This is a genomic window from Streptomyces sp. NPDC058326 (genome assembly GCF_042879855.1).
Lineage (GTDB): Bacteria > Actinomycetota > Actinomycetes > Streptomycetales > Streptomycetaceae > Streptomyces.
This window is the reverse complement of sequence record NZ_JBHVZO010000003.1, coordinates 554,126-610,129: the sequence shown is the minus strand read 5'-3', so window position 1 is coordinate 610,129 and position 56,004 is coordinate 554,126. Positions and strand designations below refer to the sequence as shown.

General features: G+C 72.0%; 53 protein-coding genes and 1 pseudogene (2 of these 54 only partly in view). 19 read left to right on the top strand and 35 right to left on the bottom strand.

Translation table 11 applies throughout. The annotated features are described in order from the left end of the window. Positions 1-1,460, bottom strand: partial view of an MDR family MFS transporter gene (locus tag ACFVYX_RS08470; RefSeq protein ID WP_389680561.1) — the 5' portion only. It extends 124 nt beyond the left edge of the window; the window shows 1,460 of its 1,584 coding nt (coding positions 1-1,460); its start codon is at positions 1,458-1,460; its stop codon lies beyond the left edge, outside the window. A gap of 101 nt (positions 1,461-1,561) precedes the next feature. On the opposite strand from ACFVYX_RS08470, the gene ACFVYX_RS08465 reads away from it, so the two are divergent. Then, positions 1,562-2,119 carry a TetR/AcrR family transcriptional regulator gene (locus ACFVYX_RS08465; RefSeq protein ID WP_389680560.1) on the top strand — a complete coding sequence of 186 codons (558 nt, stop codon included), beginning with the start codon at positions 1,562-1,564 and terminating at the stop codon, positions 2,117-2,119. Positions 2,120-2,190: 71 nt separating this feature from the next. Here the strand turns inward: ACFVYX_RS08465 and ACFVYX_RS08460 are convergent, their stop codons facing one another. After that, positions 2,191-2,910 (bottom strand): M23 family metallopeptidase, encoded by a 720-nt coding sequence (locus tag ACFVYX_RS08460; RefSeq protein ID WP_389680559.1) that lies wholly within the window; start codon positions 2,908-2,910, stop codon positions 2,191-2,193. 475 nt (positions 2,911-3,385) lie between these two features. On the opposite strand from ACFVYX_RS08460, the gene ACFVYX_RS08455 reads away from it, so the two are divergent. After that, on the top strand, positions 3,386-6,334 hold the full coding sequence (locus tag ACFVYX_RS08455; protein WP_389680558.1) for an NACHT domain-containing protein: 2,949 nt from the start codon (positions 3,386-3,388) through the stop codon (positions 6,332-6,334). A gap of 93 nt (positions 6,335-6,427) precedes the next feature. Here the strand turns inward: ACFVYX_RS08455 and ACFVYX_RS08450 are convergent, their stop codons facing one another. Further along, entirely contained in the window at positions 6,428-8,950 is a 2,523-nt protein-coding gene (locus ACFVYX_RS08450) for an ATP-dependent Clp protease ATP-binding subunit (RefSeq protein WP_389680557.1), read from the bottom strand. A 460-nt stretch (positions 8,951-9,410) separates the two neighbouring features. On the opposite strand from ACFVYX_RS08450, the gene ACFVYX_RS08445 reads away from it, so the two are divergent. After that, positions 9,411-9,998: an SCO3374 family protein gene (locus tag ACFVYX_RS08445; RefSeq protein WP_389680556.1), complete on the top strand. Its 588-nt coding sequence runs from the start codon at positions 9,411-9,413 to the stop codon at positions 9,996-9,998. On the opposite strand, the gene ACFVYX_RS08440 is transcribed toward ACFVYX_RS08445, so the two are convergent. From ACFVYX_RS08440 to ACFVYX_RS08395, 10 genes are all read right to left on the bottom strand, one after another. Beyond that, a complete protein-coding gene (locus ACFVYX_RS08440) occupies positions 9,977-10,312 on the bottom strand; it encodes an Lsr2 family protein (protein ID WP_351216935.1) in 336 nt (111 codons plus the stop codon). The genes ACFVYX_RS08445 and ACFVYX_RS08440 overlap by 22 nt on opposite strands. Before the next feature lie 191 nt (positions 10,313-10,503). Continuing rightward, complete coding sequence (locus tag ACFVYX_RS08435) at positions 10,504-11,049, bottom strand: amino-acid N-acetyltransferase (RefSeq protein ID WP_389680555.1); 546 nt, start codon at positions 11,047-11,049, stop codon at positions 10,504-10,506. 9 nt (positions 11,050-11,058) lie between these two features. Then, positions 11,059-11,478, bottom strand: coding sequence for a BlaI/MecI/CopY family transcriptional regulator (locus tag ACFVYX_RS08430; protein ID WP_389680554.1), 420 nt, complete (start codon positions 11,476-11,478; stop codon positions 11,059-11,061). Between the two features lie 118 nt (positions 11,479-11,596). After that, positions 11,597-11,776, bottom strand: coding sequence for a hypothetical protein (locus ACFVYX_RS08425; RefSeq protein WP_389680553.1), 180 nt, complete (start codon positions 11,774-11,776; stop codon positions 11,597-11,599). Between the two features lie 14 nt (positions 11,777-11,790). Continuing rightward, positions 11,791-12,363 (bottom strand): hypothetical protein, encoded by a 573-nt coding sequence (locus ACFVYX_RS08420; RefSeq protein WP_389680611.1) that lies wholly within the window; start codon positions 12,361-12,363, stop codon positions 11,791-11,793. 267 nt (positions 12,364-12,630) lie between these two features. Further along, positions 12,631-13,437 (bottom strand): type III pantothenate kinase, encoded by an 807-nt coding sequence (locus ACFVYX_RS08415; protein ID WP_389680552.1) that lies wholly within the window; start codon positions 13,435-13,437, stop codon positions 12,631-12,633. Then, entirely contained in the window at positions 13,437-14,456 is a 1,020-nt protein-coding gene (gene nadC, locus ACFVYX_RS08410) for a carboxylating nicotinate-nucleotide diphosphorylase (RefSeq protein ID WP_389680551.1), read from the bottom strand. Before nadC ends, ACFVYX_RS08415 begins: the two co-directional genes overlap by 1 nt. After that, positions 14,453-16,150, bottom strand: a complete 1,698-nt coding sequence (locus ACFVYX_RS08405; protein WP_389680550.1) for an L-aspartate oxidase — start codon at positions 16,148-16,150, stop codon at positions 14,453-14,455. Before ACFVYX_RS08405 ends, nadC begins: the two co-directional genes overlap by 4 nt. Continuing rightward, positions 16,147-17,217, bottom strand: coding sequence for a pantoate--beta-alanine ligase (gene panC, locus ACFVYX_RS08400; RefSeq protein WP_389680549.1), 1,071 nt, complete (start codon positions 17,215-17,217; stop codon positions 16,147-16,149). The genes ACFVYX_RS08405 and panC overlap by 4 nt, the downstream gene beginning before the upstream one ends. Continuing rightward, positions 17,214-18,173, bottom strand: coding sequence for a Rossmann-like and DUF2520 domain-containing protein (locus tag ACFVYX_RS08395; protein WP_389680548.1), 960 nt, complete (start codon positions 18,171-18,173; stop codon positions 17,214-17,216). The genes panC and ACFVYX_RS08395 overlap by 4 nt, the downstream gene beginning before the upstream one ends. A gap of 125 nt (positions 18,174-18,298) precedes the next feature. On the opposite strand from ACFVYX_RS08395, the gene ACFVYX_RS08390 reads away from it, so the two are divergent. Next, the gene (locus ACFVYX_RS08390) at positions 18,299-19,456 is read left to right on the top strand and encodes a threonine aldolase family protein (RefSeq protein ID WP_389680547.1); all 1,158 of its coding nucleotides are present in this window, start codon (positions 18,299-18,301) and stop codon (positions 19,454-19,456) included. 113 nt (positions 19,457-19,569) lie between these two features. Here ACFVYX_RS08390 and ACFVYX_RS08385 read toward each other — a convergent pair whose 3' ends face one another. Further along, on the bottom strand, positions 19,570-19,806 hold the full coding sequence (locus ACFVYX_RS08385; protein ID WP_389680546.1) for a hypothetical protein: 237 nt from the start codon (positions 19,804-19,806) through the stop codon (positions 19,570-19,572). A gap of 106 nt (positions 19,807-19,912) precedes the next feature. Between ACFVYX_RS08385 and ACFVYX_RS08380 the strand changes: the two genes are divergently transcribed. Beyond that, positions 19,913-20,995 (top strand): DUF5937 family protein, encoded by a 1,083-nt coding sequence (locus ACFVYX_RS08380; RefSeq protein WP_389680610.1) that lies wholly within the window; start codon positions 19,913-19,915, stop codon positions 20,993-20,995. 139 nt (positions 20,996-21,134) lie between these two features. Here the strand turns inward: ACFVYX_RS08380 and ACFVYX_RS08375 are convergent, their stop codons facing one another. Both ACFVYX_RS08375 and ACFVYX_RS08370 read right to left on the bottom strand, forming a co-directional pair. Next, entirely contained in the window at positions 21,135-21,806 is a 672-nt protein-coding gene (locus ACFVYX_RS08375; protein WP_389680545.1) for a response regulator, read from the bottom strand. A gap of 38 nt (positions 21,807-21,844) precedes the next feature. Then, entirely contained in the window at positions 21,845-23,047 is a 1,203-nt protein-coding gene (locus tag ACFVYX_RS08370; RefSeq protein WP_389680544.1) for a sensor histidine kinase, read from the bottom strand. A gap of 108 nt (positions 23,048-23,155) precedes the next feature. On the opposite strand from ACFVYX_RS08370, the gene ACFVYX_RS08365 reads away from it, so the two are divergent. Together ACFVYX_RS08365 and ACFVYX_RS08360 are read left to right on the top strand one after the other, a co-directional pair. Beyond that, positions 23,156-24,142: an SAM-dependent methyltransferase gene (locus ACFVYX_RS08365; RefSeq protein WP_389680543.1), complete on the top strand. Its 987-nt coding sequence runs from the start codon at positions 23,156-23,158 to the stop codon at positions 24,140-24,142. Positions 24,143-24,626: 484 nt separating this feature from the next. After that, the gene (locus ACFVYX_RS08360; protein ID WP_389680542.1) at positions 24,627-25,769 is read left to right on the top strand and encodes an NADH-quinone oxidoreductase subunit D; all 1,143 of its coding nucleotides are present in this window, start codon (positions 24,627-24,629) and stop codon (positions 25,767-25,769) included. 22 nt (positions 25,770-25,791) lie between these two features. Here ACFVYX_RS08360 and ACFVYX_RS08355 read toward each other — a convergent pair whose 3' ends face one another. From ACFVYX_RS08355 to ACFVYX_RS08335, 5 genes are all read right to left on the bottom strand, one after another. After that, positions 25,792-26,280 carry a GNAT family N-acetyltransferase gene (locus tag ACFVYX_RS08355; RefSeq protein WP_389680541.1) on the bottom strand — a complete coding sequence of 163 codons (489 nt, stop codon included), beginning with the start codon at positions 26,278-26,280 and terminating at the stop codon, positions 25,792-25,794. Beyond that, the gene (locus ACFVYX_RS08350) at positions 26,277-27,407 is read right to left on the bottom strand and encodes a hypothetical protein (protein WP_389680540.1); all 1,131 of its coding nucleotides are present in this window, start codon (positions 27,405-27,407) and stop codon (positions 26,277-26,279) included. The genes ACFVYX_RS08355 and ACFVYX_RS08350 overlap by 4 nt, the downstream gene beginning before the upstream one ends. Positions 27,408-27,537: 130 nt before the next feature. Then, entirely contained in the window at positions 27,538-28,512 is a 975-nt protein-coding gene (locus ACFVYX_RS08345) for an ABC transporter substrate-binding protein (RefSeq protein WP_389680539.1), read from the bottom strand. Between the two features lie 4 nt (positions 28,513-28,516). Beyond that, the gene (locus ACFVYX_RS08340) at positions 28,517-29,218 is read right to left on the bottom strand and encodes an ABC transporter permease (protein WP_389680538.1); all 702 of its coding nucleotides are present in this window, start codon (positions 29,216-29,218) and stop codon (positions 28,517-28,519) included. After that, positions 29,211-29,897 carry an ABC transporter permease gene (locus ACFVYX_RS08335; protein WP_389680537.1) on the bottom strand — a complete coding sequence of 229 codons (687 nt, stop codon included), beginning with the start codon at positions 29,895-29,897 and terminating at the stop codon, positions 29,211-29,213. The genes ACFVYX_RS08340 and ACFVYX_RS08335 overlap by 8 nt, the downstream gene beginning before the upstream one ends. Positions 29,898-30,039: 142 nt before the next feature. Here ACFVYX_RS08335 and ACFVYX_RS08330 point away from each other — a divergent pair, with 142 nt between their 5' ends. Then, a complete protein-coding gene (locus tag ACFVYX_RS08330) occupies positions 30,040-31,026 on the top strand; it encodes an ABC transporter ATP-binding protein (protein ID WP_389680536.1) in 987 nt (328 codons plus the stop codon). A gap of 4 nt (positions 31,027-31,030) precedes the next feature. Here ACFVYX_RS08330 and ACFVYX_RS08325 read toward each other — a convergent pair. Then, positions 31,031-32,144, bottom strand: a pseudogene (locus ACFVYX_RS08325) (alpha/beta hydrolase). A gap of 165 nt (positions 32,145-32,309) precedes the next feature. On the opposite strand from ACFVYX_RS08325, the gene ACFVYX_RS08320 reads away from it, so the two are divergent. The 6 genes from ACFVYX_RS08320 to ACFVYX_RS08295 all read left to right on the top strand — a co-directional run bounded on the left by ACFVYX_RS08320 (position 32,310) and on the right by ACFVYX_RS08295 (position 37,194). Further along, positions 32,310-34,151 (top strand): phosphatidylglycerol lysyltransferase domain-containing protein, encoded by a 1,842-nt coding sequence (locus tag ACFVYX_RS08320; protein ID WP_389680535.1) that lies wholly within the window; start codon positions 32,310-32,312, stop codon positions 34,149-34,151. 28 nt (positions 34,152-34,179) lie between these two features. Further along, positions 34,180-35,040 carry a dihydropteroate synthase gene (folP, locus tag ACFVYX_RS08315; protein WP_389680534.1) on the top strand — a complete coding sequence of 287 codons (861 nt, stop codon included), beginning with the start codon at positions 34,180-34,182 and terminating at the stop codon, positions 35,038-35,040. Further along, positions 35,037-35,573, top strand: a complete 537-nt coding sequence (locus ACFVYX_RS08310; protein WP_389680533.1) for a nuclear transport factor 2 family protein — start codon at positions 35,037-35,039, stop codon at positions 35,571-35,573. The genes folP and ACFVYX_RS08310 overlap by 4 nt, the downstream gene beginning before the upstream one ends. Positions 35,574-35,694: 121 nt before the next feature. Further along, complete coding sequence (gene folB, locus ACFVYX_RS08305; RefSeq protein ID WP_056569486.1) at positions 35,695-36,054, top strand: dihydroneopterin aldolase; 360 nt, start codon at positions 35,695-35,697, stop codon at positions 36,052-36,054. Then, entirely contained in the window at positions 36,051-36,650 is a 600-nt protein-coding gene (gene folK, locus ACFVYX_RS08300; RefSeq protein WP_389680532.1) for a 2-amino-4-hydroxy-6-hydroxymethyldihydropteridine diphosphokinase, read from the top strand. The genes folB and folK overlap by 4 nt, the downstream gene beginning before the upstream one ends. A gap of 61 nt (positions 36,651-36,711) precedes the next feature. Then, positions 36,712-37,194: a DUF3180 domain-containing protein gene (locus ACFVYX_RS08295; protein WP_389680531.1), complete on the top strand. Its 483-nt coding sequence runs from the start codon at positions 36,712-36,714 to the stop codon at positions 37,192-37,194. 23 nt (positions 37,195-37,217) lie between these two features. Here ACFVYX_RS08295 and folE read toward each other — a convergent pair whose 3' ends face one another. From folE to dacB, 6 genes are all read right to left on the bottom strand, one after another. Continuing rightward, positions 37,218-37,823: a GTP cyclohydrolase I FolE gene (folE, locus tag ACFVYX_RS08290; RefSeq protein ID WP_389680530.1), complete on the bottom strand. Its 606-nt coding sequence runs from the start codon at positions 37,821-37,823 to the stop codon at positions 37,218-37,220. A gap of 97 nt (positions 37,824-37,920) precedes the next feature. Then, positions 37,921-39,939: an ATP-dependent zinc metalloprotease FtsH gene (ftsH, locus tag ACFVYX_RS08285; protein WP_389680529.1), complete on the bottom strand. Its 2,019-nt coding sequence runs from the start codon at positions 39,937-39,939 to the stop codon at positions 37,921-37,923. A 171-nt stretch (positions 39,940-40,110) separates the two neighbouring features. Further along, on the bottom strand, positions 40,111-40,650 hold the full coding sequence (gene hpt, locus ACFVYX_RS08280; RefSeq protein WP_030219931.1) for a hypoxanthine phosphoribosyltransferase: 540 nt from the start codon (positions 40,648-40,650) through the stop codon (positions 40,111-40,113). Between the two features lie 41 nt (positions 40,651-40,691). Further along, a complete protein-coding gene (tilS, locus tag ACFVYX_RS08275; protein WP_389680528.1) occupies positions 40,692-41,699 on the bottom strand; it encodes a tRNA lysidine(34) synthetase TilS in 1,008 nt (335 codons plus the stop codon). Between the two features lie 208 nt (positions 41,700-41,907). Continuing rightward, positions 41,908-43,056 carry a zinc-dependent metalloprotease gene (locus tag ACFVYX_RS08270; RefSeq protein ID WP_389680527.1) on the bottom strand — a complete coding sequence of 383 codons (1,149 nt, stop codon included), beginning with the start codon at positions 43,054-43,056 and terminating at the stop codon, positions 41,908-41,910. Between the two features lie 93 nt (positions 43,057-43,149). Further along, entirely contained in the window at positions 43,150-44,553 is a 1,404-nt protein-coding gene (gene dacB / locus ACFVYX_RS08265; protein ID WP_389680526.1) for a D-alanyl-D-alanine carboxypeptidase/D-alanyl-D-alanine-endopeptidase, read from the bottom strand. 102 nt (positions 44,554-44,655) lie between these two features. Here dacB and ACFVYX_RS08260 point away from each other — a divergent pair, with 102 nt between their 5' ends. Together ACFVYX_RS08260 and ACFVYX_RS08255 are read left to right on the top strand one after the other, a co-directional pair. Then, a complete protein-coding gene (locus ACFVYX_RS08260; protein WP_024758444.1) occupies positions 44,656-45,147 on the top strand; it encodes an inorganic diphosphatase in 492 nt (163 codons plus the stop codon). Between the two features lie 151 nt (positions 45,148-45,298). Continuing rightward, positions 45,299-46,969, top strand: a complete 1,671-nt coding sequence (locus ACFVYX_RS08255; protein ID WP_389680525.1) for a threonine/serine exporter ThrE family protein — start codon at positions 45,299-45,301, stop codon at positions 46,967-46,969. Positions 46,970-46,988: 19 nt separating this feature from the next. On the opposite strand, the gene ACFVYX_RS08250 is transcribed toward ACFVYX_RS08255, so the two are convergent. Continuing rightward, the gene (locus ACFVYX_RS08250) at positions 46,989-47,690 is read right to left on the bottom strand and encodes a DedA family protein (RefSeq protein ID WP_389680524.1); all 702 of its coding nucleotides are present in this window, start codon (positions 47,688-47,690) and stop codon (positions 46,989-46,991) included. Positions 47,691-47,841: 151 nt separating this feature from the next. Here ACFVYX_RS08250 and ACFVYX_RS08245 point away from each other — a divergent pair, with 151 nt between their 5' ends. The 3 genes from ACFVYX_RS08245 to ACFVYX_RS08235 all read left to right on the top strand — a co-directional run bounded on the left by ACFVYX_RS08245 (position 47,842) and on the right by ACFVYX_RS08235 (position 51,149). After that, on the top strand, positions 47,842-48,210 hold the full coding sequence (locus tag ACFVYX_RS08245) for a YbjQ family protein (protein WP_389680523.1): 369 nt from the start codon (positions 47,842-47,844) through the stop codon (positions 48,208-48,210). A 202-nt stretch (positions 48,211-48,412) separates the two neighbouring features. Beyond that, complete coding sequence (locus ACFVYX_RS08240) at positions 48,413-49,699, top strand: ion channel protein (RefSeq protein ID WP_389680522.1); 1,287 nt, start codon at positions 48,413-48,415, stop codon at positions 49,697-49,699. 31 nt (positions 49,700-49,730) lie between these two features. Beyond that, complete coding sequence (locus ACFVYX_RS08235) at positions 49,731-51,149, top strand: glutamate decarboxylase (RefSeq protein ID WP_389680521.1); 1,419 nt, start codon at positions 49,731-49,733, stop codon at positions 51,147-51,149. 240 nt (positions 51,150-51,389) lie between these two features. Here the strand turns inward: ACFVYX_RS08235 and ACFVYX_RS08230 are convergent, their stop codons facing one another. The 6 genes from ACFVYX_RS08230 to ACFVYX_RS08205 form a co-directional block, all read right to left on the bottom strand. Next, on the bottom strand, positions 51,390-52,367 hold the full coding sequence (locus ACFVYX_RS08230) for a WD40/YVTN/BNR-like repeat-containing protein (RefSeq protein ID WP_389680520.1): 978 nt from the start codon (positions 52,365-52,367) through the stop codon (positions 51,390-51,392). 431 nt (positions 52,368-52,798) lie between these two features. Next, positions 52,799-53,563, bottom strand: coding sequence for an ABC transporter permease (locus ACFVYX_RS08225; RefSeq protein ID WP_389680519.1), 765 nt, complete (start codon positions 53,561-53,563; stop codon positions 52,799-52,801). Further along, positions 53,560-54,531 carry an ATP-binding cassette domain-containing protein gene (locus tag ACFVYX_RS08220; RefSeq protein WP_389680518.1) on the bottom strand — a complete coding sequence of 324 codons (972 nt, stop codon included), beginning with the start codon at positions 54,529-54,531 and terminating at the stop codon, positions 53,560-53,562. Before ACFVYX_RS08220 ends, ACFVYX_RS08225 begins: the two co-directional genes overlap by 4 nt. Positions 54,532-54,650: 119 nt before the next feature. Then, on the bottom strand, positions 54,651-55,265 hold the full coding sequence (locus ACFVYX_RS08215) for a PadR family transcriptional regulator (RefSeq protein ID WP_389680517.1): 615 nt from the start codon (positions 55,263-55,265) through the stop codon (positions 54,651-54,653). 60 nt (positions 55,266-55,325) lie between these two features. After that, positions 55,326-55,892, bottom strand: a complete 567-nt coding sequence (locus tag ACFVYX_RS08210) for a DinB family protein (protein ID WP_389680516.1) — start codon at positions 55,890-55,892, stop codon at positions 55,326-55,328. A gap of 81 nt (positions 55,893-55,973) precedes the next feature. Further along, positions 55,974-56,004, bottom strand: partial view of an aldehyde dehydrogenase family protein gene (locus ACFVYX_RS08205; RefSeq protein WP_389680515.1) — the 3' portion only. 1,427 nt of this gene lie beyond the right edge of the window; the window shows 31 of its 1,458 coding nt (coding positions 1,428-1,458); its start codon lies beyond the right edge, outside the window; it ends in the stop codon at positions 55,974-55,976.

Sequence of the window (56,004 nt, the reverse complement as noted above, 5' to 3'; positions counted from 1 at the left end):
ACCGCGGCGGCGACCAGGAAGGCGCTGTGCGTGCCCGAGGCGACCGCGTGCTGGTAGGCCTCGCGGAGCGCCTCCGGCAGCTTGGCCAGGCTCGCCGCGTCCAGCTGGGCCGTCCCTTCGGTGAGCCCGGACCCGCCGCGCGCCGCCATCTCGTCCTGGACGCGGCTCGTGAAGAGCGCGCCCATGATCGCGACGCCGAAGGAGGAGCCGAGCGTCCGGAAGAGGGTGGTGGAGGACGAGGCGACGCCCATGTCCTTCATCTCGACGCTGTTCTGGGCGACGAGCATGGTGATCTGCATGAGGAAGCCCATGCCGGCGCCGAGGACGGCCATGTAGACGCCGGAGGTCAGCCGGGAGGTGCCGGTGTCCATCTGGGCCAGCAGGAAGAGACCGGCCGTCATGAGGGCGCCGCCCACGATCGGAAAGATCCTGTACTTGCCGGTGCTGGTGGTGAAGCGGCCGACGAGCAGCGAGACGATCATCATCGCGATGAGCATCGGCAGGAGCAGCAGACCCGAGTTGGTGGCCGAGGCACCCTGGACGGACTGCTGGAAGATCGGCAGGTAGAGGACCGCGCCGAACATCACGAAGCCGGTGATGAAGCCGATCAGGGACATCACGGTGAAGTTGCGGCTGCGGAAGATGTGCAGCGGCATGATCGGGTCGCTCGCCCGCGTCTCGACGTACAGGAAGGCGGCGAGCGCGGCGGCTCCGCCGACGGCGAGGCCGACGATGGTGGCCGAGCCCCAGGCGTACTCCGTGCCGCCCCAGGTGGTGACCAGGACGATCGCGGTGATGCCCACGGTCAGCAGCGCGGCGCCGAGGAAGTCGATCGGGGTGCCCGTGGCGCGCCGCTTCTTCGGCAGGTGCAGCACGGTGGTGACCATGGCGAGGGCGACGGCGCCGAGCGGCAGGTTGATGTAGAAGGACCAGCGCCAGCCCCAGTGGTCGGTGATGGTGCCGCCGACGAGGGGGCCGCCGATCATGGCGAGGGCCATGACGCCGGCCATCATGCCCTGGTACTTGCCGCGCTCACGGGGCGGGATCAGGTCGCCGATGATGGCCATGACGCCGACCATGAGGCCACCGGCGCCGAGGCCCTGGATCGTGCGGAAGCCGATGAGCTGGCCCATGTCCTGGGCCATGCCGCTGAGCGCGGAGCCGATCAGGAAGATCACGATCGAGGTGAGGAAGACGCCCTTGCGGCCGAACATGTCGCCGACCTTGCCCCAGAGGGGGGTGGAGGCGGCGGTGGCCAGGGTGTAGGCGGTGACGACCCAGGAGAGGTGTTCGAGGCCGCCGAGCTCGCCAACGATCGTCGGCATCGCGGTGCCGATGATCATGTTGTCCAGCATCGCGAGGAGCATCGCGATCATCAGGGCGAGGAGGACGACGCGGACACTGCGTGGCTGCGGCTCCGGCTCTCCCCGCGCCGGCTCCGCCGTGGTCTGCTTCGTCATGTCGTCCCCTTACTTGCCGCCCGGCTAGTTACTACACTGGGGACGGTAGACCCGTAACTTGCCGGTCGTCAAGTAAGTTTTCTGGAAAGTGGAGAGCAGCCATGGCCCGAGGCAACACCCGCCAGCGCATCCAGGACGTGGCCCTGCACCTCTTCGCCGAGCAGGGGTACGAGAAGACCTCGCTGCGGGAGATCGCCGAGCACCTCGACGTCACCAAGGCGGCGCTCTATTACCACTTCAAGACCAAGGAAGACATCATCATCGGCATCTTCCAGGACCTCACCCGGCCCATGGACGAGCTGATCGCCTGGGCGAAGGAGCAGCCGCGGACGCTGGAGGTCAGGGAGGAGATCCTCCGCCGCTACCAGGAAGCACTGATGGGCGCCTACCCGCTGTTCCGCTTCATGCAGGAGAACCAGGCGGCCGTCCGCGAGCTGAGCATCGGCCTGACCTTCAAGGAGCGGATGCTCGAACTGAGCGGCCTGATCCAGGAGCCGGAGTTCGCCGTGCTCGACCGGGTGCGCTGCGTGAGTGCGATCTTCACGCTGCACGCGGGGATGTTCTTCATGGACAACGTCGAGGGCGACCCCGAGGAGAAGCGCGAGGCCGTCCTCGAGGTCGCCCTCGATCTGCTGAACCAGGCCCACAGGGCCGGATAGCGGGAGCTTCCGGGACGCTCACGCCGGGGTGACGGGAGCTTCCGGGACGCTCACGCCGGGGTGGCGGGAGATCAGATGCTCACGCCGTGGGACCGCAGGAAGGCGGCCGGGTTCACGGCGGAGCCGTAGTTCGGGGTCGTGCGGATCTCGAAGTGCAGGTGCGGGCCGGAGGAGTTGCCGGTGTTGCCCGAGAGGGCGATCTGCTGGCCGGCGGCGACCTTCTGGCCGACGAACGCCTTGATCTTCGACAGGTGGGCGTACTGCGAGTACGTGCCGTTGGCGTGCTTCACGACGATCGCGTTGCCGTACGCGGGACCGTCACCGCCGCCGTTCGGGCCGGCCTTCACGACGGTGCCCGCGCCCGCGGCCTTGACCGGGGTGCCGACCGGGACGGCGAAGTCCTGGCCGGAGTGCTTGTGGGACCACATGGCGCCGCCCTGGTTGTAGCTGGCGGTCAGGGTGTACGAGGTGACCGGCTTGACCCAGGACGCGGCCTTCTTGGCGGCGACGGCCTTCGTGGCGGCCTTCTTGACGGCGGCCTGCTTGGCGGCGGCGACCTTCGCGGCCGAGGCCTTCGCGGCGGCGGCCTTGACCTGGGCGGCGACGTGGGCCTGGGTCTCGGCCTGGGCGGCGACGGCGGCGGACGCGGTGACCGCGACCGGAGCGGCGGCGGCGTTGCCCTCGGCGGCGAAGGCGGACCCTGCTCCGGCCACCATCGTCGCTCCCAGACCCGCGGCGGCGAGAGCGACGGCGGTGATACGGGCGGCGGGGTTCATGACGCGCTTCGACATACGGGGGAAAACCTCCGGGAAGTACGGGACCCGACGCGAACAGTGCTGCGGCGCCGGGCTTGCTCATCCTTGGTAACCCGGACCCCCATCCAGCCCAAAACACCCCATCTACGACATCGCGTCGTAGCGATCTCCACGGAAGTTCAGCCCTTGACGACCCTGGAGACCACCTTCGAAATCGGACATACCGCCACAAGGGAATCGGTTTATTCGCATGTCACCCCCGCCCGGAACCGCCGAAAACACCACCCCTCGCCCGGTTCGGGACCCTCCGGGACCAAAGTCCCGACGGCTCACTCCTGAACGTCCCGAATAGACACCAAAGGTCGCCACTATTCCGGTTAGTACCCTCCGAAACCCCTGTGCGCCTTGTCACCAGAGGCAGGCCCCGGATGCGACCTGGGTCACGCAACCGAGCCGCCCCGGAGGCCGTCCCGCACTACGCTGACCGCTTCGGGGACCCAGGGGGACACAGATGGAACCTTCACTCATCGGCACACGGCTCGCCTCCGCGGCGATCGGCCCCATCTTGAAGAAACTGCTGGTCAACGACGTCCCGGGGGCCGGGCTCACGGGGAACGCGCCCAAGGTGCGGCTCTCCTCGCTCGTCTCCTTCCGCGGCGAGAAGCGGACGCTGACCGAGAAGGACGTCCGGAAGCTGGCCACCACCCTCGTCGAACGCTCGGGCAGCGGCCCCGGCGAGACCCCCTTCCCCGCCGACGAGACCGAGGCCGTCACCGACACCCTCGCGGCGACCCTGACCGCCCTCGGCGACCTCGACATGGACGACGTCCAGGCGGTCCGGATGGGCCACCACGCCCTCGCCCGCCGGCTGCGCGCGGCGGCCCCCGCCCCCGACGGCCTCTCCACCGACTCGGTCCTCTACCTGGAGTCGATGACCGAGTGGGCCTGCCTCCACATCCTGGAGTTCTTCACCCAGCGCTCGACGTTCGTCGCCCGCAGCCTGGTGGAACAGACCCGCGGGCAGGCGGAGCTGATCGCCAAGGTCGACGCCCTCCTCACCGGAACCCCGGGCGTGGCCGCCCAGGACGTCGACTTCGAGCGGCGCTACCTGGCCCACCTGGCGAGGAAACACGGGCGCCTGACGATCTACGGCATCGACCTGCACCATTCGCCGGACGAGTGGCCGCTGGACATGGCGTACCTGTCGCTGGAGGCGACGGGGCCGGACGCCGGGCCCGACCGGGCCGCGCTCACCCCCGAGCCGGGCCGCGGCACCGACCGGGGCGCGCACCCCGTCCACGGCGTCCCCGCCGACCAGGCCCTCGCCCGCCACCCCCGCATCCTGCTGCGCGGAGTCGCGGGCTCCGGCAAGACGACCCTGGTCCAGTGGCTCGCGGTCACCGCCGGCGAACGCGCCCATGGCACGATCCCGTTCGTCCTGCCCCTGCGCGCCCTGACCCGCCACGGCGAGCGGCTTCCCCCGGCCGACCGCTTCCTCTCCGCCGTCGGCTGCCCGCTCACCCCGCCGGAGGGCTGGGTCGACCGCGTCCTCACCGCCGGCCGGGGCATCGTCCTCATCGACGGCATCGACGAGGTTCCCGAACCCGAACGGGAGCGGACCCGCCGCTGGCTCCGCGACCTGACCAGCGCGTACGACGGCTCCAACCGCTGGCTCGTCACCTCGCGCCCCTCGGCGGTCAGGGACGACTGGCTGGCCGTGGACCGCTTCACCGAGCTCACCCTCTCCCCGATGTCCCGCTCCGAGGTCACCACCTTCGTGCGCCGCTGGCACACGGCTGCGGGCCCCGGGGCCGCCTCGTACGAGCAACAGCTCATCGACACCCTGCGCACCACGCCCGACCTCGCGCGGCTCGCCACCAACCCGCTGATGTGCGGCCTGATCTGCGCCCTCCACCGCGACCGGCGCGGCTTCCTCCCCCGGGGCCGCAAGGCCCTCTACGACGCGGCCCTGTCCATGCTCCTCACCCGCCGCGACCGCGAACGGGACATGGGGGCCCCGTACGGGGTGGAACTCGGCGAGGCGCCACAGATCCAGCTGATCCAGCGCCTCGCCTACTGGCTCACCCTCAACGGACGCACCCAGATGGACCGCGCCCACGCGCGCGCGATCGTCACGGAGGCCGTCCCCGCCGTCCCGGAGGCCGCCGCCCACGCCGACCCGGACAGCGTCTTCGCCCATCTGCTCCACCGCAGCGGTCTGCTCCGTGAGCCGACGCCCGACACCCTCGACTTCGTCCACCGCACCTTCCAGGACTACCTGGCGGCGAAGGCCCTCGTGGACCGGTGGGACATCGGTGTCCTCGTCCGGCACGCGGCGGACGACCAGTGGGAGGACGTCATCCGCATGGCCGTCGGGCACGCGCGCCCGCGCGAATGCGCCGAGATCCTCTCGGAGCTGCTGGCGGCGGCGGACGCCGCACCGGACCGCCGCACCCAGCTCCGTGTGCTGGTGCTCGCGGCGACGGCCCTCGACCACGCGACGGAGGTGGCGCCGGGGATCCGGGAACGGATCCTGGAGCGGACCGCGGAGGTGATTCCGCCGCGCGGGCCGGAGGAGGCGCGCGAGCTGGCGTCGGTCGGACGGGCGGTCCTTGACCTGCTGCCGGGTCCGGAGGGCCTGGACCACGAGGCGGCCCTCGACGTGGTGATCACCGCGACCCACATCGCCCATGACGCCACGCTGCCCTACCTGGCCCGCTTCACCTCGCATCCGCACCTGGCGGTCCGCTCCCAGCTGATGTGGGGATGGTCCCGGTTCCCCGCGGCCCCCTACGCGGAGCAGATCATCACCCGGCTCGACCCGGGTCTTCTCGACTTCACCGTCGTGTCCGACGAGCAGGCGGCCGAGATCGTGCGCCTCGGTCTGCGCCCCCGGGGCCTCGACCTGCGGCCGGGTCTCACCGCGGACGGCATGGCGCTGCTGCGGGGGGTGATCGGCGGGGCGCGGAGCCTGCAGATCCCGGGGACCCTCGCCCGGTTCGTGGACCCCCTCCCCGCCGAGAACGCGCTGGAGACCCTCACGGTGATCGGGTACCCCGTAGGGGGACTCGGCTTCCTCCGCCGTCTGACCGGCCTCCGCGCGGTCGAGATCTACGGCAGCACGACGGCGCCCGAGGAAGCCTGGGACGCGCTGGCCGCCCTGGACGGGCTCTCGTTCCTCGTGGTGCACACGAGGACCCTCTCCGGCATGCCGGAGACGCTGCGGCTGCCGCGGACGGAGGTGCTGTACGTGCATGCCGATGCCGCCGCCACCCCGCTGGACGTCATCGCCCGGACCTTCCCGGCCCTGGTCCAGCTGAGACTCCTCGGTGACCTCGGACGGCAGGTCCACGACCTGACACCGCTGGCGTCCCTGCCGCGCCTCGGCTCGGTCATGGGCGTCGGTGGCCGGTTCGCCGGCGCCGAGAAGCTCGCCCCCACGGTCGAGATCCGCATATGAGCCGACCGGCACCGCGTGCTGGGTCGACGACGAAAGGGGCGGCCCCGGAACCATCAGGTTCCGGGGCCGCCCCTCGTGCTCAGGCCTTAGGCCTTACGCGTCCTTCGACAGGTTCGGGCCCGTGCCGCCCGTCGCCTCGATCGGCGGGGCGTCCGGCAGGGCCGTCTTCTCCTCGCCGCGGAAGGTGAACGCGCGCTCCTCGCCCTCGCCCTCCGTGTCCACGACCACGATGTGACCGGGGCGCAGGTCGCCGAAGAGGATCTTCTCCGACAGCGTGTCCTCGATCTCGCGCTGGATCGTCCGGCGGAGCGGACGGGCGCCGAGCACCGGGTCGTAGCCCTTCTTGGCGAGCAGCTCCTTCGCGGACTGGGAGAGCTCGATGCCCATGTCCCGGTCCTTGAGGCGCTCGTCGACGCGGCCGATCATCAGGTCGACGATCTGGAGGATGTCGTCCTGGGTCAGCTGCGGGAAGACGATGACGTCATCCACACGGTTGAGGAACTCCGGGCGGAAGTGCTGCTTCAGCTCGTCGCTGACCTTCGCCTTCATCCGCTCGTAGTTGGACTTCGTGTCGCCCTGGGCGGCGAAGCCCAGGTTGAAGCCCTTCGAGATGTCCCTGGTCCCGAGGTTGGTCGTCATGATGATGACCGTGTTCTTGAAGTCCACGACCCGGCCCTGGGAGTCGGTCAGGCGACCGTCCTCCAGGATCTGGAGAAGGGAATTGAAGATATCGGGGTGGGCCTTCTCGACCTCGTCGAAGAGGACGACGGAGAACGGCTTGCGGCGCACCTTCTCGGTGAGCTGGCCGCCCTCTTCGTAGCCGACGTATCCGGGCGGCGAACCGAAGAGACGGGAAACCGTGTGCTTCTCGCTGAACTCCGACATGTCGAGGGAGATCATCGCGTCCTCGTCGCCGAAGAGGAATTCGGCGAGCGCCTTGGAAAGCTCGGTCTTACCGACACCGGACGGACCGGCGAAGATGAACGAGCCACCGGGGCGCTTCGGGTCCTTCAGACCGGCACGCGTACGGCGGATGGCCCGCGAGAGGCCGATGACGGCGTCCTTCTGCCCGATGACGCGCTTGTGGAGCTCGTCCTCCATGCGGAGCAGGCGGCTGGACTCCTCCTCGGTCAGCTTGAAGACCGGGATACCGGTGGCGGTCGCGAGGACCTCGGCGATCAGATCGCCGTCGACCTCCGCGACGACGTCCATGTCGCCGGCCTTCCACTCCTTCTCGCGCTTGGCCTTCGCGGCGAGGAGCTGCTTCTCCTTGTCGCGGAGCGAGGCGGCCTTCTCGAAGTCCTGCGAGTCGATCGCGGACTCCTTGTCGCGGCGGACTCCGGCGATCTTCTCGTCGAACTCGCGGAGGTCCGGCGGCGCGGTCATCCGGCGGATGCGCATCCGGGAGCCGGCCTCGTCGATCAGGTCGATCGCCTTGTCCGGGAGGAAGCGGTCCGAGATGTACCGGTCGGCAAGGGTCGCGGCCTGGACGAGGGCCTCGTCGGTGATGGAGACCCGGTGGTGGGCCTCGTACCGGTCGCGGAGACCCTTGAGGATCTCGATGGTGTGCGGCAGCGACGGCTCGGCGACCTGGATGGGCTGGAAGCGGCGCTCGAGGGCCGCGTCCTTCTCCAGGTACTTCCGGTACTCGTCGAGCGTGGTGGCACCGATCGTCTGGAGCTCACCGCGGGCCAGCATCGGCTTGAGGATGCTGGCGGCGTCGATCGCGCCCTCGGCGGCACCCGCACCCACGAGGGTGTGGAGCTCGTCGATGAACAGGATGATGTCGCCGCGGGTGCGGATCTCCTTGAGGACCTTCTTCAGGCGCTCCTCGAAGTCACCGCGGTAGCGGGAGCCGGCGACCAGCGCGCCGAGGTCCAGGGTGTAGAGGTGCTTGTCCTTGAGGGTCTCGGGCACCTCGCCCTTGACGATGGCCTGCGCCAGGCCCTCGACGACGGCGGTCTTGCCGACGCCGGGCTCGCCGATGAGGACCGGGTTGTTCTTGGTGCGGCGGGACAGCACCTGCATGACCCGCTCGATCTCCTTCTCGCGCCCGATGACCGGGTCGAGCTTGGACTCGCGGGCCGCCTGGGTGAGGTTGCGGCCGAACTGGTCGAGGACCAGGGACGTCGAGGGGGTGCCCTCGGCAGGGCCGCCGGCCGTGGCGGCTTCCTTGCCCTGGTAGCCGGAGAGCAGCTGGATGACCTGCTGCCGCACCCGGTTGAGGTCGGCGCCCAGCTTCACGAGGACCTGGGCGGCGACGCCCTCGCCCTCGCGGATCAGGCCGAGCAGGATGTGCTCGGTGCCGATGTAGTTGTGGCCGAGCTGGAGGGCCTCGCGGAGCGACAGCTCCAGGACCTTCTTGGCACGCGGGGTGAAGGGGATGTGCCCGGACGGGGCCTGCTGCCCCTGACCGATGATCTCCTCAACCTGCTGGCGGACCGCCTCGAGCGAAATCCCGAGGCTCTCCAGGGCCTTAGCGGCGACACCCTCACCCTCGTGGATAAGGCCCAGAAGGATGTGCTCGGTGCCGATGTAGTTGTGGTTGAGCATCCGGGCTTCTTCCTGAGCCAGGACGACAACCCGCCGCGCGCGGTCGGTGAACCTCTCGAACATCGTTAATCGCTCCTCAGAGCGGTCAGTCAGTTAGGGGTCGATCCCCTCCCTGTCCTTCCGCAGCTTAGTCCCGCAAGCGGGGACCGCTCATTCCAACTGCCGACATCCGTCCGGATCACCCCTCTTCCGTGGGGAGACCTGCCGCCGAACAACCGACAAATGCTCCAACCCGATGGTGCGAGACGATGTTCCCGCAGGCCAAGTAGTTACCCGCGCCTTGAGTACGCCGATGGCGAACGTGAGACGCCGAAGCCCGCGACTCGCCCCTCTCCACTAGGAATGTCTTACCCGCGAGGACTGACACTCCATGCGGCGCACCCCGGTTCCCTCCGCTACCAGCGAACACCCTTGCGCTCCCGAATGCACTCGTACGCCCCATCCCGGACACCTTGCGCGTTCGGAGGAGGACCGTGCGTCACCGCGGGCGTAACCAACGCACCCTCGCGGGAGTTCCCCGGGCATGGCCTTCACCGTCCCGCTTCCCCGTACGCCGCCCGACGGCGCCCTGGCACGGTGGTACGAGCACGAGCTGGGCTGGGCGACGGTGGCCGGCCCGCCGGTGCGGCTGATCACGGGGCTGCGCTTCGACGTCCTGGAGCTGCCGGCTGCGGCCGGTCACGGCGTGCTGCGCCGGATGGGCCGGGCGACGGGCCCTGTGGCCCTGCGCGGGCACCGGATGCGGCTGCTCGTGGCCGCGGGGAGCGCGGAGGAGCTACCGGGCCTGCTCGACTGGCTCGAGTGGGGCGGCATCTCGCTCGACCTCACGGTGCTGGGCGCCGACGGCCGGATGACCGCGCCCCTTCCCCCGGGGAGCGGATCCGGCGCGCCGGGCACCGCGGTGTGGCTGCGGGCCCCGGCACCGGGTCGCGAGGTCGAGGCCTCCCTGCCGGCGCTGCGCTCCGCGCTGTGGGGCGGTGCGGATGCCCCCTGCCTGGTGCGACTGGTGGCCGCCGCGGCCGTGGAGTGCCATCGGGTGCGGCTGCTGAGTGCCCGGACCCGGGGGCCGGCGCCTCAGCAGCTGTCGCCTCAGCGGTTCGCGTCCTCGTAGGCCGCCTTGATGTCGGCGGGCACGCGGCCGCGGTCGTTCACGTTGTAGCCGTTGTCCTTCGCCCACGCGCGGATCTTCGCGGTGTCCGGGCTGCCCGTCGCCACGGCGCGGCCCTTGCCGCGTCCACCGGTGGTGCGGCCACCGGTGCGGCGGCCACTCTTGGTGTACGGCTCGAGCAGGCCACGGAGCTTTTCCGCGTTGGCGGTGGTGAGGTCGATCTCGTAGGTCTTGCCGTCCAGCGCGAACGTCACGGTCTCGTCCGCCTCGACACCGTCGAGGTCATCGACAAGAAGGACCTGAACCTTCTGTGCCACCGGATTTCCTTTCATCGAAAATGCAGTACGCGGAAAGGAAACCGCTTTTCCCGGAAAAACACAAACCCCTGGCAGAGGTTCAGAACCCTGGCAACGCGGGAAACGTGCGCGATTCGGACATAGGGTTCCGTGCGGGCTTCAGGACGGGGTTCCACGGAGGGTTCCGTGCGGGGTTCGGGGCGGGGTTCCCGTCACAGGTGCAGAAGCATCCGGCTGTTGCCCAAGGTGTTCGGCTTCACTCGTTCGAGACCGAGGAACTCCGCGACTCCCTCGTCATAGGAACGCAGGAGCTCGCTGTAGACATCTCCGTCGACCGGGGTCTCGCCGATCTCGACGAAGCCGTGCTTCGCGAAGAAGTCGACTTCGAAGGTCAGGCAGAATACCCGTCGCACCCCGAGCCATCGGGCGGTGTGCAACAACTTGTCCAGCACCTGATGTCCTACACCGGCTCCCTTGAACTCGGGATCGACGGCGAGAGTCCGCACTTCGGCGAGGTCTTCCCACATCACATGGAGGGCGCCGCAGCCGACGACGGTGCCGTCCTCGTCGCGTTCCGCGACCCAGAACTCCTGGATGGCCTCATAAAGGGTGACGGTCGCCTTGTCGAGCAGGATGCCGCGCCGGACGAACGGATCGACGAGTCGACGGACCGCGGCGACATCTCCGGTGCGGGCCCTGCGTACGGTGACGGCTTTGGCGGAGGCCGCGGAGGCGGCCGGGGAAGCAGACGGCGACATGGGGGGACGCTATCGCTCCTGGGCCCCGGTCCCGTCGGCGCCCTCCTCGGGCGGGGCGGCGATCGGCGTATCGCGCTGGACGATACGGATGGCGTCGTTCAGAGCTTCGCGCTGATCCTGCGACATCATGCCGAAGAAGGCGACGAGGGCGGCGGCGGGGTTGTCGCTCTGCGCCCATCCCTCGTTCATCAGGGCCGCCGCGTATGCGGCGCGGGTGGAGACCGCCGTATATCGATAGGCACGGCCTTCGACTTCCCTGCGGACCCAGCCCTTCTGATGGAGATTGTCCATGACGGTCATGACGGTGGTGTACGCGATGGACCGTTCCTGCTGAAGGTCCTCCAGAACTTCCCGGACGGTCACCGGGCGGTTCCATTGCCAGACGCGCGTCATCACGGCGTCTTCGAGCTCTCCCAAAGGACGGGGCACACCGCCACTTTAGATCGCAAACGGCCAGTAAGAGGCTATTGAGCGAAAGAAAAACGCAACAAAAAGGACGTACGACCTCGGAGGGTCGTACGTCCCGTGCGCCCAGGAGGGGCGGGGCTCAGGAGGTGGTGCCGCCGTCCGCCTGGCGGCCGCCCTCGGCCCGGGCGAGGGCGGCGTCCACGACCGCGTCCTCCTTGGCCTTGTTCGGGCCGCCCTGGCTCTTCACGATGACGACCACGAGGGCCGTGAAGAACGCGGCCATCACGATGGGGGGCAGGAGCGCGGATACGTAGTCCATGGCGACCAGAGTAGCTAGCCGGCGACCCGTTCCTCGGGCGGGGGCGGGGGTACGGGCCTCCGGCGCGGCGGGAACACCTCGGAGGGCTTGGGGACCGGGCGCTCGGCCGGGGCGGGTGGCGTCGGCTTGGGATCGTCCCCCGCCGCGCGCCCGCCGGGCAGGGCGAGCAGCCGGGCCCGGGGGGCGACGGCCGCCGAGGTGGTGGTCGCCTGCGAGACCCGGGCCAGGCGCGCGCGTACGGAGCGCTCGGCGAGGAGCTGGCAGCGGGCGAGCAGCGCGGCCGCGGCGGGGTTGCGGCGCAGTGCGCGGAGGGCGGCGAGGTCGTCGGCCGCCGGGTCGTACCCGGCGGCGAGCGCGTCCTGGAGGAGCTCCAGATAGCCGCTGAGGGAGCCGGGCAGCGCCTCGCGGTAGCGGGCCAGGTCGTCGAGGAGGAAGGCGCGGAGCCGGCCTGCCTCGCGTACGGCCTCGTCCACGGATGCGGCCAGGCGCAGGGCGTCCTGGACGTCCTCGTCCTGGAGGGGGGCGGGGTGGAGGGCGACGGCGAGGGCACGGCGGAGCACACGCAGCTCGTCCGCGCTGAACGCCATGCCGCCGCGGGATCCGTATGGCGTGGGCATGGGCCGACGATACGCGCTAATCGGACAATTTCCTCTTAGCGATCATTACGGCGCGCCGAGGGCCGCGTCCGGCGGGACGGGGCGGCGGCGGCCGCTCGTCGGACCTCGCCGGGCGGGGCCGCCACGCCTCCGGCCGCCTCACCGGCGGGTCCGTACATGCGGGTGTCACGCGGGACCGTCCGTCACACGCCGGCCCGTCCGTCACATGCGGGCCGTGGTCGCACACGAGCCCGTCCGTCACATGCGGGACACGTTGCGCTCGTAGACCAGGCGCAGGCCGATCAGGGTCAGCCACGGCTCGTGCTCGTCGATCTCCTTGGAGTCGGCGAGGACCATCGGCGCCAGGCCTCCCGTCGCGATCACCGTCACGTCCGACGGGTCGCCGTTCGCGCCGACGAGCTCCCGCTTCATGCGGGCGACGACGCCGTCGACCTGGCCCGCGTAGCCGTAGACGATGCCCGACTGCATCGCCTCGACCGTGTTCTTGCCGATGACGCTGCGCGGTCTGGCCAGCTCGATCTTGCGGAGCATGGCCCCCTTGACCCCGAGCGCCTCGACGGAGATCTCGATGCCCGGGGCGATGGCCCCGCCCGCGTACTCGCCGCGGGCGGTGATCGCGTCGTACGTCGTCGCCGTACCGAAGTCGACGACGATCGCCGGGCCGCCGTAGAGCTCGACGGCGGCGACCGCGTTGATCACGCGGTCCGCGCCGACCTCCTTGGGGTTGTCCGTGAGGACCGGGACGCCCGTCTTCACGCCCGGCTCCACCAGGACCGCCGGAACGTCCCCGTAGTACCGCCGCGTCACCTCGCGCAGCTCGTGCAGCACCGAGGGGACCGTCGCGCAGATGGCGATCCCCTCGATGCCGTCGCTCAGCTCGACACCGAGCAGCGGGTGCATGCCCATGAGGCCCTGGAGGAGGACCGCCATCTCATCGGCGGTGCGGCTCGGATCCGTGGAGATCCGCCAGTGCTCGACGATCTCGTCACCGTCGAAGAGACCGAGGACCGTGTGCGTGTTGCCGACGTCGATGGTGAGCAGCATCAGGCCCGCACCTCGCGCAGGTCGAGGCCGATGTCGAGGATCGGGGAGGAGTGGGTGAGCCCGCCGACCGCCAGGTAGTCCACGCCGGTCGCCGCGTACGCCGCCGCGTTCTCCAGGGTCAGCCGGCCAGAGGACTCCAGGACGGCGCGGCCCGCGACGAGGGCGACCGCCTCCTCGGTCTCGGCCGGGGTGAAGTTGTCGAGGAGGATCAGGTCGGCGCCCGCGTCCAGGACCTCGCGGACCTGGTGCAGGGTGTCGACCTCGACCTCGATCGGCAGCTCGGGGAACAGCTCGCGCACGGCCTTGAAGGCCTGGGCCACGCCGCCGGCCGCCACCACGTGGTTGTCCTTCACCAGGGCCGCGTCGGAGAGCGACATGCGGTGGTTGACGCCGCCGCCGCAACGGACCGCGTACTTCTCCAGGGCGCGCAGGCCCGGCGTCGTCTTGCGGGTGTCGCGGACCTTGGCGGTCGTGCCCTCCAGGGCGTCCGCCCACGCGCGCGTGGCGGTGGCGATGCCGGAGAGGCGGCACAGGATGTTGAGCGCGCTGCGCTCGCCGGTGAGCAGGTCGCGGGTGCGGGCGGTGACGCTGAGGAGCACGTCCCCTGCCGCGACGCGCTCACCGTCGTCGACGTGCCGCTCGACCTCGAACGCGTCCGCGCAGACGATGGACAGCACGGCCTCGGCGACCCGCAGTCCCGCGACGACACCGGCCTCGCGGGCGGTGAAGTCGGCGGTGGCGACGGCGTCCTCGGGGACGGTCGCGACGGTCGTCACGTCGACCCCGCCGTCGAGGTCCTCGGCGATGGCGAGGTGGGCGATGTCCTCGACCTGGACGGGGTCGAGGCCGGCGTCCGCCAGCAGTTCGGCGAGCGCGGGGTCCAGACCGCACTCGAACTCCTCACCGCCACCGCACGCGCAGTCGTCGCCGCAGCCGCCGACCTCCTCGGAGGGAACCGTGCTGATCTGGATGAGAGGGACGTCCACGGGCTCGGGACGGGCTTCCTCGGGCGTGCTCACTTACGGCTCCCTGGGGCGTCGAGGGTGGGGGGAAGATCGGGGGTCTCGGTGGTGCGGACGTCGAGGGTCCGCTCCGGGGTCAGGCGGACGACGAGATGGCGGCGCCACTCCGTGTCGTCCCGGTCCGGGTGGTCCTCGCGCCAGTGGCAGCCGCGCGTCTCCTCGCGGCGGCGGGCGGCGGCGACCAGGACCCGGGCGACGCACAGCAGGTTGGTCGTCTCCCAGGAGTCCACGCCCGGCTCGGCGGCCTTGGTGTCGTCGGAGCCGCCCGCGAGGGCGTCGCTGTGCAGGGCGTCGAGGGCCTCGGCGGCCTCCCGCAGGCTGGCCTCGGAGCGCAGCACCCCGGCGCCGGCCGTCATGGTCCGCTGGATACGGGCGCGGGCGCCCGCCACGGGCAGCGGCAGGGTCACCGGGGCCGGGTGCGGCAGCGGCGCGCCCGCCGCGCGCGGCGCGGCGGCCACGACGTCCTCGGCGATCCGCTCGGCGAAGACCAGGCCCTCCAGGAGCGAGTTCGAGGCGAGCCGGTTGGCGCCGTGGACGCCCGTGCAGGCGACCTCGCCGCACGCGTACAGGCCGGGAACGGTCGTGCGGCCCCGGAGGTCCGTACGGATGCCGCCGGAGGCGTAGTGCGCCGCGGGGGCGACCGGGATCGGCTCCGTCACCGGGTCGATGCCGTGGGCGCGGCAGGCGGCCAGGATCGTCGGGAAGCGCTGCTCCCACATCTCGGCGCCGAAGTGGCGGGCGTCGAGGTACATGTGCTCGGTGCCGTGCTCCTGCATCCGGCGCGTGATCGCCTTGGCGACGATGTCCCGGGGCGCGAGCTCGGCCAGCTCGTGCTGACCGGTCATGAAGCGGACCCCGTCGGCGTCGACCAGGTGGGCGCCCTCGCCCCGTACCGCCTCGGAGACCAGCGGCTGCTGGCCCTCGGAGCCGGCGCCGAGGAAGAGCACCGTGGGGTGGAACTGTACGAACTCCAGGTCGGAGACCTCGGCGCCGGCGCGCAGGGCGAGCGCGACGCCGTCGCCGGTGGAGACGGGCGGGTTCGTGGTGGCGGAGAAGACCTGGCCCATGCCGCCGGTGGCGAGGACCACCGCGGGCGCGTGGACGGCGCCGACGCCGTCGTGCTGGCCCTCGCCCATGACGTGGAGGGTCACACCCGCCGTGCGGCCCTCGGCGTCCGTCAGGAGGTCGAGGACGAGGGCGTGCTCGATGGTGCGCACGCCCCGGTCGCGTATCGCCTCGACGAGGGCGCGGGAGATCTCGGCGCCGGTGGCGTCCCCGCCCGCGTGCGCGATCCGGCGGCGGTGGTGGCCGCCCTCGCGGGTCAGGGCGATCTCGCCGTCGGCGGTCTTGTCGAAGTCGGCGCCGGTCGCGATGAGGCGGCGGACGGCGTCGGGGCCCTCGGTGACGAGGGCGCGCACGGCCCGCTCGTCGCAGAGCCCGGCGCCGGCGACGAGCGTGTCGTCGAGGTGCTGCTCGGGGGTGTCGCCCTCGCCGAGCGCGGCGGCGATGCCGCCCTGGGCCCAGCGGGTGGAGCCGTCGTCGAGGCGCGCCTTGGTGACGACGACCGTGCGGAGCCCGGCGGCGGTGCAGCGAAGGGCGGCGGTGAGGCCCGCGACACCGGAGCCGACCACGACGACGTCGGCGTCGATGGCCCAGCCCGGCGCGGGCGCGTGCAGCCGTATTCCGGTCACTTGGCGGCTCCGAAGGTCAGGGGGATGTTGTCGATGAGCCGCGTGGTCCCCACGCGCGCGGCGACGGCGAGGATCGCCTCCCCGTCGTGGTCGTCGGCGACCTCGGTGAAGTCGGCCGGGTCGACCAGGGCCAGGTAGTCGAGGGTGAGCGGCGGCTCGGCCCTGGTCGCGTCGTCGAGGACGGAGCGGGCCGCGGCCCGTACGGCCCCGGCGCAGCCGCCCTCGACCGCCTGCGCGACCGCGTGGGCGTCGGCGGCGGCCCGTGCCTCGCCGAGCCGGGACAGCGCCTCGGCGCGGTTCTCGGCCCGGCCCTGGGCGCCCGGCAGGGACGCGGCACGCGCGCGCAGCGCCTCCTGGGCGGCGAGCCGGTCGGAGGCGGCGAAGAGCGCGCGGGACAGCGCGAGGGCGGTACGGCGCTCGTCGGCCGACAGGTAGCGGTTGCGGCTGGACAGCGCGAGGCCGTCGGTCTCGCGGACGGTGTCCACGCCGACGATCTCGACCGGGAAGTTCAGGTCGCGGACCATGCGGCGGATCAGAGCCAGCTGCTGGGCGTCCTTCTGGCCGAAGAAGGCCAGGTCGGGCGCGGTGAGGTGGAGGAGCTTGGCGACGACGGTGAGCATGCCGTCGAAGTGGCCGGGCCGCGAGGCGCCTTCGAGGCGCTCGCCCATGGGTCCCGCGGTGATCCGGACCTGGGGCTCGCCGCCGGGGTAGACCTCGTCGACGGAGGGCGCGAAGACGGCGCTCGCGCCCGCGTCGAAGGCGAGCTCCAGGTCGGCGTCGAGGGTGCGGGGGTAGCGGTCGAGGTCCTCGCCCGCGCCGAACTGGAGCGGGTTGACGAAGACGGTGACGACGACGAAGCCCTTGTCGCCGACGCGCTCGCGGGCGGTCCTGATCAGGGTGGCGTGGCCCTCGTGGAGGGCTCCCATGGTCATGACCACGGCATTGCGGCCGGGGGCTCCGTGGTGCGCGACCGCGTCGGCGAGGTCCCCGGCCGTGGGGAGGAGCTCGGCCGGCTGGTGGCGGACGGCCCGGCCGCCCTCGGCGCTCGTGCGGGCGAACAGCGTCATCGGTCATCTCCCTGCGGCCCGTCGGCCGCTCCGGCGGTGCCCGTCGCGGAGTCGGCGGCCAGCACCCCGAGCAGGTCCTCGGCCAGCTCGGGCTTGAGCAGGCCGTGCGCGAGCGCCCGGTCGGCGGTCGTACGGGCCATCGCCAGGTATCCGGCGACGGTGCCGGGCGCGTGCTTGCGCAGCTCGGCGACATGGGCGGCGACCGTGCCCGCGTCGCCGCGCGCGACAGGTCCCGTGAGGGCCGCGTCGCCGGACCGCAGGGCATTGTCGAGGGCGGCGCCGAGGAGCGGTCCCAGCATCCGGTCGGGGGCGGCGACCCCGGCCGTGCGGAGCAGCTCCATCGACTGGGCCACCAGGGTGACCAGATGGTTCGCGCCGAGGGCCAGGGCCGCGTGGTACAGCGGGCGGGCCTCCTCCGCGATCCACTCGGGCTCGCCGCCCATCTCGATCACCAGGGCCTCCGCCGCGAGCCGCAGCTGCTCGGGTGCGGTCACCCCGAAGGAGCAGCCGGCGAGCCGCTGGACGTCGACCGGGGTGCCGGTGAAGGTCATCGCGGGGTGCAGGGCGAGCGGGAGCGCGCCGGCCCGGCGTACGGGGTCGAGGACCCGCACCCCGTACCGCCCGGAGGTGTGCACGATCAGCTGTCCCGGCCGTACGGCTCCGGTCTCGGCGAGGCCCTCGGCGAGGCCGGGCAGGGCGTCGTCCGGCACGGTGAGGAGGACCAGGTCGGCGAGGGCGAGCACGCGGTCGGGCTCGACGACCGGGACGTCGGGCAGGAGGGCCGCCGCGCGGCGCCGGGAGGCGTCGGAGACGGCGGAGACGGCGACCGGGCGGTGCCCGGCGAGCTGGAGCGAGGCGGCGAGGGCGGGGCCCACGCGGCCCGCACCGACGACTCCGACGGTGAGCCGGGCGGGTCGGTCCTCGGCTCGGGGCTCTGGCGCTTCTGATGCGTTCACGGTGGGGACGGCCTTCCGTTCCAGTCCTCGGCGGGTACCGGACGATTTCTGGTCATGCTACGCCAGCGTTTCGCGCTGCTCCGTGGCTGTCCACAGGGTGTGGGCGGCGGTGTGATGATCAGGCCATGGATCCTGTGAGTCCTGTGGACGAGGAAGCGGCCCGGCTGTACCGGGCGAAGGTCTGGGGCGGCGCCGAGCGCACGCTGTGGCGCACCCAGGCGGACGGGACGGCCGGCACGCGCCTGCGTGAGCTCGCCGCGTGGGCGGAGGAGTCGGGGCGGGCGGAGCAGCCGGTCGACACGTACGGGGACGGGCCGGTCGAGGAGCTGGAGCGGCGCGTCGCCGAGGTGCTCGGCCTGCCCGCCGCCGTCTTCTTCCCGACCGGCACGATGGCCCAGCAGGTGGCGCTGCGCTGCTGGGCCGGCCGCACCGGCAGCCCCGTCGTCGCCCTCCACCCGCTCGCCCACCCAGAGGTCCACGAGGGCGGCGCGCTCGGGTCCGTGTCCGGACTCCGTACGGTCCACCTCACGGACGCGCCCCGGCTGCCGACGGCCGAGGAGGTGCGCGACCACCCGGAGCCCTTCGGGACGCTGATGCTGGAGCTGCCGCTGCGGGACGCCGGCTTCGTACTGCCGACCTGGGACGAGCTGACCGAGGTGGTGGAGGCCGCCAGGGAGCGGGACGCGGTGGTCCACTTCGACGGGGCGAGGCTCTGGGAGTGCCCGACGCGTCTCGGCCGTCCGCTCGCGGAGATCGCGGAGCTCGCCGACAGCGTGTACGTCTCGTTCTACAAGTCCCTCGGCGGCCTGTCCGGCGCCGCGCTGGCCGGCCCCGAGGACGTCATGGCCGAGGCGCGGGTGTGGCGGCACCGATACGGGGGCCTGCTCTTCCAGCAGTACCCGGCGGCGCTCTCCGCGCTCCGGGGCCTGGACGTCGAGCTGCCCCGGCTGCCCTCGTACGTGGCCCACGCGCGCGTGGTGGCCGACGCGGTCCGGGAGGCGTTCACGGAGGCGGGCGTGGGCTGGTTCCGGGTCCACCCGGAGGTCCCGCACACCCACCAGTTCCAGGTCTGGCTGCCGTACACCCCGGAGACGCTGACGGCGGCGGCCCTGGCCCAGACCGAGGCCACCGGCACGGCCCTCTTCCGCCGCTGGTCCACCCCGGGCGCGGGCGGCCCGCCGGGGGTCGCGGTGACGGAGCTGACGGTGGCGGAACGGGGCCTGGAGTGGACGGCGGAGGATGTGAGGGCGGCGGTACGGGACTTCCTGTCGCGGCTCACGTAGAGACGGGGGCTGCCGCCGCCGGCGCCCCGCGGCTCACGCGGAGACGGGTGGCTGCCGCCGCCGGCGCCCCGCGGCTCACGCAGAGACGTCCAGGGCTTCCGGCGCCGCGCGGCTCACTCAGAGGCGCGAGGGTGGCGGCGCCACCGGCGCAGGGCGGCGCGGATGCCCTCTCGCGCACGACGGGCCCGTGCGCTCCGCGCGGGCCTGCCCGCCACCACCCGCTCGAAGCGGCGGCGGTCGCGGGCGGCCCGCAGCAGAGCGACGTCGTGGGTGCCGGGCTGCGGAGGCGGGGGCTCCCCGAGGCAGGCGGCACGGTAGCTGTCGAAGAGGTACTGGTGCAGCGCGTTCATGCCCTCACCGTGCGCCGCGCCGGCGCGGTCGGGCCCGTCGTTTGACGACCCCCGTCAAACGGCACGACAGCGCCCCCGCCCCACCCCGCACCATGGACCGGTGAGCGTGACGATCGACATCACCGGACTGCCGCACGAGCGGATCACCTTCTGCCCCTCGCCCCTGGCGGAACTGGGCGCCGCCCTGCACGCCCTGGCCGAGCCCGCGCACCACCCCCGGCTGCACGCCTGGACGACCACGACGGCGGCGGCGCTGAAGCCGGAGCTCGCGGACCGGCTCCACGAGGCCGACTTCATGTGGAACTCCACCCGCTCGGACATCCTGCTGCCGCCGCGGCCCCGGGAGACCCTCGCGGAGGAGCTGGACGACCTCGACCGCATGGACGACGAGAAGTACGTGGGCTCCGCCCTGGAGATCTCCTGCAACAACAAGTACACGCACGGCGCCCCCTCTCCGCTCGTCGACGAGCGGATGCGGCGCCGCGTCCTCGACCTGGCCGCGGCGCGGGGGCCCCGGCAGACCGCGTTCGCGGAGCGGATGCTGGCCGACCCTCCCGGCACGCGCGCGTGGATCCGGCGGCTCCTGGAGGACTGCGACGAGGCCTTCTTCGCGGACACCTGGCGCCGCGTCCACGTCCAGCTCGCCGCCGACGCCCGCCACAAGACCGAGCTGATGCGTCGCAGGGGCCTTGCCGAGGCCGTCGCCGACGCCTCCGCCGCCATGACCCTGGAGGAGGACGCGCAGGGTTCCCGGATCGTCGTCGACAAGCTGGTTCAGGGCCGTACCAGGGCCCAGGGCTCCGCGGTGACCTTCCTGCCGACGGCCTTCGGCTGGCCGCACCTCTTCGCTCTCCACACGCCCGGCTGGCAGCCCGTCATCCAGTACCCGGTCCCGGCCCGCGACCTCGGCGGCGGGGCGTCCGTCGCGGAGGTCAGGCTGCGTCTGGAGGCCGTCGCCCACCCGATGCGGATGCGGCTCTGCCGCAGTCTGGCCCGCGGTTCGAGCACGACGAGCGAGCTGGCCGACGCGTACAACATCACCGCCCCCGAGGTCTCGCGGCATCTCGCGGTCCTGAAGAAGGCCGGCCTGATCACCACCCAGCGCCGCGGCCGGTACGTCCTGCACCAGCTCGACGTGGCCGTCGTCGCCCGCCTCGGCAGCGACTTCCTGGAGTCGGTCCTGCGCTGAGCCGCCTCAGCGGGACGGCAGGCGTGCCCTCTTCAGGGCCTGCCGCCCGCGCGAACCGTCCAGGACCTGCCGCCCTCGCGAACGGCTCAGGACCTGCCGCGCGAACCCGCTCAGGGCCTGCCGCCCTCGGGCGAACCGCTCAGGACCTGCCGCCCGCGCGGACCAGACCCGTCTCGTACGCGAGGACGACGACCTGGACCCGGTCGCGGAGGCCCAGCTTGGTGAGGATGCGGCCCACATGGGTCTTCACCGTCGCCTCCGAGAGGACGAGCCGGGCGGCGATCTCGCCGTTCGACAGGCCCTGGGCGACCAGCATCATCACCTCGCGCTCGCGCTCCGTCAGGCGTCCCAGCTCCTTGTGCTCGGGCTCCTTGCCGGACGACGGCAGCATCGGCGAGAAGCGGTCGAGCAGCCGCCGGGTGGTCGAGGGGGCGACCACCGCGTCCCCGCTGTGCACCGAGCGGATCGCGCCGAGCAGCTCGGCCGGCGGCACGTCCTTCAGCATGAAGCCGCTGGCGCCCGCCTTGAGCCCGGAGAACGCGTACTCGTCCAGGTCGAACGTGGTCAGGATCAGCACCTTCGGGGCGTCAGGCTCCGAGCAGATCCGCCGGGTCGTCTCCACCCCGTCGAGCTTGGGCATGCGCACGTCCATGAGGACGACGTCGACCGCCGTCGACCGCAGCACCTCGAGCGCCTCGACCCCGTCGCCCGCCTCCGCCACGACCTCCATGTCCGGCTGGGCGGCGAGCACCATGCGGAAACCGGTGCGCAGCAGCACCTGATCGTCGACAAGCATCACGCGGATGGACATCAGATTCCTTCGGGGGTCGTCGGTGAGCGGGCCGGTCATCAGTGGGCGGGCTTGAGGGGGAGCAGGGCGCTGATCCGGAAGCCTCCGCCGGGACGCGGGCCCGCGTCCAGCGTGCCGCCGACCATGCCGACCCGCTCCCGCATGCCGATCAGACCGTGGCCCCGGCCGTCGGCTCCCCCGTCCTCGTACATCTCCTGCGGCGCGCCCCGGCCGTCGTCCTCGACGAGCAGTCCGAGGCCGTCGTCGAAGTAGACCAGCCGGACGGCGGCGCCGACGTCGGGACCGCCGTGCTTGCGCGTGTTGGTGAGGGCTTCCTGCACGATGCGGTACGCGGTGAGCTCGACGCCGCTGGGCAGCGGCCGCGGGCTTCCCTCGATGGCGAAGTCCACGGTGAGACCGGCGCTCCGCACCTGCTCGACGAGGTCCCCGATCTGCTGCACATCGGGCTGGGGCACGTACTCCCCTGCCTCCTGGTGCTCGCCGGTGCGCAGGATGCCGAGGAGCCTGCGCATCTCGGCGAGCGCCTGCCGGCCCGTGGTGGAGATGGTGTCCAGGGCCTGCTTCGCGGTCTCCGGAGAGGAGTCCATGACGTAGGCGGCGCCGTCGGCCTGCACCACCATCACCGACACGTTGTGCGCCACGACGTCGTGCAGCTCGCGGGCGATCCGGGCCCGCTCGGCGGCGACCGCGACCTTGGCCTGCGCCTCGCGCTCCTGCTCCAGGCGGGAGGCGCGCTCCTCCAGCTGCGCGAAGTACGCGCGGCGGGTGCGGAGCGAGTCCCCGAGGACCCAGGCGAGCGCGAACGGCACGGTCATGATGACCGTGAAGAAGACCTTGGCGGCGGTGGACCCGGACTCCTCCATGGGCCATCTCAGCTGCGAGAGCGGGGAGGCGCAGAGTCCGCCGATGAGCGCGAGTCGGGACGCCCAGCGGGGTCCGTCGTGCGCCGCGACGGTGAAGATGATCACGAGCATGGCGAAGTCGGCAAGGAACGGCATCAGGCCCAGGCCGAGCTGCGCGAGCCCGAGGCCGACCGCGAGGAGCAGCATCTTCTCCGGTGCTCTCCGCCGCAGGGCCACGACCAGGGAGAAGAGCGCGGCCACGAGACCGTACGCGACGGGGTGGTCCACCGCCGGGTAGGTCGTCCCCACCCACAGCAGGGAGAACCCGAGGAGGACGACCGCCCAGAAGGTGTCGACGCCCGTCGGGTGTCTGCGGATGAAGTCGTAGAGGCGCTGCACGTCACCCAGAGTAGGGAAGAGCGGGAGGTGCGCGGATCAACCGTGGGGTCGATCCTCGGCGCGGGGCCCGTACTCCCCGAGGTGGAGACGGGGAGGAGACTGAGCCCCGTGACGGATGAGACGTGTCAGTGGCAGGGATGGCGAGAGGCCACGGAACGGGCACTGTACGGCCCCGGCGGCTTCTATCTGCGCCCCGAGGGCCCCGCGGGCCACTTCCGCACCTCGGTGCACGCCTCCCCGCTCTTCGCGGCGGCCGTGGCCCGGCTCCTCGGCGAGGTGGCGGAGGAACTGGGAACGGCCGAGGTCGACCTCGTGGACGTGGGCGCGGGACGCGGCGAGCTGCTGACGTCGGTGCTCACGGCCGTCGGGTCCTCGCTCTCGGTACGGGCGTACGCGGTCGAGCGCGCCACCCGCCCGGCCGGGCTCGACCCACGGGTGGAGTGGACGGACCGGGTGCCGCGGGGCGTGCGGGGGCTGCTCTTCGCGAACGAGTGGCTCGACAACGTGCCGGTGGACGTCGCCGAGGCGGACGCCGAGGGCACCGCCCGGTACGTGGAGGTCCGCGGGGACGGCGCCGAGCGGCTCGGCGCCCCCGTCACCGGCGCGGACGCCGACTGGCTCGCCCGCTGGTGGCCCCTGCGGGAGCCGGGCGCGCGGGCCGAGATCGGACGGCCGCGCGACGAGGCCTGGGCGGCGGCGGTCGGCTGCCTGGCGGCGGGCCGCGCGGTGGCCGTGGACTACGCGCACGTACGGGACTCCCGGCCGCCGTTCGGGTCCCTGACCGGCTTCCGCGCAGGCCGCGAGGTCCCCCCGGTCCCGGACGGCAGCTGCGACGTGACGTCCCATGTGGCACTGGACGCGTGCGGGGTCGCTCCGCGGGGGCTGCCGGCCGCCGAGCTGGTCACGCAGCGGGAGGCGCTCCGGCGGCTCGGGGTGTCCGGGGAGCGGCCGCCGCTCGCGCTGGCCTCGACCGATCCCGCCGGCTACGTCCGTGCGCTCGCCTCGGCCGGCGAGGCGGGCGAGCTGACCGCGCGGGGTGGTCTGGGCGACTTCCTGTGGCTCACGCAACGGGTACCGACCCCGGCCGTCGACTGACCCGTGGTGGGCGTTCACCCCTGCCGTCCGCCCACCCTCGTTGTGGGCGTTCACCCTCCTGGCCGGCCCCCTCACCCACCCCCGTTGTCGGCATCTGTTGTGCCGGGTCGGCACCCTCGCCCGCCTCGTTGTGGGCATCTGTTCCGCTGGGGCGGAACGGGTGGGCACAACGGAACGGCGCCCCTTGCCGGGCCCAGGCTTCCGGGCCTGAACCCGCACCCTTTGTGCGCCGCACAAGTCAGTGGCGGGTCCAGGCACAAGGGGCGGAGGCGCCGCCGAGGGCGCCGTCCCGTGTGCCCACCCGTCCCGCCCCGGCGGGACGATTGCCCACACGGGGGGGGTGGGCGAGGGCGCCGGCCCAGCAGGACGACTGGCCGCACGACCGTGGGCGGAGGACCCGGGCGGATGGGGCGCCGCCCCAGCGGGGCCCCACGAGGGGGGTGGGCGAAGGCACCGTCCCGTGGGCGCGGGAGATACTGGCCGCATGACGGAGACGACGGTCGGCATCGGCGGCGCGGCGGAGAGCACCGACATGGTGCTGAACATCGGGCCGCAGCACCCCTCGACCCATGGCGTGCTCCGGCTCCGGCTCGTGCTCGACGGCGAGGTCGTCCGGCAGGCCGAGCCGGTCATCGGCTACATGCACCGCGGTGCGGAGAAGCTCTTCGAGGCGCGGGACTACCGGCAGATCATCATGCTGGCCAACCGTCACGACTGGCTCTCCGCCTTCTCCAACGAGCTCGGCGTGGTCATGGCCGTCGAGCGGATGCTGGGCATGGAGGTCCCGGAGCGCGCGGTGTGGACCCGTACGCTCCTCGCCGAGCTGAACCGGGTCCTCAACCACCTGATGTTCCTCGGCTCGTACCCCCTCGAACTGGGCGGGATCACCCCGGTCTTCCACGCCTTCCGGGAGCGCGAGGAGCTCCAGGCGGTGATGGAGGAGGTCTCCGGCGGCCGGATGCACTACATGTTCAACCGGGTCGGCGGCCTCAAGGAGGACCTGCCCGCCGGCTGGCTGGGGCGGGCACGGCAGGCCGTCGCGGACGTGCGGTCGCGGATGGACGTGTACGACCGGCTGGTCCTCGGCAACGAGATCTTCCGGGGCCGGACGCGGGGGGTCGGTGTGCTGACCCCGGAGGCGGTCCACGCGTACGGGGTGTCGGGGCCCATCGCGCGCGCCTCGGGCGTCGACTTCGACCTGCGCCGCGACGAGCCGTACCTGGCGTACGGGGAGCTCCAGGACACCCTGCGGGTCGCGGTGCGCGAGGAGGGCGACTGCCTGGCCCGGTTCGAGTGCCTGCTCGAGCAGACGCACAACTCCCTGGACCTGGCGGACGCCTGTCTGGACCGGATGGCGGAGCTGCCGCCGGGGCCGATCAACCAGCGGCTGCCGAAGGTACTCAAGGCGCCGGAGGGCCACACGTACGCGTGGACCGAGAACCCGCTCGGCGTCAACGGCTACTACCTGGTGTCGAAGGGCGAGAAGACCCCGTACCGGCTGAAGCTGCGCTCGGCCTCGTTCAACAACATCCAGGCGCTCGTGGAACTGCTGCCGGGGACGCTCGTCGCCGACATGGTGGCGATCCTGGGTTCGCTGTTCTTCGTCGTCGGCGACATCGACAAGTAGCCGGCCCGGGGGGCGGCGGGGGTCATCTCCCCCAGCGCATCACCACGTAGTCCCGTTCCCCCGCGACGGGTCGCCGTCGGTCGACGACGCTCCAGCCCCAGCGCGCGTACCGGCCCGTCAGTTCCGGTACGTCGAGGGTCATGAGCAGCGCCGGGCCGGGGGTACCGACCACGAGCAGCGCGTCGTGGAGGCGCTCGCCGATGCCGCGGCCCTGGTGGGCCGGGGCGACGACGAGTTCGGCGAGCTCGAAGGCCGGAGCGCCGCCGGACAGGACCGTGTCGTTCCATCCGGCCGCGAAGCCGAGAAGGGCGTCGTCCGGGGCGAGCGCGATCACCGCGGTGAACCCGTCCTTCCGCGCGGCCGCGTCGAGCAGCCTGTCCACGGTCCGTACGGCGCTGAGCGGCGGCTCGTGCCAGGGGGCGCCGCAGAACGCCTGGGCGCACAGGGCCAGCAGTTCGTCGCGGCGGCGGATGCCCTCGCCGACCGGGAGGTCGGCGAGGCGGTACGTCACGAGTTCACCGCTCCGCGCAGTTCGGCGACGTCGAGCTGCTCGGTCTCGTCGTGCGCGGTCAGGTCGATGACCTGGCCGATCGCCTGGGACGGGTCCGTGAGGCGGGGAGCGAGCGGGCTCGTGCCGGCCGAGGCGGCGGGCGCGACCGGGGTGAGGAGCGGGGCGCCGAGCGCGGTCCGGGCCGCCAGGGCCTCTTCGAGGACCTCCTCGCCCACGACATCGGCGAGGTCCGTGTTCTGCACGGCCTCGATGGCCTCCGCCGCCTTCTGCGTACCGAAGAAGTCGAAGCCGCCCTCGGGGCGCGGGGCGGGCCTGCGGGCCGCGTACGGGACGATCGCGGCGGCGGTCGGGACGGCCGGCACCCGCGTGGACGCGGGCGGGACCGGCGAGGCCGGCGGCAGGGCGGGGGCAGGGGCGGCCGGGCGGGTGTGCTCGGTTCCGGCGGCCGCCGCGTGCTTCCCCTGCGGCTCCTCCGTCTCACGGGCCCGCTCGGCGAGGTCGCGCGCGCGGGCCGCCTCGGCGGTCCGGCGGGCCTGCTGCGCCGCGGCGTTGCGCGGGAGGTCGCGGAGCGCCTGGGCGGCGCGGCGGAAGGCCTCGGGGGTGGGAGAGGAGCCGCCGGCGGGCAGGGCCTTGGCGGCGGCCGTGCCGGTCCCCGTGGAGCCGGCCGTGCCGGTCGCCTCCAGGGCGAGGACGCGACGGCCCTCCAGGGCGCTGGCCCGCTCGGTCTCGGCGGTGGCGTACCGGCGGAGCAGGTCGGCGTGCTCCCCGCGCAGGGCGGCGAGCTCCACGCGCTTGGCGCGGAGCTTGGCGTCGAGCCGGGCGCGCAGCGCGCGGGACTCCTCCAGGTCGGACTCCAGCTCGGCGGTCCGCTCCTCGGCCTTCCACTGGTCGGCGGTGCGGGCGCGGTCGAGCTCGGCGACCTTCAGACCGGCGCCCCGGTCCCAACTGCGCATGAGGACGGCACCGGTGACGGCGGCGGCCGCCGCCGCGGCGGCGAGCAGCCGCACGACCACCAGTTCGCCGGGCAGCCAGGAGGCCGCGGCGCACACGACCGCGGCGCCGGCGACCGCGGAGGGCGGCAGCAGCTTGTGCAGAGGCGGGGAATGGCGGTGGCGTCCACGTGGCATGGCCTGAAATTTACCGTGCGTAGGCGTCGTGTGGGGCGTCGGCCCGGTAATCTCTTGGCCACTTCTCGCCCTCAGAAGTGGTTATCCACCATTCCGGTTCCGCTTCGGGCCGACTCCCCCCACCCCGGAACTACTTGTCGAGCAGCCCCTTCGCCGTCAGATACTCCTTGGCGACGTCCTCCGGCTTCGCCCGCTCGGCGTCCACCTTGCGGTTGAGTTCGGCGAGATCCGCTGTGGTCAGCACCTTGGTGATCTTGTCGAGGGCGGCGGCTATCTCGGGGGAACCCGCGTCCTTCGCGTTGACCACCGGCAGGACGTTGTCGGCGTTCTGCAGCTTCTTGTCGTCGTCGAGGAAGACAAGTCCGTAACTGTCGATGGTGGCGTCCGTGGTGGTCGTCAGGACCAGCTGGTCCACCCCGTCCTTGACGGCCTGCTTGGCCTGCGGGGTGCCCACCCCCTTGGGGTCGATCCCGGTCACGTCGATCCCGTACGTCTTCTTCAGACCCGGCGCGCAGAAGGGCCGCACCGCGCATTCGTCACCGGCGGCGATCTTCACCTTCAGCTTCGCGCGGCCGAGATCGGAAAGCGTCCTCAGCTTGTTCTTCTCGGCGAATTCCTTCGTCACCGCGAACGCGTTCTGATCGACCGCCTCACCGACCGCGAGCACCTTCAGACCGCGCGGTGCGGCGAGCTTCCGCAGCGCCTCGACGGTGGCCGTCGCGTCACCCGAGGCGACCGGCTTCTCCTCGGGCGCCTTCGGTCCGTTCACCTTCGCGTTGAGAAATTCCGCGATCGTCGCCGCGTATTCCGGGACGACGTCGATCTCGCCCTTCTCGAGCGACGGTTCGTACAGCTCGCGGTTCTTCACCGTGGTGATGGACACGGAGTATCCGGCGTCCCTCAGCGCCTGGGCGTACAGCTCGGCGAGGACCTTGGCCTCGGTGAAGGCCGCCGCGCCGACCACCAGCGAGCCCTTCTCCCCCGAGCCCTTCCCCTGTCCCTGCTCCTTGCCCTGCTCCAGGCTGTCACCGCCGCACGCGGCGAGCGCGACGGTCAGCGCCGCCGTACCCAGTACCGCGCCCGCGATACGCGAGACCCTGTTCATGAGATCACCCATCTCCAGTCAGCGTTCGTTCGTTCGTTCGTTCACGTCGTTCGAAAAGGCGGTCCGCGCCCACGAGGACGCCCTCCACCAGAAGGGCGAGCAGGGCCACGAGCAGGGCGCCCGCGACGACCTGCGCGGTGTCGTACGTGGCGAAGCCGGCCGTGATGATCCGGCCGAGGCCTCCCTGCCCGACCATCGCCGCGACGGTAGCCGTGGCGACCACCTGCACGGCGGCCGAGCGCACGCCCGTCATCACCACCGGCCGGGCGAGCGGGAGTTCGACCCGGCGGAAGAGCTGACCGCCCGTCATTCCCATGCCCCGGGCCGCCCGCACCGCGGCCCGGTCCACCTCCCGCACCCCCACGTACGCGTTGGTGAGGAGCGGCGGTATCGCGAAGAGCACGAGGGCCACGACCGTCGGCACATAGCCGGCGTTCCGCAGGGGCGACACCATGAACAGGGCCAGGACCGCGAAGACGGGGATCGCCCGCCCCACGTTCGACACGTTCACCGCGAGCGCCCCGCCGCGGCCGAGATGACCGAGCCAGAGCCCCAGCGGCAGCGCGAGCGCCGCGGCGATCAGCAGCGCCGCCCCGCTCACGTACACGTGCTCGGCGAGCCGCTGCCCGATGCCCTCATCGCCCGTCCAGTGCGCGCCGGTGGTGAGCCAGCCCCAGGCGTCCGTCACGATGCCCGTCTCACCCACCTCCCGGCGCGGTCCGTATGCGGGTCCAGGGCGTAAGGAGCCGCTGGAGTCCCAGGAGCAACAGGTCGGCGGCGACGGCGAGCAGCACGCACAGCACCGAGGCGGCGAGCATCTGCGCCTTGAAGAAAGTGGGCAGCGCGTCCTCGATGAGGTTGCCGAGGCCACCGCGCCCGACGACCGAACCGATCGTCGTCAGCGCGATCGTGGAGACCGTCGCCATCCGTATCCCGGCCATCAGCACCGGCAGCGCGAGGGGCAGTTCGACCTGCCAGAGCAGCCGCAGCGAGCCGTACCCCATGCCCCGGGCGGCCTCCCGCGTCTCGGCGGGCACCGCGGCGAGGCCCGCCAGCGTGTTCCGCACGAGGATCGTCAGCGCGTACAGCACGAGCCCGGTCACCACGAGCGCCGCCGACAGGCCGAAGAAGGGCAGCAGCAGCGAGAACATGGCGAGCGACGGAACCGTGTAGAGCAGGGTGGTCAGACCGAGGACCGGTCCGGCGAAGCGGGGCCTGGCGCGGACGAGGAGCGCGAGCGGCACGGCGACGGCGAGCGCGATCACCACGGAGACGACCGTGATTCCCACATGCTGGAGGGTGGCGTCCGTCAACTCCCCGGCACGTGTGCGCAGATACTCCCCGCAGATCCAGTCGTTCGTGACCAGACAGTTCGGTGCGCTCATCCGTCCCTCCCCCGGGTCGCCGACTTCCCGAACGCATGTGTGACGACCCTAACCCCCGCCACCGACAATCCCCGAGCCCCGCCACAATGCGGCAACACGCCCTTCACACGCCCCCGGCGTCCAGAGGCCAGAATGGGGAACCATGATCCGGTTCGAGCACGTGACCAAGCGGTACGCGGACGGCACCACGGCCGTCGACGACCTCTCCTTCGAGGTCGCCGAGGGGGAACTCGTCACCCTCGTCGGGCCGTCCGGCTGCGGCAAGACGACCACGATGATGATGGTGAACCGGCTCGTCGAACCGACCTCCGGCCGCGTCCTCGTCGGCGGCGAGGACATCTCCGGCGTCGACCCCGTCGCCCTGCGCCGCAAGATCGGTTACGTCATCCAGCAGGTCGGGCTCTTCCCCCACCGCACGGTCCTCGACAACACCGCGACCGTCCCCGCGCTCCTCGGCTGGAAGAAGGCGGCCGCACGCGCGCGTGCGGCCGAACTCCTCGACCTCGTCGGCCTCGACCCGGCCGTCTACGGCTCCCGCTACCCCGCCCAGCTCTCCGGCGGTCAGCGCCAGCGCGTCGGCGTCGCCCGCGCCCTCGCCGCCGACCCGCCCGTCCTCCTCATGGACGAGCCCTTCGGCGCCGTCGACCCCGTCGTCCGCGAGCGCCTGCAGAACGAGTTCCTCGCCCTCCAGGCCACCGTCCGCAAGACCGTGCTCCTCGTCACCCACGACATCGAGGAGGCCGTGCGCATGGGCGACCGCATGGCGGTCTACGGGCAGGGCCGCATCGAGCAGTTCGACACCCCCGCCACCGTCCTCGGCGCCCCCGCCACCCCGTACGTCGCGGACTTCGTCGGCAGCGACCGCGGCCTCAAGCGGCTCGCCGTCACCCCCGTCACCGAGGCCGACCTCGACATCCGGAAGGGAAGCCTCGAAGGGTGCGTCGGAGGCACCGAGCAATACGAGGAGGGCACCCATGTACCCCTCGGGACCTCCCTCAAGGACGCCCTCGCCATGCTCCTCCAGCACGACTCCGGCCGGCTCACCGTCACCGGCGCCGACGGCCGCCCGCTCGGCGTCCTCACCCCGGCGGGCGTCCACCGCGCCCTGCGCCGGGCCGCGGTGGAGTAGGGCGTCAGGTCGCGCTGAGCTTGCCGCCCATCCAGACCAGTCCCGGCGGGATCTCCCTGTTCCAGGTGTTGAAGTTGTGGCCGCCGCTCTCCAGCGTGATCGACGAGACCCGCGCCGGGCTCTTCACCTTCTTGATGAAGTCCAGCGTGCCCCGCCGATTGCCCTCGCCCCGCTTCGACGTCGTCACCAGGAACGACGAGTCGCCCTGCGGCCGGTGGTCCAGGCTCCACAGCAGGTCGCCCCCCTTCCGCAGCCGGTCGTCGCCGTGGAAGAGGTCCCCCGTCGTCACGTCCTCCGCCGCCCGGTAGTACGCGGAGAACCCGGCCCCCGCCGCGAACCGGTCCGGGTGGTGCAGGGCGATCTTCAGCGCGCAGTACCCACCCGTGGAGTTCCCCATGAACCCCCAGTTCCGGGGCTTCGTCCCCACCCGGTACGTCTCCGAGACCGCCTTCGGCAGGTCCTCCGCGAAGAAGGTCTCCGTCTGCGGCCCCCCGGGCACGTCCACGCACTCGGTGTCCCGCGGGGGCGCCACCGTCGGCCGCAGCATCACCAGGATCATCGGCTGCATCCGCCCCTCCTTCGCCTGGAGGTACGCCGTCTTCGGGTACTTCAACCCTTTGATGAGGTTCTCCGCGGTCCCCGGATACCCCGTGAGCACCCACCGAGGCCGGGAACGTGCGCTTCGCGTACCGCTCCTGGAAGTACTCCGGCGGCAGGTAGACGTACGCCGGCGAGACGATTCCCGACCGCTTCCCCGCCACCACGACCTTCTGTATCTGGCCGGCGACCGTGGGACGTCCGCCGCCGGGCACGTCAAGGCCCTGCCTGCCCACCACCCGCAGATCCTTCGAGCCGGCCGCGTGGTCGACGACCACGCCCATGTCCTGCTCCTGCCCGAACAGATCGGCCCATGAGCCGTAGAAGAGGAACGACCGGTTCGCCGTCAGGCCCACCGCCGCGAACAGCGCCACCTGGGTCGCGAGCAGCAGCCCCACCCGTCCCACGTACGCCCGCCAGCCACGGCGTGCGAGGCGCGGCCACAGCCAGACCGTGGCGAGGAACAGCGCCACGGCCAGCACGACCGCGACCGCGAGGACTTTGTTGCTGGTGAGACCCATGGGGCGACCGAGCCTTCTTTCCGAGAATTTCCTGTGACCGAATGAACCCGACTCCGCGCGACTCCGTCCTAGAAGGCGCACCAGCCGGAACGGCCCGCCGAACGCGCCGCAGGGCCCGACCGGAGTCAAAGACCCCTCGCTGGACCACGGGAAGTACGGGAAGCCATGTCTGTCACGCTAGATGGGGACAAATCAGGAATGGTTCCGGTTCGGGTACGCCGGATTCTCCGCGGCCCCCGGCCCGAGAAGGTCCCCACGATCGTCGGCACGGCCTGCACCCTCATCGGCCTCATCGACATCGCCGCCGGCGTCTTCCCCCGCTTCCGCGCCAGCCGCATGCACGCCATGGCCGAAGTACTCCCCGGCACCCTCGGCCCCCTCTCCGCCGCCCTCTCCCTCAGCGCCGGCGTCCTCCTCCTGCTCCTCGCCCACGGCCTCAAGCGGCACAAGCGCCGCGCCTGGCGCGCCGCCGTCGTCCTCCTGCCGCTCGGCGCAGCCGCCCAGTTCATCTGGCGCCACTCCGTCCTCGGCGCCCTCCTCTCCCTCGTACTCCTCGCCCTCCTCCTCCGCCACCGGGCCGAGTTCGCCGCCCTCCCCGACCCCCGGAGCCGCTGGCGCGCACTCGCCAACTTCGTCGTCATGGGCGGCGGGTCCATCGCCCTCGGCCTCGTCATCGTCAGCGCCCACCCGCGCCGTGTCATCGGCAGCCCGAGCCTCTCGGACCGCCTGGAGCACGTCCTTTACGGACTCTTCGGCGTCGAGGGCCCCGTCGGCTACAGCAACGGCGTGGACTGGACCGTGGGCTACTCCCTCGGCGCCCTCGGCATGCTCACCGCCCTCACCACCATCTACCTCGCCTTCCGCCCCGAACACCCCGCCGCCCGCCTCACCGACGACGACGAGACCCGGCTGCGCGCCCTCCTCGACCAGCACGGCGGCCGGGACTCCCTCGGCCACTTCGCCCTCCGCCGAGACAAGGGCGTCGTCTTCTCGCCCAGCGGCAAGGCCGCCGTCTGCTACCGCGTCGTCTCCGGCGTCATGCTGGCCAGCGGCGACCCCATCGGCGACGTCGAGGCCTGGCCCGGCGCCATCGAACGCTTCATGGACGAGGCCAAGGCCCACTCCTGGACCCCCGCCGTCATGGGCTGCTCCGAGACCGGCGGCCAGGTCTGGACCCGCGAGACCGGCCTCGACGCCCTCGAACTCGGCGACGAGGCGGTCGTCGACGTCGCGGATTTCTCCCTCGCCGGACGGGCCATGCGCAACGTCCGCCAGATGGTCAAGCGCATCGAACGGGGCGGCTACACCACCCGGGTCCGCCGCGTCCGTGACCTCGACGACGCCGAACTCGAACGGGTCCGCCGCGCCGCCGCCGACTGGCGCGGCACCGACACCGAGCGCGGCTTCTCCATGGCCCTCGGCCGCATCGGCGCCCCCGGCGACGGCGACGCCGTCATAGCGACCGCCCACAAGACCGACGAGGACGGCTCCGCCTCCCCCTACGGCGACCTGAAGGCGATCATCCACTTCGTCCCCTGGGGCCCCGACGGCATGTCCCTCGAACTCATGCGCCGCGACCGCTCCGCCGACCCCGGCATGAACGAGCTCCTCATCGTCGCCGCCCTCCAGGCCTCCCCCGGCCTGGGCATCACTCGCGTATCCCTCAACTTCGCCATGTTCCGCTCGGCTCTCGCCCGCGGCGAGAAGATCGGCGCCGGACCCGTCCTGCGCGTCTGGCGCGGACTCCTCGTCTTCCTCTCCCGCTGGTTCCAGATCGAGTCGCTGTACAAGTTCAACGCCAAGTTCCGGCCACGCTGGGAACCCCGCTTCGTCGTCTACCGCACCAGCCGCGACCTGCCCCGCATCGGCTTCGCCGCCATGCAGGCAGAAGGCTTCGTGAACCTCTCCCTGCCCCGGCCCTTCACCCGCAGGCGCCCCGCCCCGGCGCCCCGGCCCTGCGCCCACATCGTCCCCGCACCCGCCGAACGCGAGATCCGCGCGGCCTGATCTCGCCCCCGGGCCCTACGCTGGACACATGAGTACGACGATCGACCGGGGCACCGCCCGGGGCCTGCCCGAGTGGGACCGCTGCGCGGTCATGGGCGTGGTCAACGTGACGCCCGACTCCTTCTCCGACGGCGGCCGCTGGTTCGACACCACGGCCGCCGTCAAGCACGGCCTGGAACTCGTCGCCGAGGGTGCCGACCTCATCGACGTCGGCGGCGAGTCCACCCGGCCCGGCGCCACCCGCGTCGACGAGGAGGAAGAGCTCCGCCGTGTCGTCCCCGTCGTCCGCGGCCTCGCCGCCGAAGGCGTCACCGTCTCCGTCGACACCATGCGCGCCGGCGTCGCCGCCCGCGCCGTCGAAGCGGGCGCCGTCCTGGTCAACGACGTCAGCGGCGGCCTCGCCGACCCCGGAATGGTCCCCGCCGTCGCCGCCGCCGAGGTCCCCTTCGTCGTCATGCACTGGCGCGGATTCAGCCAGAACATGAACAGCCTCGCCGTGTACGACGACGTCGTCACCGAGGTCGTCGGCGAACTCCGCGCCCGCCTCGAAGCCGTGGTCGACGGCGGGATCGACCCCGAGCGCATCGTCGTCGACCCCGGCCTCGGCTTCGCCAAGCTCGCGCCCCACGACCTCGCCCTCGTCGCCCACCTCCCCGAGCTCCGCGCCCTCGGCCGCCCCCTCCTGGTCGCCGCCTCCCGCAAGCGCTTCCTCGGCCATGTCCTCGCCCGCGAGGGCGCCGGCCCGCCGCCCGCCCGCGAACGCGACGCCGCCACCGCCGCCGTCTCTGCCCTCGCCGCCCACGCGGGCGCGTGGGCCGTCCGCGTCCACGAGGTCAGAGCCACCGCCGACGCCGTACGGGTCGCCCGCGCCGTCGAGGGAGCCGCATGAGCCGGGAGGACTGGACGGAGGACGGGGAGAACGGGCACGACGACGAGCCCCGGGGCCCCCGCGGCGCCGACGAGACAGCCGTAGAAGCCGCCAACACCGCCTTCTACGAGGCAATGGAGACCGGCGACTTCGAGGGCGTCGCCGACCTCTGGCTCGACGACGGCGCCACCCCCATCACCTGCGTCCACCCCGGCTGGCCCGTCCTCACCGGCCGCGGCGAGGTGCTCCGCTCGTACGCGCTGATCATGGCGAACACCGAGTACATCCAGTTCTTCCTCACCGACCTGAAGATCTCCCTCGCCGGCCGCACCGCCGTCGTCACCTGCACCGAGAACATCCTCAGCGGCGGCCCCGCCGAGGACGGCGCCGCCCTCGGCCCTCTCGTCGGCCAGCTCGTCGTCGCCACCAATGTGTTCCGCCACACACCGGGCGGCTGGAAGATCTGGTCGCACCACGCCTCCCCCGTCCTCGCGGAGACCGAGGGGACCGAGGACGGCGAGCCCGGCGCGGACGACGTCGAACCGCCCTCCTGACCCGCCCACGCCCCCCACGGGCAAGCGCTGTCGGTGCCCGCAGGTAGATTCGACAGTGGACACCCGGCCGTCCGCACCCGGCTGCGTGGCCACCCGAACTACGACAGCAGGAGTGATTCGCGTGGATCGTGTCGCGCTGCGCGGCCTCAAGGCCCGGGGCCACCACGGCGTCTTCCCCAAGGAGCGCGAGGAGGGCCAGACCTTCATCGTGGACCTGGTCCTCGGCCTGGACACCCGCCCGGCGGCCGCCGACGACGACCTGACGAAGACCGTGCACTACGGGATCGTCGCCGAAGAGGTCGTCGACGTCGTCCAGGGCGAACCCGTCGATCTCATCGAGACCCTCGCCGAGCGCATCGCCCAGCAGTGCCTGAGCCACGCCGGCGTCCAGGAGGTGGAAGTCGTCGTCCACAAGCCGGACGCGCCCATCACCGTGCCCTTCGACGACGTGACCATCACGATCACCCGGAGCCGACGATGAAGCCGACGCAGAGCGACCCCACCGTGCAGCCCGTACCGGCCTCGGTCGTCGAGGCCGTCGACGCCGCCGACGTCACGCTCTCCAACCCGCGCTGGGCCGTCCTCGCTCTCGGCGCCAACCTCGGCAACCGCCTGGAGACCCTCCAGGGCGCCGTCGACGCCCTCGCGGACACCCCGGGCCTCCGGGTGAAGGCCGTCTCCCCCGTGTACGAGACGGAGCCCTGGGGCGTCGAGCCCGGCACCCAGCCCTCGTACTTCAACGCGGTCGCCCTCGTGAAGACGACGCTGCCGCCGTCCTCCCTCCTGGAGCGGGCCCACGCCGTCGAAGAGGCCTTCCACCGCGTCCGTGAGGAGCGCTGGGGCGCCCGCACCATCGACGTCGACATCGTCGCGTACGCGGACGTCGTCTCCGAGGACCCTGTCCTCACCCTCCCGCACCCCCGTGCCCACCAGCGCGCCTTCGTGCTCGCCCCCTGGCACGACGTCGCCCCGGACGCCCGGCTCTCCGGCCACGGCCCCGTGGCCGCGCTTCTCGCCGCGCTCGGCAGTGAAGGCGTCACCCGCCGCGCCGACCTGGAACTCCGTCTCCCCGAGTAGTCGTTACGCTTCGTGGCAGACCGCCCACGACCACGACCGACGACCACGCGAAGGACACCCGGTGAAACAACTGCGGCTGAAGGTGCTCGCCGGACTGTTCCTCGTCGCCGGCATCCTCTCCTGGGGCGGCGCCAGGCTCTGGGACTCGGTCGGCACCCTTCCCAGCGTGCCGATCGCGGCGCCCATCGTCCTCGCCGTGATCGCGGTCGTCCTCACGGCGACGGCCCTCTCGATCCGCTCCCGCCTCAGGGCACAGCGCGACCGCCGCCCGGGCGCCAAGGGCGTCGAACCCCTGATGGCGGCCCGCGCGGTGGTCTTCGGCCAGGCGAGCGCCCTGGTCGCCGCCCTCGTCGCCGGCATGTACGGCGGCACGGGCGTCTTCCTCCTCGGCTCCCTCGACGTCCCGGCCCGCCGCGACCAGGCGCTCTACGCGGCCCTCGCGGTCGCGGCGGGCATCGCCGTCATCGCGGCCGCCCTCTTCCTCGAGCGCGTCTGCAAGCTCCCGGAGGACGACGACGAAGGCCCGGGCAAGGCCCGGGCCTGAGTGAGTTCTCCCGCCGCAGCGCCTCAGCGGGCCATGATGAGGCTCATAGCCTCGGCGCGGGTCGCGGGGTCGCGCAGCTGGCCGCGCACCGCCGAGGTGATGGTCTTGGCGCCCGGCTTGCGGATGCCGCGCATCGACATGCACATGTGCTCGCACTCGAAGACCACGATGACGCCGCGGGGCTCCAGCATCTCCATCAGCGAGTCCGCCACCTGAGTGGTGAGACGTTCCTGCACCTGGGGCCGGCGGGCGTACACGTCGACGAGCCGGGCCAGCTTCGACAGACCGGTGATCTTGCCCGTGGTGGACGGGATGTATCCGACGTGCGCCACCCCGCGGAACGGTACGAGATGGTGCTCACATGTCGAGTACACCTCAATATCCTTGACCAGCACCATCTCGTCGTGGCCCAGGTCGAACGTGGTCGTCAGCACGTCCTCGGGCTGCTGCCACAGCCCCGCGAATATCTCCTTGTACGCCCGGGCCACCCGCGCCGGCGTCTCGCGCAGCCCCTCGCGGTCCGGGTCCTCGCCGACCGCGATGAGGAGCTCCCGTACGGCGTTCTCGGCGCGCTTCTCGTCGAACTCGCCGATCGTGCCCTCGCCGTCCAGCGTCACCGGGTCGGTCATCTCTGTGCCTCGTTCCGTATGAACCGTTACGCGAAAAGCCGCGCCCCCACAGGCTAAAACCTGTGGGGGCGCGGCAGCCATTCCGGGGGTCGGGACCTCAGTCCTCCGGGGTCTCCACCGGGGCGATGTCGATGCCCTTGGTGGTGTCGACCGTCGGGGTCGCCGAGCCGTTCGCGCTGTTCGTCAGGGCGAGCTCCTTGGGGGAGAGCACCGGCGGACGCGTGGACGGCGTGCGGCGGGAGGAGCCGGTCCAGGCCGGACGGGCCGGACGCTTGACGATGGTGGAGAAGATCTCGGCGATCTCCTCCTTGCCCAGCGTCTCCTTCTCCAGGAGGGCGAGGACCAGGTTGTCGAGGACGTCACGGTTCTCGACGAGGATCTCCCAGGCCTCGTTGTGCGCGGTCTCGATGAGCTTCTTGACCTCTTCGTCGACCAGCGCCGCGACCTCTTCCGAGTAGTCGCGCTGGTGCGCCATCTCGCGGCCGAGGAACGGCTCGGTGTTGTCGCCGCCGAACTTGATGGCGCCGAGACGCTCGGTCATGCCGTACTGCGTGACCATCGCGCGGGCCGTGGCGGTGGCCTTCTCGATGTCGTTCGCCGCGCCCGTGGTGGGGTCGTGGAAGACGAGCTCCTCCGCCGCGCGGCCGCCCAGCATGTAGGCCAGCTGGTCGAGCATCTCGTTGCGGGTGGTCGAGTACTTGTCCTCGTCCGGCAGGACCATCGTGTAGCCCAGGGCGCGGCCGCGGGACAGGATGGTGATCTTGTGGACGGGGTCGGAGTTGGGCGAGGCCGCCGCGACCAGGGCGTGTCCGCCCTCGTGGTACGCGGTGATCTTCTTCTCCTTGTCCGACATGATCCGGGTCCGCTTCTGCGGGCCCGCGACCACTCGGTCGATCGCCTCGTCCAGCGAGTGGTTGTCGATCAGCTTCTTGTCCGAGCGGGCGGTGAGGAGCGCCGCCTCGTTGAGGACGTTGGAGAGGTCCGCGCCGGTGAAGCCGGGGGTGCGTCGGGCGACGGCGCCGAGGTCGACGTCCGGGGCGACCGGCTTGCCCTTCTGGTGGACCTTGAGGATCTCCAGACGGCCCTGCATGTCCGGGCGGTCGACGGCGATCTGGCGGTCGAAGCGTCCGGGGCGGAGGAGCGCCGGGTCGAGGATGTCGGGGCGGTTCGTCGCCGCGATGAGGATGACACCGCCCTTGACGTCGAAGCCGTCCATCTCGACGAGCAGCTGGTTGAGGGTCTGCTCGCGTTCGTCGTGGCCGCCGCCGAGGCCGGCGCCGCGGTGGCGTCCGACGGCGTCGATCTCGTCGACGAAGACGATCGCCGGAGCGTTCGCCTTGGCCTGCTCGAACAGGTCGCGGACCCGGGAGGCACCGACGCCGACGAACATCTCGACGAAGTCGGATCCGGAGATCGAGTAGAACGGCACACCGGCTTCGCCGGCGACGGCGCGCGCGAGGAGCGTCTTGCCGGTTCCGGGCGGGCCGTAGAGCAGGACGCCCTTGGGGATCTTGGCTCCGACGGCCTGGAACTTCGCGGGCTCCTGGAGGAATTCCTTGATCTCGTGGAGTTCCTCGACGGCCTCGTCCGAGCCGGCGACGTCGGCGAAGGTGGTCTTCGGCGTGTCCTTGGTGATGAGCTTCGCCTTGGACTTGCCGAACTGCATGACGCGGGAGCCGCCGCCCTGCATCTGGTTCATCAGGAAGAGGAAGACGACCACGATGAGGACGAAGGGGAGGAGGGAGAGCAGGATCGAGACGAAGGGCGACTGCTTCGTCGGGGAGACGGTGTAGCCCTTCTCGATCTGCCCGGCCTCGAACTTCTCCTGGAGCTTGTCGGCGAGGTCCACGCCCTGGCTGCCGATGTAGCTGGCCTGGACCTTGCTGCTCTTGTCGATCTTCTGACCGTCGATGAGCTCGATCTTGACGATCTGCTCATCACCGGTGGTGATCTTTGCCTGCTTGACCTGGTTCTTGTCGATCGCCTGGACGACCTTGCCGGTGTCCACCGTCTTGTAGCCCTCGGACGAGCCGACGACCTGCATCAGCACGACCACGGCGAGGACGGCCAGCACGATCCACATGACCGGCCCACGGAAGTATCGCTTCACGTCCATCCATACGGAGCGAGAACGCTCCGTCCCTCCTGCCCGTAGGAAAATGCTGCTGTGAGAGCTGCTGTGTGAAAAAGCTGTTCTTCGGACGGTACCTCAGCATCGTCGCCCGCGACCGCCTTCCCGTCGTTCAACGGGGGGAAGGCGGTCGGGGTTCCCCGTACGGCCGGTTGTTCAGCCGCCGTAGACGTGTGGGGCGAGCGTGCCGACGAACGGAAGGTTCCGGTACTTCTCGGCGTAGTCGAGGCCGTAGCCGACGACGAACTCGTTGGGGATGTCGAAGCCGATCCACTTGACGTCGATCGCGACCTTGGCGGCCTCGGGCTTGCGCAGCAGCGTGCAGACCTCGAGGGAGGCGGGCTCGCGCGAGCCGAGGTTCGAGAGCAGCCAGGACAGGGTCAGGCCGGAGTCGATGATGTCCTCGACGATCAGGACGTGCTTGCCCTTGATGTCGGTGTCGAGGTCCTTGAGGATCCGGACGACGCCCGAGGACTGGGTGCCGGCGCCGTAGGAGGAGACGGCCATCCAGTCCATGGTGACGGGAGTGGAAAGGGCGCGAGCCAGATCCGCCATCACCATCACGGCGCCCTTGAGGACGCCGACGATGAGCAGGTCCTTGCCCGCGTATTCCGCGTCGATCTTCGCGGCCAGCTCTGCCAGCTTGGCGTCGATCTCTTCCTTGGTGATGAGCACCGACTGGAGGTCGGTGCCCATGTCCTTCTCGTTCACCCGGGTCACTTTCGTTGCAGCGTGCGTCAGCCTTGCCGGATGACCAGTCTGCCACCCTGGCGGCGGGCTTCGACGCGGCCGGGCAGGTTGATGGCCCCCTGGCCGCGCCAGCCGGTGATGAGCCGGTCGACTTCCTCGATGTGCCGGGCGAAGAGGGAGCCGGCGGGTGCGCCCTCGGCGATGACGGCCCGGCGCAGGACACGGCGGCGTACGGCGGGGGGCAGCCCGAAGAGCTTGGCGCATTCGAGGGCGCCCGCGTCGTCGCGTACGGAGGTCTCGGCGTCGGCGGCCCAGGTGTCGAGGGCGTCGGCGTCGTCGCGGGAGAGCTGGGCCGTTCGGGCGAGGGCTTCGACGACGCCTTTCCCGAGGGCCTTCTCGAGAGCCGGGAGGCCCTCGTGACGGAGCCGGGAGCGGGTGTAGGCGGGGTCGCTGTTGTGGGGGTCGTCCCAGACGGCGAGCTCCTGCGCGACGCAGGCCTTGCGGACGGTCTGGCGGTCGAGCTGGAGGAAGGGGCGCCGGTAGCGGCCGGCGGCGCCGGAGACGGCGGCCATGCCGGAGAGCGAGCGGATGCCGGAGCCGCGGGCCAGGCCGAGCAGGACCGTCTCCGCCTGGTCGTCGCGGGTGTGGCCGAGGAGGACCGCGGCGGCTCCGTGGCGTTCGGCGGCGGCGTCGAGGGCCGCGTACCGGGCGTCGCGGGCGGCGGCCTCGGGTCCTCCCTCGCGGCCGACGGAGACGGTGACGGCCTCGACGGGGGTGAGGCCGAGGGCGGCCATGCGGCCGGCGACCTCGTCGGCGCGGGTGTCGGAGCCGTGCTGGAGCCCGTGGTCGACGGTGATGCCGCCGGCGCGCACGGGAAGCTTTCGGGCCTCGAAGGCGAGGGCGGAGGCGAGCGCCATGGAGTCGGCGCCTCCGGAGCAGGCGACGAGCACGAGGGGGGTGTGCGCGTCGTCCGTGGTGGCGTGTTCGGTGAGGACGTCGTGGAGTACGCGGCGGACCGCCAGGCGTATCGCCGCGACCGCAGGATGGGGACCCATGTCCGGTGCCCTTCGTGATGGGGGTGGGGTGCCTCGGTCGGAGTCTTAACGGTCGGAAAGGGGGGTTCGGTCACTCAGAGTGCGTCGATGGTGACAGAAACCCGGCCGTTACCCGAGCATTGCACGCCTCACCCCGTGGTCAGGGTCCCTCGGATGGGTGATTGGTGAGGCGTTCCGACGTGTTCCTGTGCCGTGTGCCGCACCCGTCTCACGAGTCTGCCCTACGGTGCACCCTCGCGATCCAGTCGGCGGGGGCGGCGATCTCGGTCTTGGTGGGGAGGGTGTTGGGCGAGGTCCACACGCGGTTGAAACCGTCCATGCCGACCTGGTCGACGACGGCTCGTACGAAGCGTTCGCCGTCGCGGTACTGGCGGAGTTTGGCGTCGAGGCCGAGGAGCTTGCGGAGGGCGAGGTCGAGGCGGGAGGCGCCGCGGGCCCGTCGCGCCTGGAACTTCTCGCGGATCTCGGCGACAGAGGGGACGACCTGGGGGCCGACACCGTCCATGACGTAGTCGGCGTGGCCTTCGAGGAGGGACATGACGGCGGTGAGCCGGCCGAGGATCTCGCGCTGCTCGGGGGTCTGGACGAGTTCGACCAGGGACGGGGAGGGTTCGCCCTCCTCGCCCTCGGGGCGGCCGCCGGCGAGGGTCTGGGCAGCTTCGCGGAGACGTTCGACGACGGTGCCGGGGTCGACGTCGGTGGCGGCGAGGAACGACTGGATCTCGCCCTGGAGGTGGTCGCGGAGCCAGGGGACGGCGGTGAACTGGGTGCGGTGGGTCTCCTCGTGGAGGCAGACCCAGAGCCGGAAGTCATGGGGGGTGACGTCGAGTTCGCGTTCGACGTGGACGATGTTCGGGGCGACGAGGAGGAGACGTCCGCCGCCGTTGGCTCCGGCGGGGAGTTCGCGGGTGGCGGGGGCGAAGGTCTCGTACTGGCCGAGGATGCGGGAGGCCAGGAAGGACAGGAGCATGCCGAGTTCGACGCCGGTGACCTTGCCGCCGACGGCGCCGAGGACGGCGCTGCCCGGGGTCGCGGAGCGGCGTTCCTGCATCTTGCCGAGGAGCGGGGTGAGCAGTTCACGGAAGCCGGCGACGTTGGCCTTGATCCAGCCGGCCCGGTCGACGATGAGGACGGGGGTGTCGGGGAGGGCCTGGGCGTCGTGGCCCTCGGGGATCATCCGCGTGTAGGCGCGGACGTGTTCCTCCGAGGCCTTGGCGTGCCTGCGGAGCTCGGCGACGACCTCGCGGGCCTCGTCGCGGCTGACTTCGGGTCCTGGCCGCACGAGGCGGGTCGCGGTCGCCACCGCGAGGTTCCAGTCGACCATCCCGGATGTGCCTGCGCCACCGATGCTCGTCATGCGTCAACCGTACGGTCTCGGCGCGTGTTCGGTGAGGGTTCGGAGCGGGTCGGACACGGGTGGGGTACGGGGCGGAGCGGCGCCGGACGACGGTCAGCGCTGTCCGGCGAGGGCGGCGGAGAGCCGGTCGAGGGCGGGCTGTGCCTCGTACGGGGAGACGGTGCGGCCGGCGAGGAACGCGAAGGCGAGGAGGCGGCCGTCGGCGGTGACGACGGTCCCGGCGAGCGTGTTGACGCCGGTGAGGGTGCCGGTCTTGGCCCGCACGAGCCCGGCTCCGGCGGTAGCGGGTGCGGTGTCGAAGCGGCCGGCGAGGGTGCCGGTGAAGGCGCCGACGGGCAGTCCGGTGAGAAGGGGGCGCAGGGCCGGGTGCGCGGGGTCGGCCGCTCGGGTGAGCAGTCCGGTGAGGAGCGAGGCGGAGACACGGTCGCGGCGGTCGAGTCCGCTGCCGTCGGCGAAGCGGGCTCCGGCGACGGGGAGGCCGAGGCGGGCGAGCTCGTCGTGCACGGCCTTGGCGGCGCCGTCGAAGCTCGCGGGCTGCTCGCGGGCGAGAGCGGTCTGCCGGGCGAGGGCCTCCGCGAGGTCGTTGTCGCTGTGGGTGAGCGTCCGCTCGACGAGGTCGGCGAGCGGGGCGGAGTGCGTACGGGCGAGGGGGGCGGCCTGGGCGGCGCGGCCGGGCACCGGGTCGTCGGCGATCGTGATGCCGGCCTCGGTGAGGAGGCCGGCGAAGGTCCTGGCGGTGTCGCCGGCCGGATCGGCGGTGCGGGGGGCGGGGCCGCCGGTGCTGTCGTCGAGGCGGCCGCCGCGGGTCATGAGGGCGACGACGGGGGCGATGTTCTCGTTGGGGCCGATGGGGTGGAGCGTGGGGCCCGGGTAGAGGGTCGTGTCGTAGGTGAGGCGTACGGCGGTACGGCCCCGCTTCTTCAGCGCCAGGGCGGTGTCGGCGGCGAGGGTCTTCAGGCGGGCCGGGTCGAGGGTGGGGTCGCCGCCGCCGGTGAGGGTGACGGTGCGGCCGTCGGGGGCCGCGGTGACGGTGGTGGGGATGCGGTGGTCGGGGCCGAGCGCGGAGAGCGCGGCGGCGGCCGTGGCGATCTTGACGGTGGAGGCCGGGGTCATCGGGGTGCCGGCGCCTTCGCCGTAGAGCTGCTCGCCGGTGGCGGTGTCGACGACGGAGGCGGTGCGCAGCGGCCCGAGCCCGGGGTCGGCGAGGAGCGGTACGAGGACGGCGGCGAGGTCCGCGGGGCGCCCGGCCGGGGCCGGAGCGTGCAGGGCGGTGAGGACGCCCGGAGCGCTGGGGGCGGGCGCGGGGCGCCGGGGCGCGGCGGGTGCGGGCGGCGGGGCGTGACGCGCGCCACCCGCCACCGGGGCGGCGGCGCGGGCCCGCTCGGCCGTACGCTGACCCGAGTCCCACGGCCCTGCCGCGGTCACCGCGACGGCGGCCAGGGCGAGACCGAGGGCGGCGGAGCCCGCCGTGACCTGCCACATCCTCGGCTCGGGCATTGCTGACCAGCCCCTTTCGCGATCACACACGTGCGTGAGGGACACTTAACCACCGCGCGCCGTCGCGAGCATTCACTTGTGTTGATTCAGGAGGAGCCACCCGTGGAGTTCGACGTTCTCATCGAGATCCCGAAGGGATCGCGGAACAAGTACGAGGTCGACCACGAAACCGGTCGCATCCGTCTGGACCGTCGCCTCTTCACGTCTACGGCCTACCCGACCGACTACGGCTACGTCGAGAACACCCTGGGTGAGGACGGCGACCCCCTGGACGCTCTCGTCATCCTCGACGAGCCGACCTTCCCGGGCTGCCTCATCAAGTGCCGCGCCATCGGCATGTTCCGTATGACGGACGAGGCGGGCGGCGACGACAAGCTGCTGTGCGTCCCGGCCACGGACCCGCGCATGGAGCACCTGCGGGACATCCACCACGTGGCGGAGTTCGACCGCCTGGAGATCCAGCACTTCTTCGAGGTCTACAAGGACCTGGAGCCGGGCAAGTCGGTCGAGGGCGCCGACTGGGTCGGCCGCGCCGAGGCCGAGGAAGAGATCGAGAAGTCGTACGCGCGCGCCAAGGAGCAGGGCGGCCACTGAGCCTCCGCTTCTCGGCCGAGCCTCCGCTTCTCGTGGGCTCATGTTCTGATCGTGTGACAGGCGGTGCACCTCTGGGGGTGCACCGCCTTTCGCGCGTCCGTCGCATGCCCATACTGGAATCCACGATTCCCTAGGGAGTGAGGCGGAGAGAGTGGTGGCGGAGCCGAACGGCTCGAAGGGCAGTCCGGACGACGCTCCGGAGGACCGCAAGCCGCAGTCGGACGAGGCGCGGAGCGCGTTCGTGCCGCCTGCCGGTGTGGAGCAGCCCGCGCCTCCCGAGGAGGAGCATCCGACCTCCGAGTTCGCCCTGCCCGCGGGGTTCACCGCGGAGCCGCCGGCCGAGCAGGAGGGCTCGGCGTTCGCGAAGCCGGCGACGTACTCGGCGAAGAACTCGCCGCCCGTCTTCACCCCGGCGTACGGGGTGCCTCTGGTGCGGCTGTCGCAGGACGCGCCGTGGCAGGACCGGATGCGGACCATGCTGCGGCTGCCGGTGGGTGAGCGGCCGGTGCCGGAGGCACGGCACAAGGAGGACGAGTCCGGTCCTTCGGTGCCGCGCGTGCTCGACCTGACCCTGCGCATCGGCGAGCTACTGCTCGCGGGCGGGGAGGGCGCGGAGGACGTCGAGGCGGCGATGTTCGCGATCTGCCGTTCGTACGGTCTCGACCGGGTCGAGCCGACGGTGACGTTCACCCTGCTGGCCGTCACCTACCAGCCGTCGCTGGTGGACGATCCGATCACGGCGAACCGGACGGTACGCCGCCGGGGGACGGACTACACGCGGCTCGCGGCGGTGTACACCCTGCTCGCCGACATCAACGCGCAGGCGCACGAGGTGACGCCGGAGGAGGCGTACCGGCGGCTCGCGGAGATACGGCGCAACCGGCACCCGTATCCGGGGTGGGTCCTGACGGCGGCGGCGGGGGTCCTCGCCGGTGCGGCCTCGGTGCTGCTCGGCGGTGGTCCGACGGTCTTCTTCGTGGCGGCGCTCGGCGCGGTGCTCGGCGACCGGCTGGCCTGGCTGTGCGCGGGGCGCGGGCTGCCGGAGTTCTACCAGTTCCTCGTCGCGGCGATGCCGCCGGCGGCGATGGGAGTGCTCCTGACGATGCTGCACGCGGATCTGCGTCCGTCGGCGGTGATCACGGGTGGCCTGTTCGCGCTGATCCCGGGACGTGCCCTGGTGGCGGCGGTGCAGGACGGTCTCACCGGGTTCTACATCACGGCGTCGGCCCGGCTCCTGGAGGTCGCGTACTTCTTCGTCGCGATCGTGGTGGGCGTGCTGTCGGTGCTGTACATCGCCGTGCAGTTCGACGCGGAGCTCAACCCCGAGGGGAAGCTGCAGGCCGTGGAGCGGCCGGTGACCCAGATCCTGGCGTCGATGGTGCTGTGCGCGACCTTCGCGATCCTGTTGCAGCAGTCGCGGGCGACGGTGCTGTTCGCGACGCTGAACGGCGGGGTGGCGTGGGTGGTCTACGCGTCGATCGCGGTGACCGCGGAGGGCTCGGCGGTCATGGCGACGGCGGTGGCGGCGGGCCTGGTGGGGCTCTTCGGGCAGCTGATCGCCCGCTACGAGCACACATCGTCGCTGCCGTACGTGACGGCGGCGATCGGCCCGCTGCTCCCCGGTTCCGCGACGTACTTCGGGGTGCTCGCGATCGCCCAGAACAACCTGGACCAGGGCTTCGCCTCGCTGGCGAAGGCGGCGGCCCTGGCCCTGGCGATCGCCATCGGCGTGAACCTGGGAGGCGAGCTGGCCCGCCTCTTCATGCAGGCCCCGGGCGCTGCGGCGGCGCGGCGCGCCGCGAAGCGCACCCGGGGGTTCTGACCTCTGGTCCGGCCTCGGGTCAGCGCTTGGCGTGGCGGCCGCGGGGGGACTGCGGGTTGGGGGTGCCGGGGGCGTCGTGGTCGCCTTCGGCCCGCTCCTTCTTGGACTGGGAGCGAGCCCGGAGGAACTCGATCACGATCGGGATCACGGAGATCAGGACGATCCCGACAAGGATCATCTCGATGTGCTTGTGCACGAAGTCGATCTTGCCGAGGGCGGCACCGAGGATGGTCACCCCGGCTCCCCAGAGCACGCCGCCGATGATGTTGAACGTGATGAACGAGCGGTAGTTCATCCGGCTGACGCCCGCGATGATCGGCGTGAACGTCCGCACGATGGGGACGAAGCGGGCCAGGATCAGCGACTTCGGGCCGTGCTTCTCGAAGAACTCGTGGGCCTTCTCGACGTTCTCCTGCTTGAAGAGCCGGGAGTCGGGCCGCTTGAAGAGGGCCGGGCCCACCTTCCGGCCGAAGAGGTAGCCGACCTGGTCGCCGATGATCGCGGCGGCCACCACGAGGGTGCACACCAGCCACAGGGGTGTGTCGAGCTTTCCAGTGGTGACGAGCAGGCCGGTGGTGAAGAGCAGCGAGTCGCCGGGCAGGAAGAACCCGATGAGGAGTCCGGACTCGGCGAAGACGATGACGAGGACACCGATCAGACCAAAGGTCTGGATCAGATAGTCCGGGTCCAGCCAGCTCGGTCCGAGGGCAAGCGTGTTCACGGGTTCCGGGCTCCTGCGGTCGGTGGGGGCGTGGGGGACGGCTGGCCCCAAGTTATCAACGCGAGCCGAACGCGCCCGGTTCCACCCGGACCTCACGGGATGCGGACGAGGGGCGCGGCCCCGAGGCTGGGGGGTCAGGAGGTGTATGCCGATGGGCATCGAGGAGTACGGGGGCGGTCAGGGACCGCACCCCGACGTGCTGGTCGTGACGACGAACGACGTGCCGGGGTTCGAGGTCCGGCAGGTGATCGGTGAGGTCTTCGGTCTCACGGTCCGCTCGCGCCATCTGGGCAGCCAGATCGGCGCCGGCCTGAAGTCGATGATCGGCGGGGAGCTGAGGGGTCTGACGAAGACCCTGGTGCAGACCCGCAACCAGGCGATGGAACGCCTGGTGGAACAGGCTCAGGCACGCGGCGCGAACGCCGTGCTGATGTTCCGTTTCGACGTGACGGAGGCGGCGGACGTGGGCACGGAGGTGTGCGCGTACGGCACGGCGGTGGTGATCGCCCCACGCGCCTGAAGGAGACCGCGGGGCGGCCCCAGGGGGACGCGCCTGAAGGAACCCGCGGGGCAGCCCCATGGGGACGTGTCCGAAGGAGACCGCGGGCGGCCCCGTGGGGCGGGTTCGGCGGGGCCGGGCGGCGACGTGGCACGTGAGGCGCAAGCCCGTTCGGCTCGCCTCTTGGGGCATTCTGAGGCATTCATCCACTTATGGTGACTCGGTGGCCACCGATCACGCTCCGACCGCGTCGTCCCCCTCCGGCGAGACCCCGCTCCGGGTCCTGCTGCCGCAGTTGCTCCCCGCGCTCGTGGTCGGCGTGACGGCGAGTCTGCTCTTTCTGGGGATCAGCGCCCTCGCGGAGCAGTTCCAGGAGGTCCTCTGGAACGACCTGCCCGACGCGCTCGGTATCGGCGGGTACTCCTCTCTCTGGATCATCATCATGCTCACGGCGACCGGCGTCGCCGTGGGCCTCGTCATCTGGAAGGCGCCAGGGCACGCCGGTCCCGACCCCGCCTCCACGGGTCTCGGCGGGGCGCCGATCGCCCCCGGGGTCGTACCGGGGCTGCTGCTCGCGGGCGTGCTCGCGCTCGCCGGCGGGGTCAGCCTCGGCCCCGAGAACCCGATCATCGCCACCAACATCGCCCTCGCGTACTGGCTCGGCCGCAAGGCCCAGCCCTCGCTGCCGGGCGCCGTCTGGGTCTCCCTCGCCTCGGCCGCCACCATCGGCGCCCTGTTCGGCACCCCCGTGGCCGCCGCCCTCGTCATCTCCGAGGCCCTGGCCGGCCAGCCGGGACGCGGCTCGCTCTGGGACCGGCTCTTCGCGCCGCTCGTCGCCGCCGGCGCCGGGTCGATGACCACCCAGCTCCTCGCCGAACCCAGCTTCGCCCTGGGCCTCCCCCCGCTCACCGACCCCGGCTGGGGCGACCTCCTCGCCGCCCTGGTGATCGCCTCCGCGGCGGCTGTCTTCGGTCTCGCCTCCTGCTACCTCCTCCCCTACGTCCACGCGGCCTTCCGGCGCCTGCGCCACCCCATGGTGATGCTGCCCCTCGGCGGACTCGTCCTCGGTCTCCTGGGCGCCCTCGGCGGCCATCTGACGCTCTTCAAGGGCCTGGAGGAGGTCAAGGAGCTCACCTCATCGATCGGCGGCCGGTCCTCGGGCGAACTGGCCACCCTCGCCGTGGTCAAACTCCTCGCCCTCCTCGTCGCCGCCTCCTGCGGTTTCCGGGGCGGACGGATCTTCCCCGCCGTCTTCATCGGCGCCGCCTTCGGACTGCTCGCCCAGGCCCTCGTGCCCGAGGTCCACCCGGCGGTCGCCGTCTCCTCCGCCGTCCTCGGCGTCCTGCTCGCCACCACCCGGCAGGGCTGGATCAGCCTCTTCACCGGCGCGGTCCTCGCCGCCTCCCCCGCGATGCTCGCCCTGCTCTGCCTCGCCTCCCTCCCCGCCTGGCTGATCGTCACCGGCCGCCCCCAGCTCGAACTCGACGAGCACGGCCGCCCCCTGCTCTGACCCCCGCCCCCACCGGACAGAAGGAGTCCCCATGCCGCTGCACCAGGGCCCCGCCGCCTCCCCTCCCGAGCCCGAGCGCAGGCTCTCTCTCAACCCCTTCTTCGGGGAGGCCGACCCGGTCGGCGGCATGACCGAGGCACCGCCCCACCACCGGCTGCCCGACGGCCCCCTGCCCCCGACGAGCGCCTACCAGCTCGTCCACGACGAGCTGATGCTCGACGGCAACTCCCGGCTCAACCTGGCCACTTTCGTCACCACCTGGATGGAACCCCAGGCCGGGGTACTGATGGGCGAGTGCCGCGACAAGAACATGATCGACAAGGACGAGTACCCGCGCACCGCCGAACTGGAGCGCCGGTGCGTGGCCATGCTCGCCCACCTGTGGAACGCCCCGGACCCGGCCACCGCCGTCGGCTGCTCCACCACCGGCTCCAGCGAGGCCTGCATGCTCGCCGGCATGGCCCTCAAGCGCCGCTGGACCAAGCGGAACGCCGACCGCTATCCGGGCTCGGCACGCCCCAACCTCGTGATGGGCGTCAACGTCCAGGTGTGCTGGGAGAAGTTCTGCGCCTTCTGGGAGGTCGAACCCCGGCTCGTCCCCATGGAGGGTGACCGCTTCCACCTCGACGCCGACTCCGCCGCCGCGCTCTGCGACGAGAACACCATCGGGGTGGTCGCCGTCCTCGGCTCCACCTTCGACGGCTCCTACGAACCCGTCGCCGAGATCTGCGCCGCCCTGGACGCGCTCCAGGAACGCACCGGTCTCGACATCCCCGTCCACGTCGACGGCGCCTCCGGCGCCATGGTCGCCCCCTTCCTCGACGAGGACCTCGTGTGGGACTTCCGGCTCCCCCGCGTCTCCTCCATCAACACCTCCGGTCACAAGTACGGCCTGGTCTACCCGGGCGTCGGCTGGGCCCTGTGGCGCTCGCCCGCCGAACTCCCCGAGGAACTCGTCTTCCGCGTCAACTACCTGGGCGGCGACATGCCCACCTTCGCCCTCAACTTCTCCCGGCCGGGCGCCCAGGTCGTCGCGCAGTACTACACCTTCCTGAGGCTCGGCCGGGAGGGCTACCGGGCGGTGCAGCAGGCCTCCCGGGACATCGCCCGCGGCCTCGCCGAACGCGTGGAGGCCATGGGCGACTTCCGGCTCCTCACCCGCGGCGACCAGCTGCCCGTCTTCGCCTTCACCACCGCTCCCGACGTCACCTCCTTCGACGTCTTCGACGTGTCACGGCGGCTGCGCGAACGGGGCTGGCTGGTCCCCGCCTACACCTTCCCCGCCGACCGCGAGGACCTGTCCGTGCTGCGCGTGGTCTGCCGCAACGGCTTCTCGGCCGACCTTGCCGGGCTCCTCGTCGAGGACCTGAAACGACTGCTCCCCGAACTCCGGCGCCAGCCCCATCCGTTCACCGACGACCGGAGCGCGGCCACCTCCTTCCACCACTAGGGCCTGTCTGACAATTCGCGCCGGATCAGGCCGGGGCGTTCGGTGCGTGCGATCGGCGTGCGGCCGGGACGCCCTCGTAGCGGAGCTACTTGGGCGTTTCGGCCGTGCGGCGAGCGTGCGTGCCGGGCGGGCCGGACCCGGCGGGAATTGTCAGACACCCCCTAGACCCCTGTCCGGAAACAGCGCCGGCTGCCCCGAGGGCAGGCTCGGCGGTGTCTGCGTGCCGAGGGTCCACGAGGCTCAGGGCACCTGCCCCTCGCAGGCCAGCCGGAACTCCGACCACCGCACTCCGTCGGCGGTCAGCTCGTACCGGCAGCTCGACGACTCGCGCAGCAGGCCGAGCGGCGTGCGGCGGGTGTGACGGCTGCCGTCGCCGAGCCGGACGAACGTACGGCCGCCGTCCACGCTCTCGTACCCCGAGGGCTCCGCGCCGATCCCGACCCGGCCGCCGGGCCCCGGGACCGGAACGCCCAGCAGGCTGCGGGGCTCCGCGGTCGGACCCGTGGTCCACATCCGCTGCCAGGTCCCGCCGCCGTCCAGGGAGCGGTGCAGGGCCCGCATCGGGTTCTTGACGGGCTCACCGGCCGCCAGCTCTCCCATCTCCGCCGCGTACACCGCGTCCTGGCCCACCGCGACCACCGTGTACCAGCCGGGCCCGGAGGCGGGGCTCGGCAGCCGGCCGGCCGTCCAGGAGCGCCCCCCGTCCCGGGAGACGGCGACTGCCGCACGGCCCGAGAGCGGATCCGTGCCCGAGACCCACCAGGAGCCGTCGGGCTCCGGCTGCTCCTGCGGCCGGGGATGCGCCCCGAGCAGCGGCACCCGGGCCAGCGCCCGGCGCCGCCCGTCCTGCGGCGAGACGACCACGAGACGCTCCCGCTCGCACGCGTCGGGCAGGGCTCCGGCGGGCGCGGCGCAGCCCGTGGTGAGCACCGCCCCCGCGGGTATCTCCGGGGTCGTCCCGGCCGTGCGCCGGTCGGTCTCCCGCCAGGAGCGGCCGCCGTCCCGGGTGAACCAGCTCCGTGCGTCACCGGGCTCCGCGCCTCCGTCCTCGACGAGCGCCCGGCCCGGCCCGAGTGGGACCAACTGAGAGGAGATGCCGTCCGTCCCCGAGGTCCTGGGCAGTGGGGACCGCCGCAGCACCCACTCCTTCGCACCGGCGTCCCGCACGGCCACGTGCTGCCGGCAGAAGCCGCTCTCCGGCGCCGCCGGATCGCTCACGCACTCGGCGAGCAGCGCGAACCCGCTGCCGTCCCGGGCGAAGCCCAGACTGTGCGCCCAGCCGGGCAGCCCCGGCCCGGACGGTATCCGGGGCGGCGCCCCGAACAGCCCAGGGGACGAGGAAGCCGCCGGAACCCCCGCCGAGCCCGAAGTCGAACCGGGGGGCCGCGGGGTCCCCGCCGAACCCGAACCCGAACCCGAGGTCCCCGGAGTCCCCGAACCCGAGACCGATGGCCCCGAGACCGATGGCCCCGAGCCCGTCCCCGACCCCGTACACCCCGTCAGTACCACCAACACCAGCGCCACGACGGCGCCGACCACTCCCACCGGCCTGCGCATCGCACGTCCCCCTGTCATCCCTCGGGCGGTCCGCGGTGGGCCGCTGCTTTCAATACACCGCTCACCGCCTTCGGGTTCCCACCTCCGCGCCGCTACTTCCCGAGCCGCCCGAACCTCCGTACGGCCAGCGGGAAGAAGACCACCAGGAGCACCAGCGGCCACACCACCGCCGAGCCGATGTGCCCCGGCTCGCCGCCCGGGTTGCCGAAGAGGTCACGGACCGCCGTCGCGGTCGCCGACATCGGGTTCCACTCCACGAAGGTGCCGAGCCACCCCGGCATCGAGTCCGGCGAGGCGAAGGCGTTGGAGAGGAAGCCGACCGGCCACACCAGGATCTGCACCGCCTGCACCAGCTCGGCCCGCCCTGCGACCAGGGCGAGGAAGATGCCGATCCAGAGCATCGCGAAGCGCAGCAGGAGCAGCAGTCCCAGGGCTCCCAGGGTGCTGCCGAGGCCGCCGTTCGCCCTCCAGCCGATCGCGTACCCGACGCCGACCATCACGAGCAGCCCCACGGTCGACTGCAGCATGTCGGCGGCGGCCCGCCCGACGAGCACCGCTCCGTCGGTCATCGGCATCGAGCGGAACCGGTCGATCACGCCCTTGTTCAGGTCCTGCGTGACCGCGGTCATGGTGCCTTCGAGTCCGAACACCATGGTCAGCGTGAGCATCCCGGGCACCAGGAAGTCGACGTAGTCGCCGTCGACGCTCCGGCCGCCGCCGACCAGATAGCCGAACATCAGCAGCATCATCACCGGGAACACGAGCCCGACCAGGACCTGCACCGGTTGCCGCGCCCAGTGCGCGAGTTCCCGGCGGGTCATCGTCCAGCAGTCGCTCACCACGTACGCCGCGCTCATGCCGCCACCCTCCGTGCCTCGAAGTCGTCCTGGCCGTCCGTCAGATGGAGGAAGACCTCGTCCAGCGTCGGCCGCCGCAGGGCGATGTCCTCCGCCTCGATCCCGGCGGTCCCCAGCGCCCGTACGGTCTCGGCGAGCGAGGCCATCCGGTCCGTCACCGGCGCGCTGAGCCGCCGCCGGTCGGCGTCCACGCGCACCTCGGCCCGCGCCACGGGCAGCAGGCCGGCCGCCTCTTCGAGCCGTGCGCCGTCCCGTACGACCACGTCGATGCGGTCGACGCCGACCCGGGCCTTGAGCTCGTCGGGCATGCCGTCGGCCACGACCCGCCCCTGGTCCACGACCGAGATCCGGTCGGCCAGCTGGTCGGCCTCCTCCAGGTACTGCGTGGTCAGGAGGACCGTGGTGCCCCCGCCGACGAGCGAGCGCACCGACTCCCAGACCTCGCCACGCCCGCGTGGGTCGAGGCCGGTCGTCGGCTCGTCGAGGAACAGCACCTCGGGCTCCGTGATCAGCGAGGCGGCCAGGTCGAGCCGGCGCCGCATGCCGCCGCTGAACTGCTTGACCGGCTTGCGGCCGGTGTCGCCGAGTCCGAAACGGTCGAGGAGCTCGTCGGCCCGAGCCCCGGCGCGGCGTGCGCCCAGGTGATGGAGCCTGCCGAACATCTCCAGGTTCTGCCTGCCCCCCAGCTCCTCGTCGAGGGCCGCGTGCTGCCCGAGGAGCCCGATCCGACGCCGTACCTCCCGGGCCTCGGTCCGTACGTCGTACCCCGCCACGCGCACCAGGCCCTCGTCATGGCGCAGGAGGGTGGCCAGGATCCGTACGGTCGTGGTCTTTCCCGCGCCGTTGGGTCCGAGCAGGCCGTGGACGGTGCCGCGCCGGACGGTGAGGTCGAGGCCTGCGAGGGCGCCCTTCTCCCCGTACCGCTTGCGCGCGCCCTCCACCAGAATCGCGTCCGCAGTCGCTGTCATGTCGATTCCTCCCGAAATCCTCGTAGTCAAATTTGACCACTGACCACCGACGGAGGAAGGTATGCCCTCCCGGGCAGTTAGTCAAACTTGATTAGCCGCTCTTCTTCGGCCACGCTCGATCAGGTCGCAAAGGGGTTCTCCTCCCCCTCGGCGAGGACGCCCACGAAGGGCTCCCCCTCCCCCGCGAACACGTACGCCCCGCCCTCGATCCGCTCGATCAGACCGAGCGTCCACTCCTTGCCGGCGTCCGCCGAGTGGACCCACATGTGCATGATCTCGCCGATGTGACCGAGCTGGCCGGGGCCGCCCTCCGGCGTGTAGTACTCGGTGACCGCCGCCCGCCATTCGTCGAGCGCCCGCACCCGCTGCCGCAGCAGCTCGGCGGCCTCCTCGCGGGGCAGGTCCACGATGAAGCCGATGCCCGCCGACAGGACGTCCATCTTCTGGTCGTACGTGGTCAGCGCCTCGCGCAGCAGCGCGAAGTACTCCTCGCGGCCCTGCTCCGTCAGCTCGTACTCGACGCGCGGCGGCCCGCCCACCGCGCTCGGCGCCACCTCGTGCGCGTGCAGCAGTCCCTGCTTCGCCATCTGCTTCAGCGCGTGGTAGATCGAGCCCGGCTTGGCGTGGGACCACTCGTGCGCGCCCCAGTACTCCAGGTCGTTGCGCACCTGGTACCCGTGGGCGCGGCCGTGCTGCTTCACCGCGCCCAGGACGAGAAGACGGATCGCCGACATCCCACGTACCTCCTAGTCAATTTTGACCAGGGTACGCGCGCGGGGTCCACGCGCGCGGGGTCACCGCCCCCGCTCCTCCGCGATCAGGTCGAAGGAGCCCTTGCCGTCCAGGGACTCCCGGATGATGTCCGCGTGCCCGGCGTGCCGGCCGGCCTCCTGGACCAGGTGGAGCAGCATCCAGCGGACCGAGACCCGTCCGTCCTCGGGGAACCAGGGGGCCTTCGGCAGCGGGAAGGTGTCGTCCAGGCTGGGTACGGAGCGGACGAAGTCCTCCGTCTCCTTCGCCACGCCCGCCCAGAACTCCACGATCTCCGGGATCGTCTCCCCGTCCATCAGCCGGAAGGCATCGCCCCAGGTCTCCTGGGTGCGCTGCCGCTCTCCCCCGGAGCTGCCTCCGGGGGCGCCCCCAGGCCGCTGCTGCGCGAGGCGCAGCCAGTTGTGCTCGACCTCGGCGACGTGCTTGAGCAGGCCGGAGAGACTGAGCTCGCTGGCGCTGGGGCGGGCCGCCGCCTGCTCCTCGGTGAGTCCGAGGAGCGAGCGGCGGAGCGCGGCGCGCTGGGCCTCGACGAAGTTGAGGAGCGCGCCGCGCTCGTCGCCGTGGGCCTCGGTGGGAACGAGAGCGACCATGATGTCCGCCTTCCGTGGTGAACGTTTCCGACACCGCTCAAGCTACGGATCATTGAGGACAGCCACTGTCCTAGATGCCAATCAGAAGGGGAAGCGGCTCCGGCCGTGCTGG

Excerpts from the sequence above, each read along its gene's own strand:
- ACFVYX_RS08465 (WP_389680560.1), top strand. The coding sequence starts at position 1,562 with ATGGCCCGAGGCAACACCCGCCAGCGCATCCAGGACGTGGCCCTGCAC.
- ACFVYX_RS08460 (WP_389680559.1), bottom strand. The coding sequence starts at position 2,910 with ATGTCGAAGCGCGTCATGAACCCCGCCGCCCGTATCACCGCCGTCGCT.
- ACFVYX_RS08455 (WP_389680558.1), top strand. The coding sequence starts at position 3,386 with ATGGAACCTTCACTCATCGGCACACGGCTCGCCTCCGCGGCGATCGGC.
- ACFVYX_RS08450 (WP_389680557.1), bottom strand. The coding sequence starts at position 8,950 with ATGTTCGAGAGGTTCACCGACCGCGCGCGGCGGGTTGTCGTCCTGGCT.
- ACFVYX_RS08445 (WP_389680556.1), top strand. The coding sequence starts at position 9,411 with ATGGCCTTCACCGTCCCGCTTCCCCGTACGCCGCCCGACGGCGCCCTG.
- ACFVYX_RS08435 (WP_389680555.1), bottom strand. The coding sequence starts at position 11,049 with ATGTCGCCGTCTGCTTCCCCGGCCGCCTCCGCGGCCTCCGCCAAAGCC.
- ACFVYX_RS08425 (WP_389680553.1), bottom strand. The coding sequence starts at position 11,776 with ATGGACTACGTATCCGCGCTCCTGCCCCCCATCGTGATGGCCGCGTTC.
- ACFVYX_RS08420 (WP_389680611.1), bottom strand. The coding sequence starts at position 12,363 with ATGGCGTTCAGCGCGGACGAGCTGCGTGTGCTCCGCCGTGCCCTCGCC.
- ACFVYX_RS08415 (WP_389680552.1), bottom strand. The coding sequence starts at position 13,437 with ATGCTGCTCACCATCGACGTCGGCAACACGCACACGGTCCTCGGTCTC.
- panC (WP_389680549.1), bottom strand. The coding sequence starts at position 17,217 with ATGACGCTGTTCGCCCGCACGAGCGCCGAGGGCGGCCGGGCCGTCCGC.
- ACFVYX_RS08390 (WP_389680547.1), top strand. The coding sequence starts at position 18,299 with ATGGATCCTGTGAGTCCTGTGGACGAGGAAGCGGCCCGGCTGTACCGG.
- ACFVYX_RS08385 (WP_389680546.1), bottom strand. The coding sequence starts at position 19,806 with ATGAACGCGCTGCACCAGTACCTCTTCGACAGCTACCGTGCCGCCTGC.
- ACFVYX_RS08375 (WP_389680545.1), bottom strand. The coding sequence starts at position 21,806 with ATGTCCATCCGCGTGATGCTTGTCGACGATCAGGTGCTGCTGCGCACC.
- ACFVYX_RS08360 (WP_389680542.1), top strand. The coding sequence starts at position 24,627 with ATGACGGAGACGACGGTCGGCATCGGCGGCGCGGCGGAGAGCACCGAC.
- ACFVYX_RS08350 (WP_389680540.1), bottom strand. The coding sequence starts at position 27,407 with ATGCCACGTGGACGCCACCGCCATTCCCCGCCTCTGCACAAGCTGCTG.
- ACFVYX_RS08345 (WP_389680539.1), bottom strand. The coding sequence starts at position 28,512 with ATGAACAGGGTCTCGCGTATCGCGGGCGCGGTACTGGGTACGGCGGCG.
- ACFVYX_RS08335 (WP_389680537.1), bottom strand. The coding sequence starts at position 29,897 with ATGAGCGCACCGAACTGTCTGGTCACGAACGACTGGATCTGCGGGGAG.
- ACFVYX_RS08330 (WP_389680536.1), top strand. The coding sequence starts at position 30,040 with ATGATCCGGTTCGAGCACGTGACCAAGCGGTACGCGGACGGCACCACG.
- ACFVYX_RS08320 (WP_389680535.1), top strand. The coding sequence starts at position 32,310 with ATGTCTGTCACGCTAGATGGGGACAAATCAGGAATGGTTCCGGTTCGG.
- folP (WP_389680534.1), top strand. The coding sequence starts at position 34,180 with ATGAGTACGACGATCGACCGGGGCACCGCCCGGGGCCTGCCCGAGTGG.
- ACFVYX_RS08310 (WP_389680533.1), top strand. The coding sequence starts at position 35,037 with ATGAGCCGGGAGGACTGGACGGAGGACGGGGAGAACGGGCACGACGAC.
- folK (WP_389680532.1), top strand. The coding sequence starts at position 36,051 with ATGAAGCCGACGCAGAGCGACCCCACCGTGCAGCCCGTACCGGCCTCG.
- folE (WP_389680530.1), bottom strand. The coding sequence starts at position 37,823 with ATGACCGACCCGGTGACGCTGGACGGCGAGGGCACGATCGGCGAGTTC.
- ftsH (WP_389680529.1), bottom strand. The coding sequence starts at position 39,939 with ATGGACGTGAAGCGATACTTCCGTGGGCCGGTCATGTGGATCGTGCTG.
- hpt (WP_030219931.1), bottom strand. The coding sequence starts at position 40,650 with ATGGGCACCGACCTCCAGTCGGTGCTCATCACCAAGGAAGAGATCGAC.
- tilS (WP_389680528.1), bottom strand. The coding sequence starts at position 41,699 with ATGGGTCCCCATCCTGCGGTCGCGGCGATACGCCTGGCGGTCCGCCGC.
- ACFVYX_RS08270 (WP_389680527.1), bottom strand. The coding sequence starts at position 43,056 with ATGACGAGCATCGGTGGCGCAGGCACATCCGGGATGGTCGACTGGAAC.
- dacB (WP_389680526.1), bottom strand. The coding sequence starts at position 44,553 with ATGCCCGAGCCGAGGATGTGGCAGGTCACGGCGGGCTCCGCCGCCCTC.
- ACFVYX_RS08245 (WP_389680523.1), top strand. The coding sequence starts at position 47,842 with ATGGGCATCGAGGAGTACGGGGGCGGTCAGGGACCGCACCCCGACGTG.
- ACFVYX_RS08235 (WP_389680521.1), top strand. The coding sequence starts at position 49,731 with ATGCCGCTGCACCAGGGCCCCGCCGCCTCCCCTCCCGAGCCCGAGCGC.
- ACFVYX_RS08225 (WP_389680519.1), bottom strand. The coding sequence starts at position 53,563 with ATGAGCGCGGCGTACGTGGTGAGCGACTGCTGGACGATGACCCGCCGG.
- ACFVYX_RS08220 (WP_389680518.1), bottom strand. The coding sequence starts at position 54,531 with ATGACAGCGACTGCGGACGCGATTCTGGTGGAGGGCGCGCGCAAGCGG.
- ACFVYX_RS08215 (WP_389680517.1), bottom strand. The coding sequence starts at position 55,265 with ATGTCGGCGATCCGTCTTCTCGTCCTGGGCGCGGTGAAGCAGCACGGC.
- ACFVYX_RS08210 (WP_389680516.1), bottom strand. The coding sequence starts at position 55,892 with ATGGTCGCTCTCGTTCCCACCGAGGCCCACGGCGACGAGCGCGGCGCG.